General features: G+C 71.3%; 41 protein-coding genes and 4 pseudogenes. 18 read left to right on the top strand and 27 right to left on the bottom strand.

What is annotated here, in order from left to right:
- Positions 1-276: 276 nt before the first annotated feature.
- On the bottom strand, positions 277-1,284 hold the full coding sequence (locus ACFWPT_RS01505; protein ID WP_380377113.1) for a hypothetical protein: 1,008 nt from the start codon (positions 1,282-1,284) through the stop codon (positions 277-279).
- Between the two features lie 201 nt (positions 1,285-1,485).
- Here ACFWPT_RS01505 and ACFWPT_RS01500 point away from each other — a divergent pair, with 201 nt between their 5' ends.
- Entirely contained in the window at positions 1,486-2,517 is a 1,032-nt protein-coding gene (locus ACFWPT_RS01500) for an alpha/beta fold hydrolase (protein ID WP_380478643.1), read from the top strand.
- Here ACFWPT_RS01500 and ACFWPT_RS01495 read toward each other — a convergent pair.
- The 4 genes from ACFWPT_RS01495 to ACFWPT_RS01480 all read right to left on the bottom strand — a co-directional run bounded on the left by ACFWPT_RS01495 (position 2,495) and on the right by ACFWPT_RS01480 (position 4,559).
- The gene (locus ACFWPT_RS01495) at positions 2,495-2,695 is read right to left on the bottom strand and encodes a hypothetical protein (RefSeq protein WP_363368028.1); all 201 of its coding nucleotides are present in this window, start codon (positions 2,693-2,695) and stop codon (positions 2,495-2,497) included. The two genes, ACFWPT_RS01500 and ACFWPT_RS01495, sit on opposite strands and share 23 nt — an antisense overlap.
- A gap of 12 nt (positions 2,696-2,707) precedes the next feature.
- The gene (locus ACFWPT_RS01490) at positions 2,708-3,346 is read right to left on the bottom strand and encodes a LysR substrate-binding domain-containing protein (RefSeq protein WP_380478821.1); all 639 of its coding nucleotides are present in this window, start codon (positions 3,344-3,346) and stop codon (positions 2,708-2,710) included.
- Positions 3,331-3,645 carry a LysR family transcriptional regulator gene (locus tag ACFWPT_RS01485; protein WP_380478640.1) on the bottom strand — a complete coding sequence of 105 codons (315 nt, stop codon included), beginning with the start codon at positions 3,643-3,645 and terminating at the stop codon, positions 3,331-3,333. Before ACFWPT_RS01485 ends, ACFWPT_RS01490 begins: the two co-directional genes overlap by 16 nt.
- Before the next feature lie 182 nt (positions 3,646-3,827).
- Entirely contained in the window at positions 3,828-4,559 is a 732-nt protein-coding gene (locus ACFWPT_RS01480; RefSeq protein WP_380478638.1) for an SDR family oxidoreductase, read from the bottom strand.
- A gap of 181 nt (positions 4,560-4,740) precedes the next feature.
- Here ACFWPT_RS01480 and ACFWPT_RS01475 point away from each other — a divergent pair, with 181 nt between their 5' ends.
- Complete coding sequence (locus ACFWPT_RS01475; RefSeq protein WP_380478636.1) at positions 4,741-5,331, top strand: TetR/AcrR family transcriptional regulator; 591 nt, start codon at positions 4,741-4,743, stop codon at positions 5,329-5,331.
- Between the two features lie 548 nt (positions 5,332-5,879).
- The gene (locus ACFWPT_RS01470; RefSeq protein ID WP_380478634.1) at positions 5,880-11,816 is read left to right on the top strand and encodes a glycosyl hydrolase family 18 protein; all 5,937 of its coding nucleotides are present in this window, start codon (positions 5,880-5,882) and stop codon (positions 11,814-11,816) included.
- Between the two features lie 195 nt (positions 11,817-12,011).
- Here the strand turns inward: ACFWPT_RS01470 and ACFWPT_RS01465 are convergent, their stop codons facing one another.
- From ACFWPT_RS01465 to ACFWPT_RS01450, 4 genes are all read right to left on the bottom strand, one after another.
- On the bottom strand, positions 12,012-13,490 hold the full coding sequence (locus ACFWPT_RS01465) for a purine-cytosine permease family protein (RefSeq protein WP_380478632.1): 1,479 nt from the start codon (positions 13,488-13,490) through the stop codon (positions 12,012-12,014).
- A 356-nt stretch (positions 13,491-13,846) separates the two neighbouring features.
- A complete protein-coding gene (locus ACFWPT_RS01460; protein ID WP_380478630.1) occupies positions 13,847-14,668 on the bottom strand; it encodes a hypothetical protein in 822 nt (273 codons plus the stop codon).
- Positions 14,665-15,297: an RNA polymerase sigma factor gene (locus tag ACFWPT_RS01455; RefSeq protein WP_363367948.1), complete on the bottom strand. Its 633-nt coding sequence runs from the start codon at positions 15,295-15,297 to the stop codon at positions 14,665-14,667. The genes ACFWPT_RS01460 and ACFWPT_RS01455 overlap by 4 nt, the downstream gene beginning before the upstream one ends.
- 287 nt (positions 15,298-15,584) lie before the next feature.
- Positions 15,585-16,802 (bottom strand): FAD-dependent monooxygenase, encoded by a 1,218-nt coding sequence (locus ACFWPT_RS01450; protein ID WP_380478628.1) that lies wholly within the window; start codon positions 16,800-16,802, stop codon positions 15,585-15,587.
- A gap of 150 nt (positions 16,803-16,952) precedes the next feature.
- Here ACFWPT_RS01450 and ACFWPT_RS01445 point away from each other — a divergent pair, with 150 nt between their 5' ends.
- Positions 16,953-17,537: a TetR/AcrR family transcriptional regulator gene (locus ACFWPT_RS01445; protein WP_380478626.1), complete on the top strand. Its 585-nt coding sequence runs from the start codon at positions 16,953-16,955 to the stop codon at positions 17,535-17,537.
- Positions 17,538-17,621: 84 nt separating this feature from the next.
- On the opposite strand, the gene ACFWPT_RS01440 is transcribed toward ACFWPT_RS01445, so the two are convergent.
- On the bottom strand, positions 17,622-18,332 hold the full coding sequence (locus ACFWPT_RS01440) for a hypothetical protein (RefSeq protein ID WP_380478624.1): 711 nt from the start codon (positions 18,330-18,332) through the stop codon (positions 17,622-17,624).
- 397 nt (positions 18,333-18,729) lie between these two features.
- Between ACFWPT_RS01440 and ACFWPT_RS01435 the strand changes: the two genes are divergently transcribed.
- A complete protein-coding gene (locus ACFWPT_RS01435; protein ID WP_380478622.1) occupies positions 18,730-19,776 on the top strand; it encodes a trypsin-like serine peptidase in 1,047 nt (348 codons plus the stop codon).
- A 149-nt stretch (positions 19,777-19,925) separates the two neighbouring features.
- On the opposite strand, the gene ACFWPT_RS01430 is transcribed toward ACFWPT_RS01435, so the two are convergent.
- The gene (locus tag ACFWPT_RS01430; RefSeq protein ID WP_380377761.1) at positions 19,926-20,279 is read right to left on the bottom strand and encodes a hypothetical protein; all 354 of its coding nucleotides are present in this window, start codon (positions 20,277-20,279) and stop codon (positions 19,926-19,928) included.
- Between ACFWPT_RS01430 and ACFWPT_RS01425 the strand changes: the two are divergent.
- Together ACFWPT_RS01425 and ACFWPT_RS01420 are read left to right on the top strand one after the other, a co-directional pair.
- Positions 20,204-20,401: pseudogene (locus ACFWPT_RS01425) on the top strand (IS5/IS1182 family transposase); the annotation flags it as partial. The gene ACFWPT_RS01430 and the pseudogene ACFWPT_RS01425 overlap by 76 nt on opposite strands.
- 370 nt (positions 20,402-20,771) lie before the next feature.
- Positions 20,772-21,050 (top strand): hypothetical protein, encoded by a 279-nt coding sequence (locus ACFWPT_RS01420; RefSeq protein ID WP_380377764.1) that lies wholly within the window; start codon positions 20,772-20,774, stop codon positions 21,048-21,050.
- 234 nt (positions 21,051-21,284) lie between these two features.
- Here the strand turns inward: ACFWPT_RS01420 and ACFWPT_RS01415 are convergent, their stop codons facing one another.
- Complete coding sequence (locus tag ACFWPT_RS01415; RefSeq protein ID WP_380377765.1) at positions 21,285-21,695, bottom strand: hypothetical protein; 411 nt, start codon at positions 21,693-21,695, stop codon at positions 21,285-21,287.
- A 115-nt stretch (positions 21,696-21,810) separates the two neighbouring features.
- Between ACFWPT_RS01415 and ACFWPT_RS01410 the strand changes: the two genes are divergently transcribed.
- On the top strand, positions 21,811-22,107 hold the full coding sequence (locus ACFWPT_RS01410) for a transposase family protein (protein WP_380478819.1): 297 nt from the start codon (positions 21,811-21,813) through the stop codon (positions 22,105-22,107).
- 186 nt (positions 22,108-22,293) lie between these two features.
- On the opposite strand, the gene ACFWPT_RS01405 is transcribed toward ACFWPT_RS01410, so the two are convergent.
- The 5 genes and pseudogenes from ACFWPT_RS01405 to ACFWPT_RS01385 form a co-directional block, all read right to left on the bottom strand.
- The gene (locus ACFWPT_RS01405) at positions 22,294-22,962 is read right to left on the bottom strand and encodes a Type 1 glutamine amidotransferase-like domain-containing protein (RefSeq protein ID WP_380478620.1); all 669 of its coding nucleotides are present in this window, start codon (positions 22,960-22,962) and stop codon (positions 22,294-22,296) included.
- Between the two features lie 430 nt (positions 22,963-23,392).
- On the bottom strand, positions 23,393-23,701 hold the full coding sequence (locus ACFWPT_RS01400) for an immunity 53 family protein (protein ID WP_380377770.1): 309 nt from the start codon (positions 23,699-23,701) through the stop codon (positions 23,393-23,395).
- A gap of 198 nt (positions 23,702-23,899) precedes the next feature.
- Positions 23,900-24,133 carry a hypothetical protein gene (locus ACFWPT_RS01395; RefSeq protein WP_380478618.1) on the bottom strand — a complete coding sequence of 78 codons (234 nt, stop codon included), beginning with the start codon at positions 24,131-24,133 and terminating at the stop codon, positions 23,900-23,902.
- 519 nt (positions 24,134-24,652) lie between these two features.
- Positions 24,653-24,913: a hypothetical protein gene (locus tag ACFWPT_RS01390; RefSeq protein ID WP_380377800.1), complete on the bottom strand. Its 261-nt coding sequence runs from the start codon at positions 24,911-24,913 to the stop codon at positions 24,653-24,655.
- A pseudogene (locus ACFWPT_RS01385) lies at positions 24,914-25,306 on the bottom strand (WD40 repeat domain-containing protein); the annotation flags it as partial.
- Here ACFWPT_RS01385 and ACFWPT_RS01380 point away from each other — a divergent pair.
- Positions 25,223-26,437, top strand: a complete 1,215-nt coding sequence (locus tag ACFWPT_RS01380; RefSeq protein WP_380377802.1) for a hypothetical protein — start codon at positions 25,223-25,225, stop codon at positions 26,435-26,437. The pseudogene ACFWPT_RS01385 and the gene ACFWPT_RS01380 overlap by 84 nt on opposite strands.
- A gap of 82 nt (positions 26,438-26,519) precedes the next feature.
- On the opposite strand, the gene ACFWPT_RS01375 is transcribed toward ACFWPT_RS01380, so the two are convergent.
- Together ACFWPT_RS01375 and ACFWPT_RS01370 are read right to left on the bottom strand one after the other, a co-directional pair.
- Complete coding sequence (locus ACFWPT_RS01375) at positions 26,520-27,149, bottom strand: hypothetical protein (protein ID WP_380478616.1); 630 nt, start codon at positions 27,147-27,149, stop codon at positions 26,520-26,522.
- Between the two features lie 84 nt (positions 27,150-27,233).
- Positions 27,234-28,409 (bottom strand): protein-L-isoaspartate O-methyltransferase, encoded by a 1,176-nt coding sequence (locus tag ACFWPT_RS01370; protein ID WP_380478614.1) that lies wholly within the window; start codon positions 28,407-28,409, stop codon positions 27,234-27,236.
- A gap of 523 nt (positions 28,410-28,932) precedes the next feature.
- On the opposite strand from ACFWPT_RS01370, the gene ACFWPT_RS01365 reads away from it, so the two are divergent.
- The 4 genes and pseudogenes from ACFWPT_RS01365 (at position 28,933) to ACFWPT_RS01350 (ending at position 32,021) form a co-directional block, all read left to right on the top strand.
- The gene (locus tag ACFWPT_RS01365; RefSeq protein WP_380478612.1) at positions 28,933-29,577 is read left to right on the top strand and encodes a hypothetical protein; all 645 of its coding nucleotides are present in this window, start codon (positions 28,933-28,935) and stop codon (positions 29,575-29,577) included.
- Between the two features lie 33 nt (positions 29,578-29,610).
- Positions 29,611-29,795 (top strand): annotated as a pseudogene (locus ACFWPT_RS01360) (DUF1768 domain-containing protein); the annotation flags it as partial.
- A gap of 470 nt (positions 29,796-30,265) precedes the next feature.
- On the top strand, positions 30,266-30,760 hold the full coding sequence (locus ACFWPT_RS01355; protein ID WP_380377778.1) for a hypothetical protein: 495 nt from the start codon (positions 30,266-30,268) through the stop codon (positions 30,758-30,760).
- A 403-nt stretch (positions 30,761-31,163) separates the two neighbouring features.
- Entirely contained in the window at positions 31,164-32,021 is an 858-nt protein-coding gene (locus ACFWPT_RS01350; RefSeq protein ID WP_380478610.1) for a siderophore-interacting protein, read from the top strand.
- A gap of 427 nt (positions 32,022-32,448) precedes the next feature.
- On the opposite strand, the gene ACFWPT_RS01345 is transcribed toward ACFWPT_RS01350, so the two are convergent.
- The 3 genes from ACFWPT_RS01345 to ACFWPT_RS01335 are packed head-to-tail and all read right to left on the bottom strand — an operon-like array spanning position 32,449 to position 38,752.
- A complete protein-coding gene (locus ACFWPT_RS01345) occupies positions 32,449-34,380 on the bottom strand; it encodes a hypothetical protein (RefSeq protein WP_380478608.1) in 1,932 nt (643 codons plus the stop codon).
- 32 nt (positions 34,381-34,412) lie between these two features.
- Complete coding sequence (locus ACFWPT_RS01340; RefSeq protein ID WP_380478606.1) at positions 34,413-35,690, bottom strand: NAD(P)/FAD-dependent oxidoreductase; 1,278 nt, start codon at positions 35,688-35,690, stop codon at positions 34,413-34,415.
- 20 nt (positions 35,691-35,710) lie between these two features.
- On the bottom strand, positions 35,711-38,752 hold the full coding sequence (locus ACFWPT_RS01335; RefSeq protein WP_380478604.1) for a LodA/GoxA family CTQ-dependent oxidase: 3,042 nt from the start codon (positions 38,750-38,752) through the stop codon (positions 35,711-35,713).
- A gap of 283 nt (positions 38,753-39,035) precedes the next feature.
- Here ACFWPT_RS01335 and ACFWPT_RS01330 point away from each other — a divergent pair, with 283 nt between their 5' ends.
- Genes ACFWPT_RS01330 through ACFWPT_RS01320 form a run of 3 tightly spaced genes read left to right on the top strand, consistent with a single transcriptional unit; the run spans position 39,036 to position 42,157 of the window.
- Complete coding sequence (locus tag ACFWPT_RS01330) at positions 39,036-39,263, top strand: hypothetical protein (RefSeq protein ID WP_380377794.1); 228 nt, start codon at positions 39,036-39,038, stop codon at positions 39,261-39,263.
- A 2-nt stretch (positions 39,264-39,265) separates the two neighbouring features.
- Positions 39,266-39,886: a hypothetical protein gene (locus ACFWPT_RS01325; protein WP_380377796.1), complete on the top strand. Its 621-nt coding sequence runs from the start codon at positions 39,266-39,268 to the stop codon at positions 39,884-39,886.
- 30 nt (positions 39,887-39,916) lie between these two features.
- Positions 39,917-42,157 (top strand): hypothetical protein, encoded by a 2,241-nt coding sequence (locus tag ACFWPT_RS01320; protein ID WP_380478602.1) that lies wholly within the window; start codon positions 39,917-39,919, stop codon positions 42,155-42,157.
- A 63-nt stretch (positions 42,158-42,220) separates the two neighbouring features.
- Here the strand turns inward: ACFWPT_RS01320 and ACFWPT_RS01315 are convergent, their stop codons facing one another.
- Positions 42,221-42,514, bottom strand: coding sequence for a hypothetical protein (locus tag ACFWPT_RS01315; protein ID WP_380478600.1), 294 nt, complete (start codon positions 42,512-42,514; stop codon positions 42,221-42,223).
- Between the two features lie 361 nt (positions 42,515-42,875).
- Between ACFWPT_RS01315 and ACFWPT_RS01310 the strand changes: the two genes are divergently transcribed.
- Positions 42,876-43,301: a hypothetical protein gene (locus ACFWPT_RS01310; RefSeq protein ID WP_380478598.1), complete on the top strand. Its 426-nt coding sequence runs from the start codon at positions 42,876-42,878 to the stop codon at positions 43,299-43,301.
- 1,319 nt (positions 43,302-44,620) lie between these two features.
- Here ACFWPT_RS01310 and ACFWPT_RS01305 read toward each other — a convergent pair.
- Positions 44,621-45,127, bottom strand: a pseudogene (locus ACFWPT_RS01305) (RNA-guided endonuclease InsQ/TnpB family protein); the annotation flags it as partial.
- A 249-nt stretch (positions 45,128-45,376) separates the two neighbouring features.
- Here ACFWPT_RS01305 and ACFWPT_RS01300 point away from each other — a divergent pair.
- Complete coding sequence (locus tag ACFWPT_RS01300) at positions 45,377-47,668, top strand: hypothetical protein (RefSeq protein ID WP_380478596.1); 2,292 nt, start codon at positions 45,377-45,379, stop codon at positions 47,666-47,668.
- 91 nt (positions 47,669-47,759) lie between these two features.
- Here the strand turns inward: ACFWPT_RS01300 and ACFWPT_RS01295 are convergent, their stop codons facing one another.
- The 3 genes from ACFWPT_RS01295 to ACFWPT_RS01285 all read right to left on the bottom strand — a co-directional run.
- Positions 47,760-48,167, bottom strand: coding sequence for a hypothetical protein (locus ACFWPT_RS01295; RefSeq protein ID WP_380425046.1), 408 nt, complete (start codon positions 48,165-48,167; stop codon positions 47,760-47,762).
- A gap of 450 nt (positions 48,168-48,617) precedes the next feature.
- Complete coding sequence (locus ACFWPT_RS01290) at positions 48,618-50,108, bottom strand: S1 family peptidase (protein ID WP_380478594.1); 1,491 nt, start codon at positions 50,106-50,108, stop codon at positions 48,618-48,620.
- Between the two features lie 104 nt (positions 50,109-50,212).
- On the bottom strand, positions 50,213-50,907 hold a 695-nt coding region (locus ACFWPT_RS01285; protein WP_380478592.1), incomplete at its 5' end, for a hypothetical protein.

Genomic DNA, 50,907 nt, shown 5'->3' with positions numbered 1-50,907 from the left:
ACTTCCCTCCCCTCCCCGGGGGGGGGGCTGGCGTGTGTTGTCTCGCCCGCCCGCGGCCCCAACCGCTCCGGGGTTCGCCGGGCCGGGCGGGCCCCCCCCCCCCCGCCCCCCCGCGACTCGCGGGACCGCAGCGCCAACTCCCCAGCGACCAGTCCGATGGACTGCGGTCTACAGGAGGGGAGCTGGTTCTCGTCCGACTGCTCGGGAACGTCCTCGGTGCGGGCCTGGACGCGGGCGTCGTCGTGAGCGTCGTCGGTGCGGTCACCCATAACCGGGTTATGGCCCAGTGACACCAGAGCGGGCCTCAACCACCAAGAAGGGGTTGTCGGGTTCGTGGGGCTCGTACCGCTCGAAGTCGGGGCGGTCGATGAGCTCAGCGACTGAGAAGGGGTGCCGGTGGTCGGTGAGGAGCCGGTGGACGAACTCGGCGGTGGAACCCTCGAACCGCGCCCAGCTGTCGCCGTCCTCGTTGCGGGCGATAACCGGCCACCGGTTCGGGTCTGCATCCTCCGTCAGCCAGTAGAACTGGTCGGCCTGGACGGAGCCGGCCCACTGCAGGAGCCCGCCCGGGGCGGGGTGGAGCTGGTGGGGACGGTAGAGGTCGGCGATACCGGGGTCGGCGGCGGCGAGTTCGGCAAGGTGGAGGGCGTGCTCGACGAGGCACAGGAACTGCGGGAACGGGTCGTCGCGGCCGGGCAGGGGGCCGGGCAGGGAGAGGTCGAGGAAGCCTGCGAACATGCCAGGGCCGAAGTGCTCCGCCAGGTGCCGGTAGTCGGCGGGCAGGGCGGTGCCGAGCCTGGCCTCGGCCGACGACCAGTCGACGGTCCACTGCCGCGACTGCGGCCGGCCCGTCGCGGCGGCGAGCCGCCGAACCCAGCGGTCACCCGGCACGTCGGCCTCTTCCTCCCCGTCCTCGGCGAGCAGGCAGGCCGTCGCCGGGTCGGCCCGGCGGGCCGTCACCGCGACCAGGTGCGGCGCGCCGCCGTCGTTGTCCCGGACGATCCCGCAGCCGATCCAGCGCTCGCCCACCGCCCACCCGCACAGCTCGACCAGACGCCCGGCGAACGGGGCTACCAGTGGCAGCCCGCTGTCGTCGTCGATGGTCGGGTCGACGAAACCGCCGGTCGCGAGGTTACGCGACGACCCCCAGCGCGGGCGCAGCGCCTCAACGAGGCGGCGGTGGGCGGTGGTGAGGTCGCCGTCGGCGGGCAGGCGGGCGATGTCCGGGGCCGGGCGGGTCAGCAGGGCGTCGATGCGGTGCAGGTGGTCGGTGGTGTCTCCCATGGCGTCAGTCAACCGCGGGCCGCTGACAGTGGGTCCGGTAGTTCTCGTCGTCGGCCCAGGCGCTGTCCTTCGGGGGCGTGGACGAGCGGCGTCATGCGGCCGTCTCCTCGCAGGTCGACTGGGCGAGTCCTTGGGCGCGGAGCGCTGCGGACCAGACCCGCCCGAAGTAGTCCTGCGGCCGGCGAAGGTCGAGAGCCTCGGATGGCCTACCTGGTCGACCACTTCCTGAAGCCCGCGACCTATTCGGTATTTTACCAGAATGGCGATGGAAATTCATATCCATTGGGGATGTGGAAAATTGGTGCCTCGTTCGCTATGTTGGCGCCCATGACTGCGATTGCTGAATTAATTGTCGAATCCGGCGAATTGCGCCTGTGGACCGAACGGGTCGGCAACTCGAACGATCCGGCGGTCCTCCTGGTGATGGGGACCGCCGCACCCGGCATCGGATGGCCGGACGAGCTGGTGGATGTGCTGGCCGCCAGCGGTCGCCAGGTCATCCGCTACGACCACCGGGACACCGGCCGGTCCACCTGCCTGGACTTCGCCACCCACCCCTACACGCTGGCGGACATGGCCGCCGATGCGACGGCCGTGCTCGACGGCCACGGAGTAGCCGCCGCGCACATCGTCGGGGCGTCCCTGGGCGGTGCGATCGGCCAATGGCTGGCCGTGCACCGCCCTGAACGCGTACTGACTCTGACCGCGATGATGACCGGCCCGATGGGCCACAGCGCGGGCCCGGCCTGGGCGCGCGCCATGGCCGGTCGGGCACCCGACCCCAGCGACTTGCCGCCACCCACGGCACGCTTCCTGACGCACCTCGCACAACGCGCCGCTCTCCCGCAGGGGACTCGCGACGAGTACGTCACAGCGGACCTGGAGACGTGGCGCGTGCTCAACGGCGACATCCTTCCCTTCGACAAGCCTGCCGCTCGCCGCTTCGTGGAAGCCTCCTTCGACCGGACCGGTAACCACAGTGCGGCCCTCAACCACGATCTGGCTGGACGTCACATGACCGAAGACCGCCTTGCTCCGCTGTCCTCGATCAGGGCCCCGACACTGGTCATGCACGGCACGGAAGATCCCCTGCGCCCGCTACCGCATGGCCGTGCCCTCGCCGATGAAATCCCTCACTCCCGATTCCAGCCGATTCCCGGCATGGGGCACGCGCTGTTCTCCCCCGGACTTCCCCGGCAGATCGGCGAAATCATTCGCGAGCACACCGCGTAGAGAGCGGAACATCGACGTGGCGCTGGACCTCGCGGGCCTCGGCCAGGTGCCCGACGACCTGACCGGTGCCCAGGTCAACCGCATCGCCAACAGCCTCGCACGGGCCGGCGACGTCGTGGCCACCACCGTCGCCGAGTTCTTCCCCCGCGACGTGGTCCACGTCCAGCAGGTACTGCACCGCTTCCCCTCATCAGCGGCTGCCCCCCGGCCGAGCCACCCGCGCCCACCGCCCCGGGGCGACACCTCCGTCCGTAAGCACCCCGTCCCCCAGCGGCACCAACGGCTCGGCCGAGGTTCGGGAGGTGGGTGGAGCTACCGTCCTCGGGGATGTCGGGCAGGCGGCCGTTGCGTGCGTGCCAGGCGAAGGACACGGGGCGGGGGCGGTCAGTCGGCGATGGCTCGCCAGGCGGGGCCGTGCCCGTCGGAGTGGACTCGGCCGAACACCACGTCCGCGAAATGGACGCCGAAGCCGGTCGTGTCCGGTCGGGCCAACTCGGCGACCAGGCGCCGGCGTTCCTGTGCGGCCTGGTCGGGGTCGGCGGCGGCCGACGGGCTCGAACCCGGCGTCCCGGCAGGCAGCCGTGACCAGGTCGACCAGCGGCGGGTTGTTCCGGCGGGCCTGCAGGGCGACCACGAGTTCCTCCCGCCACACCGGGATCAGCCGCACGCCTTGCTGCGCCGCCACCTCCCCGCGCACGAAGGCCGCGTCCCACTCCCGGTAGGCGACCCGCCGCAGGCGCTCCTCCGGCGCCGCCGAGGCCAACTCCACCCGGGTGCCGGGCGTGTTTCGCTCCAGCGCCTCCAGCACCCGTTTCAACCGCACGACCATTCCCCGGCTCGTCCCGACGCGCAGCACGGTCTCCCGCGCGGCGACGAAGCCGCCGACCAGGTCCAGGCCCGCTGTCCGGCCGCCAACTCCTCACGGGCGCCGGGCAGGAGCGCCGCCCCCGCGGCACTCAGCCGCACGCGGCGCCCCGCGCGGTCGAACAGCTCGACGCCCAGCTCACCTTCCAGCCGGCCGATCTGCTGGCCGACGGCCGACTGCACGATCATCAACCGCTCGGCCGCGCGACCGAAGTGCAACTCCTCCGCCACCGCGACGAAGTACCGCAACTGACGAAATTCCATGCTCCATCCTTCGGCCGGGCCAGCTGCCCCGGCTCGGGTAGCGACGTCTCCCGCAGCCGGGCCGGCGGCCGACCGCAGTCCGGGCCGACCGTGGCGCCCCGGCAACCCGCTGCTCCTCCAGGGGGCCTCTCCAGTACTCGCCGGGAGCAGGGCGCCCGCTCACCTCACCCCGTCGCGGGGGCCTATCCCTGGGCGGTGGGGCGAACGACGATGTCGCCGACGTCGACACCGTCCGGTTGCTCGATGGCGAAGGCGATGGCGCGGGCCACCGCGGCCGGCGGGAGGGCGATCTCCATCAGCTTGTCGATCTGGGCCTTCGCCGCCGGGTCCATGTGCTCCGCGAAGTCGGTGCGGACGGCGCCGGGTGAGACGACGGTCACGCGCAGGTCGGGGCCGGCCTCCTGGCGCAGGCCCTCGGAGACGGTGCGCACGGCGTTCTTGGTGGCGGCGTACACCGACTGGAGCGGGACGATGCGCAGTCCGGCGGTGGACACGGTGTTGACGAAGTGTCCGAATCCCTGCTCCCGGAAGAGGGGGAGGGCCGCCGCGATTCCGTACAGGACGCCTTTGAGGTTGACGTCGATCATCTGCTCCCAGTCCTCGACGCGCAGGTCGTCGAGGGGGGAGATCAGGCCGATCCCGGCGTTGCTGACGAGGACGTCGAGCTTGCCGTATCGGTCGCATGCCAGCTTGACGAGGTTGGGGAGGTCCTCGCGCCGCGTCACGTCCGTGCGGATCCAGGCGGCCTCGCCACCGGCCTGTTCGATGCGGGCGGCCAGGGCCGCGAGACGCTCCGGACGGCGTGCCCCGAGGACGACCTTCGCGCCTCGCTCGGCCAGCAGAAGCGCGGTCGCCTCGCCGATGCCGCTGCTGGCGCCTGTGATCGCCACGACCTTGCCTTCGATTCCCGGCATGCTCGCCTGTCCTTCCAGAGTGCGGATTGCGGATTGCGGTGTGTGGAGTGTGGAGTGCGGAGCAGAGGGGGCGTCCGGGCAGGTCGGACCATGCCCTAGAGTGAAAGTGGAGGCTCCGCCACTTCGCCCAGGTTAAGTGGCGGAGCCTCCACTTAGCAACGGAGAAGGGAACGAGCCGCCGATGACCCGAGAGGCAGGGCGCCCGCTGAGGGCCGACGCGCAGCGCAACCGGGACAAGATCCTGGCCGCCGCGGTGCGCGTGTTCAGCGAGGAGGGGCTCGACGCCCACTTCGAGCGCATCGCCAGGGAAGCGGGCGTGGGAACGGGCACGCTCTACCGCAACTTCCCGACCCGAGAGGCGCTGATCGAGGCGGCGTACCGCAACGAAGTGGCCCGGCTGTGCGAGGCCGCCGCCGGCCTCCTGGCGACGATGCCGCCCGCCGAGGCCCTGCGGGTGTGGACTCGCCGCTTCATCGACTACGCCACCGCCAAATACGGCATGGCCGACGCCCTGCGAGCCGTCGTCGCCTCGGGCAGCAACCCCTACGCCGACAGTCACGAGATGATTCAGGGCGCCCTCAACTCCCTGATGGAGGCCGGTGCCGCCGCCGGAACGATCCGCTCCGACATCCGTCCGACCGACATGTTCGCCGCCCTCGCCGGAATCGCCCTCACCTCGGCCAAACCCGAGCAGCGCGAGCAGGCCGAACGCCTCCTCGACCTCACCCTGGACGGGCTGAAATCCGCGCCGCCCCAGCTGCCCGGTAACTGACGACAGAACCCGGACGTCACCAGGCCGCCGGTTCGCCGCTCGCGCCGACGAGCGACGGACGCCGCCCCGGACAGCGGCTCCACCGAGATCCGCTCGATGGGGGAGTGGTTCGACCCGGACAACGCCCCCGCTCGCCTTCAGCGGCGAGGCGCCCGAACGCTCGCAGGACTGCGTAGACAGCGCATCAACGCACCGTGGACCCCGGCGTCCCAGGCGGCGGCGGGCGTGTCCAGGCCCGCGCCGACGCCACGGGCCCTCCGGGCTCGCACACGGCCTTCGGCGTCAACGCAAGCGTTGATCAAGTATCAATTCCTGCTTCGTAAAGTCTCGACTTCCCTGTGCCGTCAACGGAAGGAAAGACACGGAACACACGTCAATGCGAGGCAGTCACCCCCCGAGCGGGATTCCACGATGTCGACCGACCATCTGGCGTCGAGTCGCCGCGACACTCGTCCTCACCCTGACCGTGGGCCTGTTGCAGGCCCTCGCGGTCACGCAGGGGGCGCCCGCCGTCGCCGCCATGGCTTCTTATAAGGCGCACGTTCAATATGAAGAACGAGAACCGCTGGGACGGCAGTTGGACGGGCGGGGGCGGGAATCTGGAGGCCGACCTCCTGAACACCACTGACGCACCCCAGGTCATGGCGCTCCAGGAGTTGGGCAGCACCGTTCCCTGCCCCGCCAACCCCCAACAGTTCGTCACCCTGGGCCGTGACCTGCAGGGCGTCAACACCGACGTCAAGACGCAATGGACGGTGACCAAGTGTGAGAAGCCGTTCACCGAGGCGACGAACTACGACCTGATCTTCCTCGCCACTCGGAACGGGAACGCCACCCGGAACCTCGGTTTCGTGGTCGACCGCGGCCTGCCGATCCCGTTCGACGTCAACAACGTTCATGTCATCGGCCAGGCCTTCAACGATCAGGACAAGGAGGTCCCGGGTAACCCCAAGCCCATGCTCGGCATCAGGCTTCCCGACGGCACGTGGTTCTACAGCGTGCACGGGGCGAACACCTCCAACGACCGTAACGACACCGGCAATCGCATCGCCGCGGCCAGGGAGGACGCGAGCCCCAACAGTTGGACCGTGCTCGGCGACTTCAACAGGACCGCGACGTCGTGGACGCCCGCCGACCTGGGCGGGGCACACGTCGTGCATTCCGACGGGGAGACGTACCCGGCCCCGCGCCCTGACCCCGATGACGGCAAGGGAAAGAACCTGGACTACGCGATCAGCAGTTCCCTGCCCCCGGACGAGTACCAGGCCTATCGTCTGAACACCCCCTACTCCGATCACCACGCGGTGTTGTTCGAGCGCGACTGCGCCCCTGCGCAGCCTGTTGCCCGTTCCGCCGCCGCACGCGGCAAGGCCTGCAGCAGGAAGCAACCGGCCATCGTGTCGCTGGGGGACAGCTACATCTCCGGCGAGGGCGGGCGCTGGGCGGGCAACGCGAACACGAAGGAGGAGGGGGACGTCTGGGGGACCGACCGGCGGTCGCGGTGCCAGACGGGGCAGGACTGCGTGTACGACGCGACGTCCTACGACTTCAACGGCAACCGGTGCGATCGCTCGGACGTGGCGCCGATCAAGGGGACGGAGTACGCGGACGTGCCGCCGGAGCGACGCTTCAACCTCGCCTGCTCCGGGGCGACGACCAAGAACATCCTCTCCGACGGGTTCAAGGGGCAGAAGCCACAGGTCGAGCAACTGGCCGACCTTGCCGCCGTTTACGACATCCGCCTGGTCGTGGTGTCCATTGGCGGCAACGACCTGGACTTCAGCGGCATCGTTGCGAACTGCGGGGTGGCCTACTTCGTCGCCGACGCCACCCTGAAACAGCCCTGCTCCCGGGCCAAGGAGGGCGAGTTCGCGGGCAAGCTCAACACCGTACGGGCCGAGATCGTCAAGACGCTGACCGCGGTCCGAGCCACGATGCTCCGGGCCCGACAGTCGAACTACGAGCTGGTGCTCCAGTCCTACCCGAACGTGCTTCCCGGCAAGGACACACTGCGTTACGGCGAGGGCCAGACCTCGGAAGGCGGGACGGGCGACCGGAGCCGCTATGTGACGGGCGGGTGCCCGTTCCTCAAGGTCGACGCGGACTGGGCCCACACCTCCGTCGTGCCCCGGATCAGCGAGATGCTGCGCCAGGCGGCCGGGACGGCCGGGGCACGCTTCCTGGACGTGCAGAACGCCTTCGCCGGACACGAGCTGTGCGCCAACACCGCGCAGCAGGCGACGAGCGCGAACAGCAACGGCGCCCCACTGCCGACGGACAAGGCCGAGTGGGTGCGCTGGGTCCCCTACCTTCCGGGCTGGGAGAAGTGGGCGACGGCGAAGCAGGGCGACGTCCAGGAGGCCATCCATCCCAACGCGTTCGGGCAGCAGGCACTGTCGCGCTGCCTGACCGAGTTCGGCAAGGCGGCGTCCGGCTCCGATCGGTACATCTTCAACTGTGCCGGTTCGAACGACGGTATGAAGGTCACTCCGGACACCTCTGCGGTGCGTGAGGGCATCGTCCGACTGCGCAACGCCCGGACGGGGGAGGTGCTGGACGCCGAGACCGACAAGTTCGACGACTATCTCGTCACCCGCCCGGACAGCGGGAAGGCCAGCCAGCGGTGGCTGCTCCACAACGTGGGTTCGCAGATCTCGTTGCAGTCGGTGCAGCACGTCGGGCGCTACCTGGACCACTACAACAACTGGACCAACATCGGCCCCAAGGAGACCGGCTGGTACGTGTCGAAGGCGGCCGACGGCCGGGTCGCGCTGTCCATCGGCGAGAACAGCAGGTGTCTCACGCAGGACCCGGGGAACCGCTCCAGGGACCTCAACTGGGTCAGCAACGACTTCTGCGCCAAGGGTGTCCAGGAGACCCAGTACTGGAACATCGAGTACCCCGGCGACGTGGTCATCACCCCCCGCGACCCGGACTCCGGCACGGATCCGCGTGAGGGCCAGCAGGTGGAGCTGCGCTCGGCCACCGGCATGGCCGTGGACCTCAGCGGCAGCAGCACCGCCGCCGGTACGAGCGTCCAGGCGTACGAGCCCAACGGCTCCGGCGCCCAGCGGTGGGTGATGCGCTCGCTCGGCGGCGGGAACTGGCGCATCGCCGCGTCGGCGAAGCCCGACATGGTCGTCGACCACGATCCGGGGCCGCACACCACCCACCTCATCCAGGCCCAGGAGGGCAACGCCAACCAGGTGTGGCAGCCGAAGGGCACCGGCACCGGCTGGTACACCCTGGTCAGCGGTGCCGACGGCGGCTGTCTGACCGCCGGCGCCGGGGGCGCCGCGCTCGCGGTGACGGCCTGTGACGCGAACAACCAGGCCCAGCGGTGGAAGTTCCGGGAGACCGGGACGGGCACGCAGGTGGGCACGATCCGCGGGTTGGGCGGCAAGTGCGTCGAGCCGCGCGGCGGCAGCCGGGACGACCGGACCCCGATCCGGCTCGCGGACTGCGCCGGCTCCGACGGCCAGGCGTGGACGGTCGCGGCCGACGGCACGCTGCAGGCCCTGGCCAAGTGCCTGGACGTCGACGCCGGGCGCGCCGACAACGGGACGGCCGTCCAGCTGTACGCGTGCAACGGCTCCGCCGCCCAGAAGTGGATCTACTCGGCGCGCCAGGAGCTGCGGAACCCGAACTCGGGCAAGTGCCTGGACGTCCCCGGCTCGGACACCGGCCGGCCGCTGCAGATCTACGACTGCAACCGGTCCGACGCCCAGAAGTGGCAGCTGTCCGCCCGCCCGGTGGGCCAGCCCGACGGCGGTGACGCGGGCGACCCGTTCGACGCCTCCCCGGACGGGCGCGGCACCAAGCCGGCCGCCTCGGGGGACTGCCGTCCCGAGGGCATGACGCCCACCCCGGGCGTGGCGGCGCGGTACTGCGACGTGTACGACGGCGCGGGCCGGGAGTGGGTCGGCAACGACCGGACCCGGCGCGTGGTGGGCTACTTCACCGGGTGGCGCGCGGGCGTGAACGGCGACCCGAAGTACCTGGCGTCGAACATCCCCTGGTCGAAGGTGACGCACGTCAACTACGCGTTCGCCGACGTCAAGGACAACCGGATCAGCATCGGCGACCCGAACGACCCGGCCAACCCGGCGACCGGCCTGAGCTGGCCGGGCGAGAAGAACGCCATGGATCCGTCCCTCCCGTACAAGGGGCACTTCAACCTGCTGAACACGTACAAGAAGCAGCACCCGGCGGTGAAGACGCTGATCTCGGTCGGCGGCTGGGCGGGCACCCGGAACTTCTACGCGATGACCACCAACGCCGACGGCTCGGTGAACCAGCCGGGCATCGACGCGTTCGCCGACTCCGTCAGCGCCTTCCTGGACCAGTACGGGTTCAACGGCGTCGACATCGACTACGAGTACCCGACGGCGCTGCCCAACACCGGCAACCCGCTGGACTGGGACGTCTCCAACCCGCGCCGCAAGGGCCTCCAGCAGGGCTACAACGCGCTGATGAAGACGCTGCGGACCAAGCTGGACCGGTCGGGCGCGGACAAGGGCCGCTACTACCTGCTGACCTCGGCCGGCTCCTCCTCCGGCTACCTCGTGCGCGGGCTGGACGCCGGGCAGGCGCTGCAGTACCAGGACTACGTCAACGTCATGACCTACGACCTGCACGGCTCCTGGAACAAGTTCGTCGGCCCGCAGGCCCCGCTCTACGACGACGGGAAGGACAACGAACTGGCCGACGCCGGGATCTACAACGACCAGGCGCCCAACACGAAGGACTTCCAGAAGGAGGGCTACTTCAACACCGACTGGGCCTACCACTACTACCGCGGTGCCCTGCCGGCGGGCCGGATCAACCTCGGCATCCCGTACTACTCCCGCGGCTGGCGCGACGTCCAGGGCGGCACCGACGGGCTCTGGGGCACGGCCGCGATGGCGGACCAGGCGCAGTGCCCGCTGGGCACCGGCGGCCGCGGGCCCGCCAACGCGCAGTCCTGCGGGCGGGGCGCGGTCGGCATCGACAACCTCTGGCACGACCTGGAGAACGACCGGGAGGTCGGCGCCGGGTCGAACCCGCTGTGGCACACCAAGAACCTCCAGGACGGCCGCACCCCCGGCTACCTGAGGTCCTACGGCGTCGACACCGGCCTGCCGACCGGGCAGCTGACGGGCACCTACGCGCCGAAGTACTCGGACGCGCTCCAGTCGCCCTGGCTGTGGAACGACGCCAAGAAGGTGTTCCTCTCCACCGAGAACGAGAAGTCGATCGACGCCAAGGCCCGCTACATCGTCGACAAGGGCATCGGCGGCGCGATGATCTGGGAGCTCGCCGGCGACTACGCCCAGCGCCAGGGCGGGGAATGGGGCATGGGCTACGACCTGACCACCCGCCTCGACAACGCCTTCAAGGGCGCCGGCGCCGCCGGCAGCACCAAGGCGGGCGGCCGGCCGCAGCCGGCCGAGGTGATCGACGTGAAGGCCGAACTGGTGGACTTCCCCACCGGGGAGAACGACTTCTACCCCGTCCAGCCGAAGCTGCGGATCACCAACAACTCCGGCGTCACCCTCGCCCAGGGCACCGAGATCGCCCTCGACCTGCCCACCTCGATGCCGCCGATCGTCAAGGACAACGACTACAAGGAGATGAAGGGCCTCACTCCCGGCCACACCGGCCCCAACATCGGCGGTCTGAAGGGGGACTTCCACCGGCTCACCCTCACCCTCGGCTACTGCGAGGACCTGGCGCCGGGCAAGTCCCGGGACATCGACCTGAAGTACTACCTGCCGGTCACCGGGCCGTCCAACGTGACGTTCAGGATCGGCGGACGGGAGTACGGCTCGACCGGGGACCAGCGCCGCGACGTGCGGACCGTGGCCCCGCCAGCCCCCGCAGCCGGCAGCTCCTGCCAGGCCCCTGACTGGAAGCAGGGCCAGGTCTACCGGCCCGACGGCGGCCGGCTGTGGCGGATGTACGACAAGGGCGACAAGGGCTGGATGTTCGAGTACGGCGACAGCCAGACCGGGAAGCCCATGATGATCGACAACAACCCCGACCAGTCCCGCGCGCACCTCGTGGAGCTGAACGACCAGAACCCCAACCAGTACTGGCGGATCCAGGACGCGGGCGGCGGCCTGTACACCGTCTCCGGCGGCGGCAGGTGCCTGACCGCCACCGCCTCCCGGCAGGACATCGCCTCGCTCGCGTGCAACGGACGCAACGAGCAGAAGTGGCGGCTCGTCCCGATCGCCGACAACGGCAGTGAGGGGGCCCCCGGCGGGCCGAAGCACAACGGCCTGTTCAAGCTCCGCTCCGCGAACGGCAGCGACATCGAGGTCGCCGGCGGAGCCACCGTCCGGGAGACCCACCTCCTCACCGGCGACCCGGCCGCCTCGACGGCCGCGTTCGTGAAGTACCAGGGCTACTACTGGTACGCCCAGTGGTACACCACCGCCACCCCCGGCACGGCGGAGGCCAACGGCGGCCGGCCGTGGAAGAAGCTGAGCCCGACGCCGTAGCCCCGTCTCCCGGGACACAGCCGGCCGGGAGCCGGCCGGGCACCGCGCTTCTGCCGGTGCCTGGCCGGCTGTCGGGCGGTGCCTGGGTGTGGTGGCGAAACGGGACCGCCCGGTCGCCGGCTCGGGTGAGGCGGCGACCGGGCGGTCGGGGTGTGTCTGGGTGTGTCGGGGCGGGCGGTGGGCCGTGCCTCGGGGTCAGGCAGTGGCCGGTTCGGGCTGCTCCGCCTGGCGGTCGGAGGGCTGTGCGGTGGTGGCGGGGGTGTTCTCCCGGGGTGCGGGGAGTGCGGCCATGATCGCGGCGGAGATCACGATGGTCGCTGCCCAGGCGAGCCCGTACCTGCCGACGGGGGTGTCGGAGAGCGGGCCGGCGAACCAGTCGCACTTGGTGAAGGCGAGCCCCAGCAGCAGTGCGAGCACCCAGGACACCATGGCCTGCCAGCAGAAGCCGCCGGTGTACCAGTAGCGGCTGTTCCTGCTGGTGTCCATGAGCCCGGCGGCGTCGTAGCGCACCGCGCGTGAGCGGCGCCGGAACATGTCCACCGCGTAGACGCCGATCCAGGCCGAGAAGGAGACGGCGAGCAGGATGAGGAAGGTGATGAAGGAGCCCAGGAAGCTCTTGGCGACCAGCATCAGCAGCAGGCCGCCGACCAGCGAGATCACGGCGTTGATGCTGACGGCCGTGGCGCGCGGCAGCTTGACGCCCATGGTCTGCGCGGTGAAGCCGGCCGAGTACATGGAGAGGCTGTTGATCAGCAGCATGCCCACGATCGCGGTCAGCAGGTAGGGCACGGCGAGCCAGGTCGGCAGCAGGTCGCCGAGGAAGGAGACCGGGTCGGCGGCCTGGGCGAGGCCGGGTGAGGCCACCGCCATCACGGCGCCCATGAGCACCATGGGCACCATCACCAGGCCGGCGCCGGAGACCGTCACGCCGACGATCTTCCTGCCGGAGGCGGCGTGCGGGAGGTAGCGGGCGAAGTCCGGGCCGGTGGGGACCCAGCTGATGCCGCCGGCGGCGATGGTCCCGATGCCGGCGATCATCATCGCGGTGGTGCCCGCGGGCTTGGCGAAGACCTCGCTCCAGTGCATGGTGGCGACCAGGTAGCCCAGGACCAGCACGCTGAAGACGCCGAAGAGGTACGTCGACCAGGTGTTGCAGACGTTCAGCGCCTTGCGGCCCATGCCGGAGACCAGGAAGGTGCAGGCGACGAAGGCGAAGAGCGTGATGACGATCAGCGCGGTGTTGGCCTTGACGCCGAAGAGCAGGTCGAGGACGGTCAGCACGGCGTAGGCGCCGGTGACGGCGTTGATCGTCTCCCAGCCGAACCGGGCGATCCAGAGCACCGCGCCGGGGAAGAGGTTGCCGCGCACCCCGAAGGTGGCCCGCGAGAGGGTCGCGCCCGGCGCCCCGCCCCACTTGCCGGAGACCGACAGCACGCCGACCAGGCCGAACGAGACGAGCGCGGCGCACGCCGCGACGATCAGGACCTGCCAGAAGTTCAACTGGTTGAACACCACCAGGGCGGCGCCCATGGTGAGCAGCAGGACGCTGATGTTCGCGGCGACCCAGGTCGGGAAGAGCTCGCGGACTCTGCCCCCGCGCTCGTGGTCGGGGACGGGTTCGATGCCGCGGGTTTCTATCGCGCCGCCGGTGTCGGCGTTCGACGGGTTGTCCATGAGGATGGCTCCGTGCGTGTGAAGCGGAGATAAATCGAACAAATGGGGCATTTGTGGAACTCTTCGCGCGTAGCGCGGGAGTTGAGTCATCCTACTTTGTCCGCTTCGGTTCCCGGGCCTGGCCGGTACCGGAGGGGAGGACGCCACCCCCGCCCGCGGCCTCTCCGCAAACGCCGCGAACGCTGCAAACGCCGCGAACGGCGGACCCGGCCCACGGCCAGGTCCGACGCGCTCGCGGCGTTCGCCGAGGAGGAGATCAGGGCCGGGATGCGCCGCCGGCCCGGGAGCGCGCAGGCCCGACCGGGCGCCGCCTGGTCCAGGCGCTCAGCGCGCACCCGGGAGGTCTCACCTGGGTCTCACCTGGTGAACAGCGAGCTGCCGCTGACGACGCGGGTGGTGCCGTCGGCGAGGGTGACGGTGACCGTGTCGGGGACGGCACGGTGTGACATCGTCCCGGGCCACCAGGCGGTCCAGCGGCCGTCCGCCACGGTGACCTGGAAGGTGCGTCCGGCGACCTGCATGGTGATCGCCTTCACGCCGGCCCCCACGGAGCCCTGCGCGTAGTTGAACATGGCGTCCCCGTCGCCGTGGGAGCCGCCCGTGTCGTAGGTGACCGCATCGGCCGCCACGTTCTTCACCGGGTCGATCGCCTCCCACAGGCCGCTGGTCTCCGAGGCGACGTAGCAGAGCATGGCCTTGCCGCCGCGGTTGACGACCATGGAGGCGACCTTGCCCCGCAGGTCCGCATTGGTGATCTTGACGGGTGCCCCGGCGCCAGGGCCGTCGGCCATCCGGTCCAGGCACCACTTCTCGGCGGTGGCGCCCGGGCCCGTCGAAGCGGCCAGCGGTGTCGGGACACCGGTCCAGCTGGCCAGCTCCGCGGAGCTCAGCGGCCCGCTGGCGCCGCCCCGCGAGGACTGCGTCACGGCCACGGCCACGGCCGTACCCACGACGAGCGCACCGGCGAGGGTGACGGCCAGCCGCCGCCGAAAGCGCGGCCTGGCGGGGGCCGGGGCGGGGGTGGAGGTTGGGGCGGGGGTGTCGAGGTCGATCTGGCGCATCAGGCGCTCCCGGTGTAGGGCGTGGCGTCCTGCGGGGAGGTCGCGCTCGGCCGGCACGGGCACCTGCCCGAGCAGTTCCGCGCGCTCGACCGGCTCCGGCCGCTGTCCGGCGTTCACTGGTGTACCTCCTTCGTGGACGGGGCCGCACTCGCGGACCCACCCTGGATCTGGTTCCGGCCACGGCCGGGTTCCACTTTTTTCCGCTGCGCCCGGCGCTGGGCCGTCTCGGCGAGGCGGTGCAGCCGGGCCCGGGCCCGGGACAGGCGTGAGCGTACGGTGCCCACCGGTACGCCCAGGGCCTCGGCGGCCTCCTGGTAGTCCAGGCCCGCCCACACGCACAGGGCCAGCACCTCACGGTCCGGGCGGCGCAGCCGCGCCAGCGACTGGTGCAGGACCGCGATCCGCGCCGCGTCGTCGATCCGCCCGGCCACCTCCTGCGCGAAGTCGGGAACGTCCTCGCGGGCCGGCGGGAGCTGCGCCAGTACCTGCCAGTGCCGCCGGGCGGCCCGGCGCTGGTTGCTGACCAGCTTCGTGGCGATGCCCAGCAGCCAGGGCCGCAGCGACCCGCCCTCCGCCTCGACCCGGTCGTGCCGGCGCCAGGCTTCCAGGAACGTCAACGACATCACGTCCTCCGCCGTCGACCAGTCCCCGGTGAGCCGGAACACGTGGTTGTACACCGCGCGCGCATACGTGTCGAAGAGCCGGCCGAACGCGTCCCGGTCACCGGCCCGCACCCTCGCGCGCACATCTCGATCTGAAGAGTCCACGCCCCCTATCTGGTGCCCCGCCCGCGCGGGTTCCTATGACCTGCGTCACCCGCGGAACGCGCCTGGCCGCTCTACCGGCCCGCCCGGCCGTCGTCGGAGCGATCGCCTGCACGGCGATCCCGCGCATCCGGACGAAGGCCTCGGGCGGATCGTCGTGGTCCCCGAACTCGCGGGCAAGGCCGCGCCCGCGCACTTCGCCCCGCATGCCGGCCGCCTCGGCCTCCAGCCCGCCGGCTGGTCCCGGGCGAGTGGCGGGCAGTCCGTGCTCAGGCGGTTGCGTCGAGGGCCGGGGGCTGCCAGTTGTACGTCCGGGCGGAGCGGTTGAGCAGGGTGCGGGCCGGGAGGAGGCCGGCGAGGGTGAGGGCGGCATCGCGCAGGCGGGTGGCGGCGGGGGTGCGGAGGGCGACGAGGTCGCCGGTACGGCGGGAGCCGGTGACGATGGCGGTGGTGCGCGGGAGGCGTGCGGCGGTGTAGATGGGGAGCGTGGTGGCCGGGTCCGCGCCGGGGGTCAGGGCGGAGGCGAGGACGACGGCGTCCTCGATGGCCTGGCAGGCGCCCTGGCCCTGGAAGGGGCACATGGCGTGGGCGGCGTCGCCGAGGAGGGCAACCCGGCCCTGGTGGTAGGTGGGCAGGGGGTCGGCGAGGTCCCAGACGTCGTGGCGCAGGACGCGCTCGGGTTCCGCGAGCGCGAGGAGTTGGGGCACGGGCGCGCACCAGGTGCCGAACCTGCGCAGGAGTTCGGCCTTCTCGTCGCCGTCGGCGGCGCGGGCGCCGGCCGGGGCGAGGGCGGCGCCGTACACGTAGACCCGGCCGTCGGCGAGCGGGACGACGCCGGCGAGCTGTCCGCGTCCCCAGACCTCGCCCACGGCATCCGGCCGGCGGGTGGGGGACACGACGGTGCGCCAGGTGGTGAAGCCGCTGTAGCGGGGGCCGGGGTGCCGGGGGAAGAGCAGCGCGCGGGTGGCGGAGCGGAGGCCGTCGGCGGCGACCACCAGGGCGGCGGGCCGTTCCCCGTCGGGGGTCCGGACGACGGCTGGTCCGGTGGCGCTTCCTGGGGTGCCTCCGGTGGCGCTTCCGGTGGTGCCTCCGGGGGTGACGAGGGCGGCGGGCGAGTTGGTGCGGACGGTGCCGTCCGGAAGGGCGTCGACCAGGGCGGCGATGACGTCGGCGCGGGCGACGGCGGCGATCGTGTCGCCGAAGCAGGCCTCGAAGGTGGCGGTGTCGGTACGGGCGAGCCAGCGGCCGGAGGGGTGGCGCAGGCCGACGGCGGGATGAGGGGTGGCGAGGGCTCGCAGGCGTTCGCCGATGCCGAGCCGGTCGAGGGCGCGCAGGGCGTTGGGGGCGAGGGCGAGTCCGGCGCCGACGGGTTCGAGCGAGGCGGCGCGCTCGTGGACGGTCACGGGGATGCCCTGGCGGTGGAGGGCGAGGGCGGCGGAGAGTCCGCCGATGCCGCCGCCGATGACGATCGCCTGGTACGCGCCCATGAGTGAACCCCTCTCCCGACACTACGGCTGTAGTGACCACTTCCCGCACCGTACTACACCTGTAGTTGGGGTGGGATAGTGTTGGCGTGAAGGGGGTTCGGGCCCGCCCCGGGTCGGGACCCCCTGAAGAGAGAGGCCAGGACCGGATCCATGACACCGCCGCGCCCGACGCTGATCGCCGACGCCGCCATCGCCCTGATCGCCGAGCGCGGCCTGCGCGGGCTGACCCACCGCGCCGTGGACGAGGAGGCCGGACTGCCCGCCGGCTCGACCTCGAACCTCGCCCGGACCAGGGCCGCCCTGCTCGACCTCGCCCTCACCCGCATCGTCGAACGCGAGACCGGAGGCCACCCGGTCATGGCCGGCGGGCCCCAGCCGGACTGCTGCCCGCGCCACCTGCTCACCCAGGGAGTGGCCGAGCTGCTGTACGGCGCGCTCACCACCGGGCGCAGGCTCACTCTGGCCCGCCTCGAACTCGCCCTGGAAGCCACCCGCCGGCCCGAACTGCGCGCCGGCTACGACCGGCTGGGCGCGCGCTTCACCGACACCGCTGCCGCCCTGCTGGCGCGGAGCGGCTCGGCCGACCCGGCGGCCGACGCCCGACGGCTGATCCGCTGGTGCGACGGGCTGCTGTTCAACGCCACAGCGGGAAGCGGACACTGGCACGTGCCGACACCGGAGGACCTGTGCGGCGAGGTGGCACACTACCTCGCCGCACTGCTCGACCGGGACTGACCGGTCGGGACTGGCCGGTCGGGACTGACCGGCCGCCGCGGACGCAGGCCCTCGACGCGGCGGGCTTCGGCTACCACCGCTGCTTCAGTTGGGTGTTCGCTGTTTCCGCCAGCGGGCCTGGTGGAAGATCGGTTCGACGGCGACCACGCAGAACGCGTGCATGGGCTGGTCCGTGCCCCTGAGGTCGAAGAAGCCCACCATGTCGCCGAGGAAGCTCTCGCCGTGCTGATGGACGTGGGGGTCTTGGGCGACGCGGTCGCCGGCGGCGGTGAGCCAGTCGCCGATCCAGAACAGCAGCTCGGCACGGGCGGTGATGACGATCGTCGCGGCGTACTCGGCGAAGCGGGCGGGGTGGCGATCGGCTCGGCGACGGACGTCGTCGGGACGGTCGGGAGATCGTGCCGCTGGGGCGGTCACCCTCAACGGCACCGAGGCGCGGCGCATCCTGTGCCGCAGATCCGGCCAGTCGGACGGCCGCAGTCCCATGTCCTCACGGGCCAGGAGCATGGGCATCGGATGGGTGTCGCCGCCGGCGGAGGCCATCGGATGGGCGCCCGGTGGGACCGGAATGTAGATCGCGCTGTGCGGGCTCGCCGCGGCGACGCGGAACAGAGCGCCGAGCCGAAGGAGATCGGCGCGGCTTGCGCCCAGATACCCGACTCGGTAGTCGGGCGGGCGGACGAAAGTGTTGCGGAGCATGGGACCGGTGCTCAGGATCCGGCTGAGCCCGGATTCGGGATCGGCAACAGGGTGGCTCGTCACCCGCAACCGCATCCGACCGTCGCCAACCCCCATGTGCCAAGTACAACACGCGCGCCAGTGGCCTCAAGCTCCTTTTTTGCGAAGCCCGGGGAGCCCCTCGCGGTGCGGAGCACAACCATGGTCCCGACGGACCTCGACAAACCCGTCGGCCGCCTCTCCGTCGGCCGTGAACTGCGGCTGGAACCGGACCGGAGCGCACACCCGGCACCGGTACGAGGACGAGACGTCGTTACCGGAACCTGACGGTACCGATGGAAGAGCGAAACGCGCCCCAGACCAGGACCTGACGTTCTGTTCCTACAGTGCCGGATATCCGTGACGCGCGGGGCGGACCGCGGCCGCCCCCCGCGTACGGACCGCACCCGAGCGCGGACCGCACCCGAAGCGAACCGCACCCGACACGAACCGCACCCGACCGAGATGGGCAACGATGTCAGCCACACGCCGAGAACTCCCCCGCGGCCTCTCCGCCGCAGCCGCCCTCCTGCTGAGCGCGACCACGGCAGCGGCGGTGCTGCTGCCCACCGCGGCCTTCGCCGCGGAACCGGACTCCGTCACTTCGCACGCCGGCGCCACGACCGCCCAGGAGCGCAGCCGGATCGACGCCTACTGGACCGCCGCGCGGATGAAGCTGGCGGGCGCCATGGTTCCCGAGATCACCCCCGTGCCCGAGGACGACACCACGCCCGACGATCCGCGTCCGCTCCCGCCGAACACGCCGGACCCCGGCGCCGTCTGGACCCACGGCGGCGCGGTGGACCGGAGCGTCGGCCGGCTCTTCTTCACCTTCTCCGACGGCTACGACGGCAGTTGCACCGCGACCGTCGTCAACAGTGCGAACCGCAGCACCGTCGTCACCGCGGCGCACTGCCTGCGGGGCGTCGGGGCTCCCGCCACCGACGACACCTGGCAGCACAACCTCTACTTCGTGCCCGGCTACCGCAACGGGACGAAGCCGCTCGGCGGATTCAGCATCAAGTCGATGGCCACGTCGTCCCGTTGGGACGCCGATCCGGGCAGCACGACCTCGAACGACGTCGCCGTCGCCGGCTACGACACCGGGGTCCTCGTGGCGAACCCGTCAGCCGAGGGGCGCCGGATCGCGGACGTCACCGGAAGCCAGCGGATCGCGTTCACCGAGCCCGCGGCGGGCGAGTTCATCCACACCTTCGGCTACCCGAAGGACCGGCTCAACGACCCCAGTGCCAAGTACGCCGGTTCACGCATGATCCACTGCGCCGGACCGGACCGGCCGGCCCCCAAGGCGCCCCTGCTGTGGGGCGAGTCCTGCGACATGGCCCACGGGGCGAGCGGCGGCCCGCACTTCGCCCGCTTCGACACCCGGACCGGCGCCGGCACCGTCGTCGGCGTCACCACCACCACGGATGACCTCGCGGGCGGGCAGCCCGGCACGCTGTACGCCACCCGCCTCGGTGACAGCGCCCACCGCCTCTACAGCTGGGCCCAGGCGCGCTAGGCCTGACCGGCACAAACACCGGCCGGAGCCACCAGGCCCCAACGGAAAACGCCGGTACCAGGGGCGCGAGCCGACTGGCTCCCGCACCCCCGGTACCGGCGTTCGAGGCCTCCGCCCGGGGCGGCCGTCCGAAGCCGCTGCGCCGTCCGTCAGGCCGGGACCACCCGGTAACTCCGCATCGCCCACGGCAGGTTGGCTTGGGCCAGCGAGCCGGTGGCCCACGGGTACGCGCCGGCGCAGCCCGTGTCCGGGTACAGCGCCACGGACACGGAGCCGGAGACGACCTGGACGGAGCGGGCGGGCGCCGACAGGGCGTGGCAGGTGCCGAAGTCGCCCAGGCCGACCGTGGTCACCGCCCCGCTCCCGCCGGTGCCCGTGTACAGGTGGGCGCCGGGCTGCGGCGGCGGCCAGCCGGCGGCGTGCGCCGATCCGGCGCCGAGGCCGAATCGACTCCAGCGAACGCCTCGGGCGTCGCAGGCGGGCCATCGAACGAACGACGTCATGGCTGACCGGCTACCGCCGGCTCAACCATCGCTACGAACGCGACCCCCGCACCTACCTGGCCTTCCTCGGCCTCGCCGCCACCCTCTGCTGCTACAAACGCCTGACCCGCCCCACCACATAGGACACGGTCTTACTGACTTCGGCGCTTCGGGGTGATTGGCCTGTTCATGTAGCTGACTGATGGTCATCTGCGCGCTATGCCGTAGGTATGCGATATGCGGATGGGGGCGGGCTGACGGCGAAAGGTCGCCAGCGTCGCGAGGAGGTGCGGCTGGAGGCCGCCGGGTTGTTCGCCGATGGGCTGGGGCCAAGGTTGCCCGCAGGTTGCGGGTGAGCTCGAAGTCGGCCTGCCTGTGGCTCTGCGGCCCATTCGTGAACCGACCTGATGACCTCAGCCACTGCCCTCCTCTTGATCGGAAGTTGCGGTAGTTCTCGCCAGAAGCCCGGCGGGGTAGGCCCCGAACTGTGATTTCGGGGTAAGCACCACCCCCTTGGCTCAGGGCAATGACACCATCCGCGTCCGGGCCGGCCTGGACTCGCAGCTGTTCGACCTGACACTTCTTGTCAGCAATGTGCCGCAGGCTCTCCTGCAGGCCGGCGAGTTCGCCGAGCCACTGCATCCGTCGGGTCTCCCCGAGGCAGCGGGTGTTGATCTCGATCTCGAGCAGCCTGGGCTCTTGGACGAGGTCGAGACGGAGCATGGGGCACCTGACACGGGCTCATCCGAACTATGGCCTGTTGTGAAAGTGCTGGTCACAGCCATTCGTTGATGGCTGTGGCCAGCACGGTCGCTTCGTAGCGGACGGCAGGTTTGTCGTATCTCGTAGCGGCGGTCCGTGGCGCTTGAGTTGGCGGCTCCTTCTGGAGGCCCCCTTTTCGCCGCCCCGGCGGCCTGCTGATGGGTCCGGTACGGAGGCCGCCCTGTCTTCTTACCCGCCGGCAGCAACTCCTCCAGTCGGACCCACTGTTCGTCCGTCAGGCCTCCGCACCCCGCGCCAAGATCATCACAGACCGCGATCAGGAGTTTCCTCCGCTGGAAACACCGGGCTCCCGTCCTCACCCGTGAACGGCGGGCGGGACGGCAGGTGTCCCAGCGCTTGCCAGACGGCGTGGGCGGCAGCGAACTTCACGTCACCCGGACCGGTATCAGCAGGAGCGATGACAATCCCGGTGATCTCCACCAGCCAGCCGCGGATGCCGGCGGGCAGTTCCCTCAGCGCGTACCGGACGCCTTCTCGCGCTTCCGCCTCGGCGCCCGGGTCCCCCGCGTCATCGACGACTGCCGAGCCATTTCGGCCGAACACCGCCGCACGGACCACAACGCCAGCACTCGCCACCGGGACCAGGCGCACGCTGACCTCGGCGAAACGCGCCCAGCGGTTCGTCTGGCGCCGCAGTCGATAGATCCCATCCATGGCGTGAGTCTCCCGCACTACCAAGGCACCAACCGCCACTTCCGCAACACACGCACACCTAACCCAGCTGGCGGCCTGGCGGGGCGGATCGCAGTTGAGCCGCTGAAAGTAGTGGCTGGAAATCCTGGCGCCCGGGAGCGGCGCCTTGGCCGACCTCGGCTTCGTCGGTCTGGACGACGACCCGGACGACCCGGTGATCGTCACCGGTCGCAGGGCGACCCGGGGACATCCGCTGACCGAGGCCCAGAAGGAGGCGAACCGGCTGGTCAGCCGCGAACGCGCGGCCAACGAGCACGGCTTCGCGGACCTGAAGAACTGGAGGATCCTCAGCAAGGTCCGCATGAACGCCAAGCACGCCACCGCCCTCCTACGGGCCCTGCTCGTGCTGACGAACGCCGAAATCTCCCACTGACGGGCGATCACCTGCCAGCGATCACGCCCCCGACCGGCCGAGCCGAACGGTGGGTCTACGGAGACCTTGACCGGAACTTCGCAGGGCGGGTGGTCTCCCCGCCGCTGGCCAACGTCTATCTCTCCGTCCTGGACCAGCACTTCGCCCGGATCGGGGAAGAGAAGATGTGCCGCACCGCGCGTTGCGTCAGGGGTGAAACCGCCAGCGCCCTTCGGAGACGACGTCCACTTTGCCGTCGCTGACGCGAATAGCCGTGTCGTCGTCGATGAAGTAGATCGGGAAGTCCGCCCGCTCGACGATGCGATCAGCCCAGACGTCGTCCCGCCCCGGGAAGTCCGGCGAGTTCAGGTGCGGCTTCAGGTACCAGTCGAAGAGACCGAACGGCGGCTCCACCGTCGTCGCGCCGAGCACGTGCAGGTCCGCAGTATCCCCGATGACGTCGGCGGAATGTTCGGTGAGATTCCGGCTGAAGATCATCGATCCGGCGCTCACCCCCACATAGACCCGGTTCTCCAGCACCTCCAAGAAGCCGTCGGCCAGGCCGTTGCCGGTGATACTGCGCGCGAGATGGTAGTGACTGCCGCCCTCGACATAGATGACGTCGGCGTGAAGCAGCCGGTCAAGCACCATCTGCCGAGGCAGGCCGTTCAGCTCCAGGATGTCGAACTCCTGCCAGCCGAGACCATGCAGTCGACTCATGTCCGCGACGAACCACCCGTGGTCTCCGGGTTCGGCAACGGATGCCGTGGGAACGTACACGATGTTCGCCGACTCGAACGGCTTTCCCAGCAGGTCTCGCAGCGCATCCCGCAATGTCTCGTTGCGCAGGCCGCTCGACGTCAACAGAAGCTTCACCAGGCGAGCCAATCATGGCTGCCAGGCCCGCGCAATGCGCTGGGAGGCCACCACCTCCGTGGTCCGTGCTGAGGCGGGCGACCAGCATGGCCGACCGGGTCAACCGCGAACCCGCAGCCAACGAGCACGGCTTCGCCGGCCTGAAGAACTGACGGATCCTCACCAAGGTCTGCATGAACAGACCCGGCACGCCACCATGCTTCTGCAGGCTCTGCTCGCGTCGACGAACGCCGAAATCTCCCGCTGACGGACGATCATCTGCTACCGATCACGCCGTAGACCGGCCCGAGTGCCCCACCCCCGACCCACGCCAGCCCCGTGACCTGCAAGTTCAGGATGAACAATCCTCAATGAAGGCCCGGTGATGGGGGATCACATCTGTACTGACCGCATAGGTACGTCGGGTTGGGGTCTCGGGCTGCGCGAACGCTCAGGGGGTGTTCGCGGTCGCCCAGGCGCGGAACAGCGTGATGGCCTCGGTGAGGTTGCCGGGGCCGCAGCTGGCGTGAAAGATCTTCTCGGAGGTCCACACCCACACCCAGTCGTGTGTACTGCGGTTGATGTCCTGTCGGGGATATTCGCATTCCTCCAGGTCTGTCTCCTCCAAGTCAATGGTGACGGTCCAACCCGGGTTGTCGAGCGTGGCGATCTTCACGCCCCACTCGTGCTCCCAGTCCTCGTTGCACTGGTCGGTGTACCAGTCCTGCAGCCAGTCAAGGACATGCTTCGAATCACTCATGGGAGGAGATGTTAATGCTGTGATCGCATGGATTTGTCCGGATGCGCAGCCAGCTCAGTGCGGTTGTCGGCCGGTCGCACGCTGCCAGGGCGGCGCGCATCCTCGCGTACTGGTCCTCGGGTCCGGCGGGCTGGCTGTCGAAACCTGGTCGGGACGGCTTGATCACACAATCGCGGACTCCATGAAACTCGGGGCAGCTCACGGCAGCGCCTGACGCTCCAGCTCCGCCGTCACCTCCTCGACGGCCCGCCTGGCCCGGCGTCCTTGCGAGCGCCGGTTGGTCAGCCGGCCGTCGCACATCACGCTGTCGGCTCCCCATGCCAGGTCGATGCCGTCGGCGCAGGCCGTGGAACGGCACAGCTGCCGCTGGGGCGGGCCCTTGCGGATCAGCCAGCCGTACGCGCTGGTGACCAGGACGGGGCCGAGAGGCAAGCCGCGGCCGCCGAACTCGCGGACGACGACGGAACGTAGAGCCGTGGCCGCAGAGCTGGCTGCGCTGGAGGCGCCGGTCCGCGCCGGTCCGCGCCGGGGGAGGAGGGGAGGAGCGAGAGGACCGGGGGAGGGGCCGGTGGTGGTGCCACTTCACCTCCTGGCTCCGCGGCCTGCTGGCCGGGAGGCGATCAGCCTCCGCCGACAATCAGTCGCCGGAGGCACGGCGGCGGATCGACTTGGCTGAGACCGTCGTTCGGAGGCCGCCGGATCTCGGCGGTATCCCGTTCCTGCGGGTAGCGGGCGAGCAGTCGGTGGGTCTGCGGAATATGCCAGGGTGCCGACGAACGACTCCCGGCCGCATGGGCCGGCCACCCGGCCGCGTCCGGGCTATGGCGTGGAGTCATGAGGCAGCCGGAGCGTTCCAGCTGGGAACACGGGGAACGCCTGCCACTACCAACGCCGTTCGGCCGGTCGGCCGTTCAGGTCCGGCTCCGATTGCAGTGGCTCGGACCGGAGGTCCTAGCAGGTCTGTTGGTGGCTCAAGCCCGGGACGTAGGCCCTCCAGTCCGGGGCGGAGAGTCCCCCGCCGGCCCGTGTGCAAGCCAGCGCATGGGCGTGGTTGCGCAGTTCGTCGAGTGCGCCGAGGTCGTTGACGTTGACGATCTTGTCCTCGGCGCCGGACAGGAGAGTCTTCCCGTCCGGGGTGACGGCGACCGCGGTGATTGCGCCGGTCCGGGTGCTGGTACCGCCGAGGTTGTAGGGCTGGACCGGGTTGGTCACATCCCAGACGATCACCGTGCGGTCGGCGCTCCCGGATACGAGGGTGTGGTCGTCCGGGCCGGCGGGGTTCCGCGGTCGCTGTGCTGGGGGCGCTGCTGGATCGCTCGCTGGTGCAGATCGCTGACGCCTCCTCGGACGCCCGCTGCTTCGACCGGGAGACCATCCGCGTGGCGGCGGACGTGTGGGACAACAACACCTTCCCGCTGTTTCGGGCAGCCACGGCCAGTACGCGATGCGGGCGCGAGCGTCGTGCGCGGGCGGCGTTGGAGTGGATGGCCGGCCTCGGTGAGGAGAGGCGCTGGATGCTGGATGCTGGAGCAAGCCTCGGCCGCCGGACACTCGTTGGACGACCTGCTTGCGCCCGCGAAGCCGTACGTGCCAGGTCGTGACCATCTGGGACGGGTGATGGCCCCGGTGATGGCGGTGACGCCGCAGATCGCAGAAATCCTCGCCGCCGACTATGAGCTGGCGTCGGCCGAGGTCCGCTTCCTACAGGTCGAGCGGACAGGCAGCCGGCTCGTCGGCTGTCTCGAACTGGCGGTGGCCCGTTCCTATCCCGTCGACGACGGCGCGCCTCCCGAGACCGCCATGCTGGACATACGGCTACGCGACATCACCGAGGTCCGCTTCGATTCCCATGACACCCAGGGCGCAGCCCTTCGACCGGAAGCGGACGGGGTGTCGATCGGCATCGGAGCCCGCGGCACACTCCGCGCTGCGACGGCAGACCTCCACCCAGACGACCGCTGCTGGCACCTGTCCGCCGCCGGACACCGGGCCGATGCGACCACACCACCCCGCGACAGCCGACCTACCTGGCCCGACACCCCGCAGGAGGGGCGCTTGGGCACCAACGCCATGGCCGCAGCAACCCTCCTCCACCGCGCCATGTTGCACATCCGCATGGTCCGCTCTGCCTGGGGCGCTCACCGGGTCCCGGTGCGCGACTTCCACCGGGCCTTCGCCGGAGCGGGCGCGGCGATCCTCGCCGCAGGCGCGCACCGCCTGCCCCACCGCCGCGAAGCCGCCTTCCGCCAACTGATCGAGACCTGGGCCCGCCGCGGCGGGTCGGCCCTCGCCGACTGGTTCACCACGGTGCTGCCAGAGACGGCCCACCAACCGGCCCTCCTCGCCGGCCTCCGCGACCAGGCCCGAACACACCCGGTCGCCGACGTACCGCAGCAGCCCGCTCCGGACCCCTCTGCGGTCCCCGGTCCGCCGGAGGCCGAGCTCCGATTGGCCACGTACGCCTCGGCATACACGCGCTACGGCACACACCACAACGCCTCCGCCCTCGTGCACCTGGCCGTGCCGCCCCGTCCCGAGAGCGCCGAAGGCACCTTCTGGCGCCTGCGCGTCGCGAAAGGCGCCGACCCTGCCCGCTTCCAGTTGCAGACCGAGGCATTCCAGGGCACCAGCCATCCCCGCGTCACAGTTGATGACAATGCCGCCCGCCACTTCGTCCTGCACGACGGAGCCCTCGACATCACGAGCGGGGAAGACTCGAACCGCGATCTGTCATGAGTCCGTTCCTTTGTGCGGACCTGAGCACATTGCCCTGACGTCGGCATCAGCCGACACGTCGTCGGACTGCCAGCCACCCGGATCAGGGGAGAAGCGGCCGGACGGCCAGCCATTCCTGAAGCTGGTCGCGACTGCGACCGGGTCGTAGGTGTCCGATGATCAGGTCGAGGTGACCGGTCAGGTTCTTGAGGCGGCGTAGCTCACCGATCTGCTCGGCAGGCAGGGCCCGCCACCGGGTGCCCAGAGCGCCGGCCTCCGCAGGACTCAGGGTGAGCTCGGCGAGGGTGTCGGCGGCGAGAACGTCAGGGTCCCAGTCGGGGTCCTGGGCATCGGGGCCGAAGCGGTCGATGATCCACGCCCGGAGCATGAAGTCGTTCTGGGCCATGCGTGCCTGTTCCCGAGGGCCGTCGCCGTGCAGGCGCGCGTTGACCCGCAGGGACAGCTTCGCCCATTGCTTGCGCTCCGCCGGTCCGAGACCATCCTCGGAGCGGTACGCGCGCAGGGCGCTGATCTCCCGGACGCCCTCCAACTCGCCACGGTGCCGACCAGGACGTTCGGCGAACGCGGTGAGCTGATCGAACGTCAACGCGCTGAGGTATTCGGCCGGTTCACTTACTGAGACGCTGTCCATGGACACCAGCCTGCACCCATGAACGACCGACTGTTCGGCCGCCCTCCCCGCCGAGCCCGGTAGGCGGACCTCGGCCTGCAACCCACCTTGCCGGCGCCCTTGTTGCCCGGGGTCACGGGCGCCGAGGCAGGTATGGGCCGCCGCCGGGTCGCCAGGCCGCCCCGGTCAGCGTCCGACCGGGGCGACCGGGGCGGCCTGTGCGACAGGCCAGCGGGGGCCGCCCGGGCTGCCCTGCCACGCCCACTGCTTCTCGGGGGTGACGGTGATCCCGTAGTCGTACAGTTCCGGCGAGCCGAGCGCCTCCCACTGGGACCAGGCGATCAGCACCTCGTCGCCGATCCGCCGCGGCCCGCCCTGGAACAGCACCGCGCCCCCGTCACCGTCCGCGGACAGCGCCGCCCAGGAGCGGTCGCCGTCGTGGAACCAGACGTTGGCGCCGTCCTCGCTCCGGCCCGTCAGCACGACGGCGTCCGGGACGGCGACCCGCACCGCGAAGCGCAGGTGCCAGTCGTCGGCCAGCGGCGCCGGATCGCGTTCCACGACCCGCCGCACCTCGGGCCCGCCACCCTCGCGCACCGCCGTGTACGTGGCGTGGTCACCGCGCGTCGGAGCCGGCCCGCGCCGGTCGGCCATGAACTGCGCCAGGCCCTGCACCCAGCCCGTCGCGCTGCGCCCGTCGTCGGCAACGGTGAGGGCGACGTGGCCGAGCCTGCCCCAGGGGTAGACGATCCGGCCGCCCGGCTTCGTCGCCTCCACCCAGCCCCACGGGACGGCGTCGACGGCGTAGGTGGCGTGGAGCCGGTCGACCCTGGCGCCGCCGGGCGGCCCCGCGTGGGTGGCGTCGCCGGCCAGCACCTCGGCGTCGACCCCGGCGGCCGCCAGGCGCCCGCGGGCGAACGCCGCCAGCCGCTCGTCGACCTCGGTCGACACCACCCGACCGGGTCCGGCCCGCCAGGCCGCCAGAGCACAGGTCCAGCCCTGCCCGCCGCCGACGTCCCACACCGTGTGCCCGGGCTCCAGCATGAGGCTGTCCAGCATGTCCGCCACCACGCCGGGCGCCGACAGACTGGAGGACGGCAGACCGTCGGTGACCTGGGTGATCGCCGCGCCGTTGACGTCGCCGTACAGCTCGTCCGCCCACCCGCCCGCATCAGTGGCGCGGTCCATCGCCACGTAGGCGCATTCGTCCCAGCGCCACAGCCGATCCGGTGCGAACAGGTCGCGCGGCAGCGCGGCCATGGCCTCCCGCAACCACGGCGAGTCCTCGGGCCACGCCCCGCCCTGCTCCATCGCCGCGTCCATCCGCACCCGACGCTCCACCAGGTCGGCGTCGGGGCTCACGACTTCTTGTGCTTCCCGCCCGACGGCGGCGCGGGAGGCACCTGCCCGTCCTGGTTGCCCGGCGGCGGGCTCCCCTTCTCAAGCGGCGCCGGCGGCTTCTGGTGATCGCCCATGCTGCTCCCCTTCCACGTACACGCTGACTGGCCGACCATCCTGGCGCAGCTCGGCGCCGGCCGGTAGACGGCGTGCGGTCGCACTTCGAGGGCGTGCGGGTCTCGGGCGCGCGCATCCCGGGAGCGCGGCCAGGTACAGGCAGAGCCGGAGCCCGACGTGCCGCAGACAGCTCCCGCCGGGCGCCTCGCCGCACCGCAAGTACGGCGACGGAGCCCGCCGGGCCGCGGCAAGCCGTCAGCGGCGGTGGGCCGCACATGTCATCGCCCTCGTGCTGCCGGCGGAGCAGGCCCGCGAGGAACGGTGCCCTCTCCGGCAGCGGTACTGGTGCCCGGTGTGCGGAGGCATCCTCCAGGCCGGGTTCGGGACCGGCTCTCGCTCAGTTCGCCGGCCGCGTGGGATGCTGCCCGGCATGATCAACTCTCCCGATACCGAAGCGCCGGGTGGGGCCTGGTCGTTCGCGGCGGCGCGTGAGCCGGCCGAGTTCCCCCTCGTCGGGGTCAACGGTGTGCCCGGTGTCGGGCACGCCGGGGACGGGAGGCGGACCCTGTGCGGGATCCGTGGCCAGTACCTGACGTTCTTCCTGCACCACTTCCGGCCGCAGGACCTGGCCTCGTGCCGGAAGTGCCGGGCGCTGGCCGAGGCGGCGCCGTCACGGCCGTGCGGGCAGGAACGCCTGCACGACCTGCTCCTCCAGGAAGCCGACGACGGGCCGCTGCGGACGGACCTGCTCGCCGCGCTGCGCCGGGGCGCGCGGATCGCGTTCTGGGGCACCGGCCCGGCACGTGACCTCACCCGGTCCTACGCGTGGCTCGACCGGATGACGGAGGCGGCCGGCCCGGCCGCCGAGGCGCTCGCGGCGGCCGGCACCTCCGTCACGCTGGCGCGCGTCGAGGACACCGACCAGCAGTACCTCGTCGTCCTGCCGCCCGACGGCCGCGCCCGCATCGCGCGCGGTCCGGCGACCGCCTCTCCCGCCGCTGCGCCCAGCCCTCCTGCGACGCCACCGCCCCCTCGGGACGCAGCGCAACCGGGCGACGGGCGGGACGGCCCGTGAGGCCTGTCCCGGCCCCGGCCGGCGCGAACCGTTCGGACCGACTCGACCGGCCGTTGCCTGGCCGCCGTCGACGCTTTCCTCGCCGACCGGACCGAGAAGAATCGGACCGAGGTGCGGGAGACGTTCCTGGCCATCCCGGCGCCTCGTAGCGCCGATACGCGCTGGGCGACATGGACAGAAAGGACGCACCGCTTCGGGTGCTGGTGGCAGGGCCCGGGCGTAGCAGGGCAGCCCGGCTCCGGCCGGGAGCTGTCCGATACCGCGCAGGGCGGCAGCCACGGGATGGCCATGGGCGACGTGGGTGGTGTCTACGTCTTCGTCTGCCGTGCTTGCCCCCGCTGGCCCACGATCCACCAGCGCGACTGCTGAGCTCCCGCGAGTCGTGGCGTTGCCGGCCTGCGGTGCTGGCACACCGGCCCGAGCGCTCCCGCAGTCGCTCGGGGTGCGGGTTGAACCTGCCGACCGGCAGGTGGGGCTCGATCATCGTCCGCTGATCGTCCGCGAGTTGCCGACGCGTCACAACCAATGGTCTTACCTGTTCCGCTCTCGGAGGAGGGGGGACCACAAGGCTGGTCACAACCTCACACAGGCCCTCATTCCCGTACGTCGTGGCGGTTGGTGAACCAACGAGGTCCGCCATCCCGTTGAGACATGTACCTGACCACCCTCCGATCGAGAGTTGGCTGCCATGACCTCGAAGCGTGTTGTCCAGTCCTCCGTACTGACCGCCGTCCTGGCGCTGAGCGCAGGCTTGGCCCTGGCTCCCGCGGCGCAGGCCGCCACCCCCAGCGCCGGAACAGCGCAGTCGGCCACCCCGACGGCGTCCGCCGGCTACGCGGTGCGCAGCACCAAGGTCACCCTGTCGAACCAGACCAGCAGCATGCTCTACCTCGGCTCGGCCACCCTGGCCCACGGGTGCTGGACCGCCGGCAGCCCCCTGCCCCCGAGCTACATCCTGCCGAACGTCGCCCCCAGCTGGAAAACCGAGTCGTGCGGGTTCCTGACGGGCACCGAGGGGCAGATCAGCTTCGGCGTGGACACCTGGAACGGGTTGATCCACTGGAGCAATCCCTATGCCGGGTCGAACATCAACGAGTGCACTGTCGGCGCGGGCCTCACGTGCGAGGTGATCGGCGGCAAGGGGAACACCGCCGAGGTCACCTTCGTGGTGCGGCGCGCCTGAGGCCCGACCGCACCTGGTCGTGCGGAAGCCGCTGTCCTCGCCGTCGCCGCCCGCCATTCGTTCTGCCGCGATCGTGACTTGACTGATCGTCAGGTCCACCCGGGCGGCCTGTTGGAACCGTCTCGGACAGCGCGCCGGTTCTGAGCGGACCTCTGCGAGCGGCGACCTCGGTCGTCGACTCCCGGCCGGCGCGCGGCGCGGTCTGACTGCGCCGCACCGGCCGCGGAGGCATCCGCGCGCCCTTGCTGCGTCCGCATTCCGCGCCAGGGCTGCCAGGGCGTGATGTTCCCGGTCGTGGACGGAATGGGGATCGGCTGCCGCCCCTGAGCCGAGCACCGCCTCAAGAGTGCTAACTTAGGCAAGCCTAACCAAGAAGCGCGATCACACAGCCCAGGGGGGCACCATGGCAGACCAGCCGACCCGCCGGACACCGCAGGCCCGTGAAGCACAGGTGCTGCGCACCGAGCGGATCACACCGCACATGGTGCGCCTGGTCCTCGGCGGTGCGGGGTTGGAGGACTTCGACGCCACCGAGTTCACCGACCACTACGTCAAGGTGCTCTTCACGCCCGAGGGCGTGAGCTACCCGGAGCCCTTCGACATGGCGCGGATCCGCGAGGAGTTCCCGCCGGAGCAGCGGCCGATCACCCGGACGTACACCGTGCGGGCCTGGGACCCGGCCCTGCGCGAGCTGACCATCGACTTCGTGGTGCACGGCGACGAGGGCCTGGCCGGGCCATGGGCGGCCCGCGCACAGCCCGGCGAGACGGTGCGCTTCCTGGGCCCCGGCGGCGGCTACGCCCCCGACCCGAGTGCCGACTGGCACTTGCTGGTGGGCGACGAGAGCGCGCTGCCCGCGATTGCCGCGGCGCTGGAACGGATGCCGGCCGATGCCGTGGTGCACGCCTTCGTCGAGGTCGCGGACGCCGCGGAGGAGCAGAAGATCGTCTCGCCCGCCGGGGCCGAGATCAGCTGGCTGCACCGCGGCGCGCGCCCGGTGGGCGAGGCGCTGGTCGAGGCGGTGGGCGCGCTGGAATTCCCCGCCGGCGCGGCATCCGCGTTCGTGCACGGCGAGGCAGGCTTCGTGAAGGAACTGCGGCGCCTGCTGCGCGTGGAGCGGGGCATCCCGCGCGAGCGGATGTCGGTCTCGGGCTACTGGCGGTCCGGTCAGAGCGACGAGGCCTGGCGGGCGGCCAAGCGCGAGTGGAACGCCCAGGTGGAGGCCGAGCAGGAGCAGGCCGGGCGGGAGTCGACCGGCTGATCCGCGCCGCCGGGTAGCCGCCCGTGTTGCGTGGACGCGGAGACCGTGGTTGCCCTGCGCGAGTTCGCCGGCGACGGCCACCGTCGGAACGCGGAACTCGTCGAGTACACACCCGACGGGGAGGCGGTCCTGGCCGGCGGCGCGGCGCTGCTCGGAGCGCGGGTGGAGGCGACGGCCGACGGTTTCGTGACGGGCCTGAGGCTGGTCAGGGCGGCGCTCGGGTTCTTCGGCGGCCAGGAGCTGCAACTCGACCTGGCGGAGTTCGGCTTCAACCTGACGGTCCCTCTCCGCCCGGGCCCGTCGGGATGTCCGACGGGCCCGAGGGGTGATGGAGAGCGCAGCCGTCCACCTGGTGCGGGGATCGGTCCCGGGTCGGGTGGTCCCGGGGCCGGGGTGTGCAGTCCAGCCGGGCGGCGGCAGGGCGGCTTCACACCTGGAAGCTCTGGATGTCCGATGTCGTGCTCGTGAAGCCGTTGGTCGAGATGACCCTGACCTGAACCTGTGTCCCCGGGGGGAACTGGCTGTGGTCGATCGTGATCGTCGGGTTCTTCAGGCCGACCCCGACGGTCTGCCAGGTCCGTCCGCCATCCGTGCTCACCTGGGTCGCGAAGGTCTGACCGTCCTGCGGGGCCGGGCCGAAGTCCAGGGCCAGCCCGACGTTCCCGTCCTGCGCCGTCGTCGGACGGGCGCCGCGCAGGGCCGGGGCCGGGGCTCCGGGGCGGAAGGTGTCCACGACCTGCCCTCCGACGAGCAGTTCGACGGACGCCGGATCGGCCCCCACCGGGAGGACCGCGTCGACCAGTCCGGTGCGGTCCTGCCCCGGCTCCGGGTCCGACGACAGCTTGACCGTGACCGGGAAGTCCTGCGGGGGTGCACCGCCTGCCTGCTGGATCCGCAGCACCACCGGCACCTCGCCGTCCGGGCCGGCGCCGTCCGGCTGCCCGGCCCGTCCGGCGGGGGCCGGCTGGGCCGGCTGGGCCGGTTGTCGGGCCGCGGCCGACACCGGATTGACGAAGCGGATGTCACCGGCGCGCTGGGTGAGGTTGACGGTCCCGATCACGCTGACGAGCTGCCCGGTGTCGGGCCCCGCTCCCCGTGCCGCTTCGTCGGCCGCCGGCATCGGGGCCGCCGCGGTGGTCACCGAGAGTTGCGGGAACCGGTCGTCGGGGCGGCCGCCGGTTCGTGTGGTGACTCTCAGTTCGTGGGCGGCCTCGCGCAGCGGAGCCACCGGGGTCGGCGCCGGGGCGCCGGCTGCGAGGGAGCCCTCGGCCAGCAGGCGCTGGCGGATGCCCTCGTAGGTGTAGCTGCAGGGCCACTGGGAGTTGCAGTAGGTCATGACGTCGTGCCACGGCACCCCCGGCCGGGCGGCCATCGGCAGGTTCAGCTGGGGGTCGCCCACGTCGAAGCCGGCGTAGCTGTTCGCGTCGTTGGCCAGCTGTCCGTTCTGGAACGGGTAGTTCTGCAGGTCGTCCTTCGACTCTCCGCAGAATCCGGGGTGCTTGCGGCCGTAGGTGTGGCCGAGTTCGTGCCCGCCGTACCAGTCGGCGTACGTGCCGTCGAAGTCCCAGCCCCACGTCGCGGCACCGCACGGCGCCGAGGCGACGGTGGTGGGGTCGGGTGTGGCGGGCACCCCGGAGGCGCATCCGCGCATGAAGAACCCGCCGTCGGCCGCCTGGCCGAGGTAGTGGGTGCGCCGGTCACCGCCGGCGCTGATGTCGAGCGCGCGGATTGCGGCGAGCTGGGCGTTGGTGTCGGTGCACTGGAACGGCGGGGTGGCGGTGACGTCGATGATGGTGTGCGGCGCTTCGATGACGTCGGCCACCGGGTAGGCGCGCTTGAGCCAGCTGATCAGGAAGGTGTAGTCGATGTCCCGCGGGGTGTAGGTCACTGGCGGGTTGCCCATGGTGTAGCGCAGCCCCAGGACTCGGACCCGGAGCGGCGGGGACTGCGTGAACCAGACGGCGGTGGCGCCGGGCGGGGTGTTGAACGGGACATCGGCGCCCGTCATGGTGTCGGTCAGGGAGATCGAGCTCACGCTGAGTGCCCCTTCGGCCGTCAGTGCGCTCGGCACGACGAAGTTGAGGCTCAGGCCGGCGTCGGCTCGACGGGTGGGTACGTCCTTGGGCGCGGTCGGATCGAGGGAGACGGTATTGGCCGAGGAAACGGTGATCGGGGTGTCGGTGGGTGACCGGAGCAGGGTCACGGTGCCGTTCACGCCGGTGGCGGGGCCGCTCGCGCCGCTCACGTAGGCGCGGATCACGGTGACCTTGCCGGCGATCAGGGTGACGCTGTGCTGGAGGTCCTGAATGGCTTGGGTGACCTCCGTGGCGTCCAGCACGGCGAGCGTCTGAGTCGTCATGGCTGACTCCTTGGACGAGCGTTCCGGCCCTTTCAGGCTATGCCGCTCAGGGGCCGTTCGCCTGTACGGCGGCGGCGCCAGAAGGGGCTCAGGGGCCAACGTTGCTCCTGGGTATAGGCGTACCCGTGATTTCTTCGGTAGGCCGCCGCGATCCCGTCCAGGAACGCCGTGTAGTCGGCGAGCGCTGCCGTCGTCCGTCCCCCGTCGGCGAGGCAGTCGGCCACGGCCCGTCCGGCGCGGGCACCGGTGTGCAGCGCGGTGAGGATGCCCTGCGAGGAGAGCGGGTCGAAGGCGAGGGCGGCGTCCCCGGCCGCCACCCAGCCGGGCCCGGCCGCCGGGGTGAGCCGCAGGCCGTGAGCCGGCGCCCAGCGCGGCACGGGTGTCGCGGCCTGACCGTGCCCGGTCAGGCGGCGCCGGACGTGGACGGTGCGACTGAGCGCGTGCCAGAAGCCCTCTGGGGTGCGCAGGGACGGGGTGGCGAGGTCGGCGTCGGTCAGATGGGCGACCAGGCGCCCGGCCGGGATCCGGGTGGTGTACCACCAGCCGTGCGGCGCCGCCTCCACCAGGGTGCGGGCCTCGGCGTCCGCCGGGTCCGACGGTTGCCCCGGGTCCGACGGTTGGCCCGGGCGCGAAGGGCGCGACGGGCGGCGGTCGGGGAACACGACGTACGCGGCGACGAGCCGGTCCTGCCGCCAGCGGCGGCCGTTGCGGCGGCCGATGACACAGCGTCGGCCGGTCGCGTCCACCGTCCAGCGGGCGGACAGCTCCGTCACGGCGCCGGTGGCCGGCTCGCGGACGGTCAGCCGGTCGTCGAGCCGGTCCAGTACGGTGGCCTGCCGCAGTTCGGCACCGGCCGTGACGGCCGCGTCCCGCAGGAAGGCGTCGAAGCGGAGCCGGTCGAGGTGCCAGCCGTGGCCGTACGGGTCGAACAGGTGGCTGCGGCCGTGCAGCGCGGCCGATCCCCAGGCGGCGTACGTGCCGGTGGAGACGGGGTGACCGGAGGCCAGGAAGGCCTCCAGCAGCCCGAGATCGCCCAGCAGCGGCCGGGCGGCGGGCGGCAGGAACTCCCCAATCTTGAACACGGGTCGGGCGGAGAACACGGCGGCGGACGCGACCGGGGGCGCGGTGGCGGACATGGCCGGGGACGCGGCCGGGGACATGGCCGGCGACGCGGCGCCCGGCCGGTGCCGGCCGCCTCCGCCGTCCAGGAGCGTGACGCGGTGGCCGGCCCGGGCGAGGACGAGCGCCGCCACGGCGCCCGCCGGTCCGCCGCCCGCGACCACGGCGTCGACCGGACCGGACGGGCGCACGCGAACCGGCGGGTGAGGGGTCACCGGTTGGGCCGCAGGCGCTTGACCTTGTCGATGAACCCGACCGAGACCTCCTCGTCGGGGGCGTCCGCCATGGTGGCCGCGGTGGCCAGCGCGGCCGCGCCCAGGGCCGGGTCGGCGCCGCGGTCCACGTGCACGGTCATCAGGTTGCGCCCGGCCGGCGGGGCGGGCTCGGCCGGGAAGCTCACCTCGGACTCCACCAGGACCTCCGCCGGCAGCCGGGGGTCGTCGGTGGGGCCGACCCGGCGCTCGACCACCCCGAGCTTGCCGAAGTCCTGCACCATCGCGTTGATGGCGGCCATGTAGTCGCGGGGCAGCCAACGGAGCCAGGTCCGCCGGTTCTGGAACGCGGCCAGGCGGTCGGCGATCGGGCGGGTGGTGTCCATCACCACCTCGTAGTCCTCCTCGGCGAGCACGTGGTTGGGCACCCGGGCCGGCCAGAAGGTCGGCAGGTACGGGTCGTACGGGCCGAAGCCGAGCGAGACGCTGTACTCGTAGCCCGACCGGCAGCTCGCCGTGTCGGTCTGCCACGGCACCGCCATCCACCGGGTCAGGCCGCCCGGGCCCTGGGCGTGCAGCGGGCCGTCGAGGGAGAGCGCGAGCTCCGGCGTCAGCGTCTGGCCGTAGTCGGGCGGGGCGGGCGCCAGCGGGTCGCGGTGCCGCACCCGGAACGGGCTGCTGTACAGGGTGATGTGGCGCATCGGCCAGGTCAGCTCGCAGCCGGGGTGGAAGGCATCGGCGAGGCAGAACGACAGGGCCGCCCGGTCGAGGGTCCCGGGCTGTTCGGCGAACGGGACGTCGTCGAGGGCGGCGGGCGGCGCGGCCGTCGGGTCGTAGTCGTCGGCGAAGTCCCCGCGGGCCCACCGCTGCAGGAGGCGGTACTGCAGCGCGGAGAGCGTCATGTGCTGGCGCACGGACTGGGGCGGCAGGTTCATCGCGTCGCCGTAGACCGCAGGCCAGGGCACCGGCGACATGCCGTCGCGGTTGTAGTCGCGGACGGAGAGCCAGATCTGCCGGCGCAGCTCCCGCTGGACGGGCGAGGGGTCGGCCAGCGCGGCGACCCGGGCGGGGTCGAGGAGGTACTCGCGCCCGCCGAAGCCGAACTGGGTGGACAGGCCCTTGTTGACCCACTGCAGGCCGGACAGCCGGCGCAGCACGGGCAGCACGTCGCGGGTGAACGAGACCTGCGGCGGCTCGGGGAGCTGCCCGGCGCTGAAGAAGGAGTCGCGCACCAGGTCGTACATCGTGCGCACCGAGGCGAGTTCGGGCGCGTAGTTGGGGGGCGCGGTCACCACCCAGGCCGGCTCGACCGGGATCGGCCGTCCGTCGATGCTCACCTCGGCGGTGACCGGGCCGTCGGAGGTGTCGTCGTACCAGCCGTCGTTGTTGGCGAAGGTGTCGGCGGGGGTGCCGGTGGAGGAGGCCGAGACGCCGTGGCCGCCGAGGAAGACCAGCCGGCCGCCGTCGTCGGTGCGCAGTTCCCCGAGGTAGACCGGCTTGCCCATGAAGGTGCCGGTGTCGAAGCGGTACTCGGGTTTGTCGGAGCGGTTGCGGCCGCGCACCGAACGGGGGCCGGGGTCGATGACCAGGAGGTCCGTGCGCTGGTCGGCCTGGATCTTGGGGTTGCGCAGGTTGCTGTCGTCGGCCTGGTTCGCCTCCGGGATGTCGAGGGCGATCTGGAACTGGTACCAGGCCGCCTTCGCGTTGGCGACGTGTACGGTCCAGCGCAGGTCGGCGTTGTCGGCGGTCAGTTCGGCGACCGGCTCGCCGGCGGCGTTGTAGCCGTACACCCGGAACCGGACGCCCTGGCGCTTCAGGGCGCCGGTGACGTCCTTGTAGCTCCCGACCGGCAGCGGGGCCGGATCGTCGACCTCGGGGCCGAGGACGAAGTCGTCCATCGTGCTGTCGCCGACCCGGGCCACGCCGATGGCCGGGTGCACGGCGGCCCGGACGATCCGGGTGTCGCGGGCCGCCGGCGGGGTGATCTGCGGGCGGGCGGGGCCGGGCTCGGCCGTCGGGACGCCGTTCACGTCGCGGCGCTGTTCGGCCGAGGCCAGGTACACCGTCCTGCGCACCTCGGCGATGCTTCCCACCGGGGTGTGCTCGGCGAGAGCGTGCCACGGGTTGAGGGAGAGGTTCTCGCCGTACGCGGCCTGGCCGCGGGCCGTGACGTCCTGCTGCTGGAAGGTCAGCCGGGCCACCTTCACCGGGGCGCTCTCGGACTCCTCCCACCGCACCGTCGCCTGGTCCAGCGGCATCTTCTCGTCGTCGGTGCGGAACTGGAGCATCAGGTCGAAGGCCGCCGGACCGGCCTTGAGCCGGTGGACCAGGTCGGCGCCGAGGTAGGCGGGGTCCTCGTCGGGCGGTGTCGCCGCCGGGTCGGCCGGCTCGCAACCGGCGGGCACCAGCTTGTACTTGACGAAGCGGTCCGGTCCGAAGGCGTAGGGCAGGACGCCCCAGTAGGTGGCGGTCAGCACGCTCTGCTCGAACGTGGCCATCGCGTCGAGGATCCCGGCGGTGACCGGATGGGCTTCCAGGTACTTGTCGTAACTTCCGTCGATGACACCGGCCTTGGTGAACTCGCACATGTCCTGGGCGGTGTCGACGAAGAAGACGTCGAAGTTCTGCAGCAGCAGGTCCTGGGTGCCGGCCTCGGCGTAACCCTCCAGCAGCTTCGGGCCGGGCACGCCGAACAGCTTGATGCCGACGCCGAGGGTGGTCTTCAGGTCGGGAGCGCCGGGCACGGTGTCGCTGGAGAACCGCACCCAGGCGGGCAGGCCGCCGGCCTGGGTGCGGGCGCTCTCCAGGAACCCGACACGCAGGTCCGACGGCAGGTCGTCGGCGACGGTGAGCGTGCCACGGGCCACGCCGTGCGGCTTGAGGAACACCGGCCGCTTGACGGGGTCCTGGCCGCGGGCCATCCGCACGCCCTGGGTCAGGTCCACGAACATCTGCTTCAGTGCGCCGGCCGCGTCCTCGGCGCAGCCGGGCAGGGGCGGCAGCCCCGCGGTGTCGTCGAAGGGCTCGGGGGTCCCGGTCATGCTGTGCTCCCGTCGGTGCGCTGGTGGAGGGGTCCAGGCCGGTGGAGCACCTCGGTCGACGTCGCGCGGCTTCCGGACCCCGGTCAATCGTGCACAGACCTTCGAGGGGCTGCGCGCCGACGTACGCCCGAAACGACCAGGCGGCGGGCCCGCTGCGCGCCGCCTCACTCCAACCGGCCGGCAGCGCTCGCCCGCCCCGGGGTCCCCCTGGCAGCGTCTTCGGTGACCGGCGCCGTCAGTGGCCCGGTCGGCCCGGCCGACTGCCCCGAGGAAAGGAAGGTCCATGACCGGAAGAGGATTCAGCGTCACCGTCCAGGGCGACCTGGAGGGGGACGTGCTGCAGCGGATCGGGGACACGGTGCGAAGGCTCGTCCTCGACCAGGTCGCCGAGCTCGACCTCGCGCCGCCGCTGCGCGAGGTGCCGCTCGGCGGGGCCGGTTCTGCCGGCGACGCGGTGGACGCGCTGCTGAAGCGGCCGGGGCCGATCGGGTTGCAGATGGAGCAGGAGTAGTAGTGACCGAGACCGAGGCCGGCCCGGCCCGAGCCGGGGCGACCTGCCCGAGCAGCCTGTGCGCCCCGGGCCACCTACTGCTCGGCATCGTCCGGCAGGACGGCACCGTCGCCGCACTGCGCCCGCCGCTGACGGTGGACGCCGAGTTCACGGCCCGGGCCTCCGCCCCCGGTCTGCGCCCGCCCGAGGCACGGTTCCGCTTCGCCGGGCCCTGCGTCGAAGCGGCGTGCGGCCAGTGGGAAGGGTCCCGCTGCTCGCTCGGCGACGCGGTGGCCCATGCCGCGTACGAGGTGGGCGCGGACGACCCGGACGCTCCGCTTCCCCCGTGCGCCGTCCGCTCCACCTGCCGCTGGTGGCAGCAGAGCGGTTCCGCCGTCTGCCGAGTCTGCGACCGGATCGTGCACACCACCAAAGCGCCCGCCGAGACCACCGGTTCGAGGACACTCTCGAAGCCTGGGATGTCTCCGTCCTGGCCCGGGTCTCCTCATGGCAGTGAGGAATGCACCGCTGATGCTTCAAGTCCCCGCGCGGCCGGATCGGGCCCTGTCGCCCGCGCGAGCGCCCCCGCGGCAATCAGCGGAGTCACCGAAGGGCAATTTCATAACAGCCTGTCTTCACTCTGAATACTCAGAGTGACTGCTATACGTGGGTACATGACACATGAACAGCACTCGGCGCCTCCTGGGCAGCGCCTGCGGCGCGTCCGGACGGCCCGGCTCGCCGCAGGGGCCCTGGCCCTGATGGTCGGCGCCGCAATGCCCCTGTGCCTGGACACCGGCACCCAGGCGCAGCCACGGGCCGGCGGCTCGCCCCTGGTCAGCGAGACGTTCACCCAGGCCACCGCCCCGGAGTTCACCGGCGTGGGGTCGGCCTGTCTCACCGGCGCGCCGGCTGCCGCCGCGCCCGGCCCCGGGGACCATCCGCTGGGCGGCTGCCCGGGCGGCGTGGGCCCGGTGCCGCCCCCCGACGGCGCGCCGCACGGCTATCTGCGGCTGACGGACGCGTCCAACGACCAGGCCGGCGCGGTCCTCTACAACAACGCGCTGCCCGCCAACCAGGGCCTCGATGTCACCTTCGACCAGTGGCAGTACGGGAGCACGACCCCGGCCAACCCCGCTGACGGCATCTCGTTCTTCCTGGTGAACGGCGACGGCGCGCTGGCCCACCCCGGCGCCTTCGGCGGCAGCCTCGGGTACGCGCAGAAGCTTCCCGACGACGACCCCACCGCCACCTTCCTGCCCGGTGTCGACCGCGGCTACCTGGGCGTGGGGCTCGATGTCCTCGGGAACTACTTCGGCGACTGGGAGCACCGCGGCAACGGCTGCCCCACCCGCTCGCCCGCCGGGACGGCGTTCCGCGTCCCCGGTCCCGGGGCCAACATGGTCACGGTGCGCGGCCCGGGCGACGGGATCGAGGGCTACTGCTTCCTGACCGCCACCACCAGCAACTTCAGCACCACCGCACCCTGGCCGTCGACGCTCCCGGGCACCCTGCAAGGGCCGCTCACCGCGCTGCCCCCGGGGGCCACCCCCGCCCAGGCCGAGACCGCGCTCGAACCCTCGCGCCGCCGGGTCCATGTCGAGCTCACCCCGACGCCCGCCCCGGTGCTCACCGTATCGGTCGACTTCAACGACGGCACCGGCTCCCACCAGGTGCTCAGCACGCCCGCTCCGCAACCGGTGCCCGCCACCTACAAGTTCGGGTTCGCGGCCTCCACCGGCCTGTTCACCGACGTGCACCTCATCCGCAACGTGGTGGTGAGCAGCAACCAGCCGTTGCCGCAGTTGAACCTCGTCAAGCAGGTCCGGCAGCCGCTGCCCGGTGACCTGGTGGCCGGGACGCGGGTGCCGTACGACTTCGTGGTCACCAACTCCGGTGCCACGGACATCACCGGCCTCGCCGTCAACGACCCGAAGGTCGGCCCGGTCTCGTGTCCCACGACGACGCTCGCGAGCGGCCATACGGTCACCTGCACCGCCACCTACACCGTCACCACCGCCGACGTGACCCACGGTTCCATCGACAACACGGCCACCGCGACCGGCACCTCGGGCGGCCAGCCGGTCTCCTCGCCGCCGTCCTCGCAGAGCGTGCCGATCGAACGGCCGCCCGGCCTCGCCATCGAGAAGCAGGCGCAGACGCCCGGCCCCTACACGGTCGGGCAGACGGTCACCTTCCGCTACACCGTCCAGAACACCGGGGGCACCGAGCTGACCGGCCTCCACGTGACCGACGACCACGTCACCGACATCACCTGCCCCTCGACCACGCTCGCCCCGGCGGAGAGCCCGGGCGACCGCACCACCTGCCACGGCACGTACACGATCACCGAGAACGACGCCACGGCCGGCTCCGTCACCAACACCGCCACCGCCACCGGTACGGCGAACGGCCAGCCGGTCACGTCCCCGCAAACCCAGCTGACGCTGCCGATCGGGGCGCCGCACCTCACCCTGAAGAAGCGGGTCCTCTCGCGCGGCCCCTTCGCCGTCGGAGACACGGTGGAGTACTCCTACACGGTCACCAACACCGGCAGCACCGACCTGCACGGCGTGCTGGTCGACGACGACCGCATCGCCGACGTCAGCTGCGCCGCGACCACGCTGACGCCCGGGGCCGGCACCACCTGCCACGGCACCTACACGATCACCCTGGCCGACATCGAAGCCTGCAAGACGGCCCACAACCGCGGCGGCGGCGAGAAGGGCTGCGACATCACCAACGTGGCGTTCGCGGCGGCCACCGACCCGCACGGGAACCCGATCGTCAGCGAACCCGCCAAGGCCACCATCACCGTGGGAGAGAAGAAGGACTCCTACTGCCACAAGCACCCCGGCCACGGCCACTGCCGCAAGGGACTCACCGAGCCCGCGCCCGACCAGGAAGACGACTGACGACACCTCGCCACCCCCGGCCCTCGCACCCCCTTCCCGCACCGCGTTCACGCGCTGCTTCGTCTAGGGTCCGGGCCGGTCGGCGTTCCAAACCTTCGGCATGGCCTCGTCGCAGAAGACGCAGACGAAGTCCTCCTCGCACACGATGTCGAGCTGCCGGCAGGACGGGCAGCGGCGAAATACCATCTCGTGCGTGAAGCCGGACGGGCGAACGACCCCGGCCTGGTCCAGGGCGCCGGCGACGGCCGGCCACGAGCTGAGGTCCGGGCAGTAGTCGGTCGACTGGTTACCGACCTCGTCGACCGCCCACCGCCCGGACCCCTCTCGGAAACCGGCCTCACCGGCGCCCAGGGCCATGTCTCCACCGGCACACACACCACGTGCTCATCACGGTGCGGTGCGAGCCGCAGGGCCCCGGCCCGGTGATCGCTGACCGCTCTCATCGAAGGCAGTCGGACGCCAGCTCGTTTCGACGGACCAAGTCGCCCCCACGTCAACCAGCGGAGGCAGGGCGGGCGACCTGGAGGTTGTCGTCTCAGTCAAACCAGTCCGCGCTGGTCACGCTGCCCAGGTCGACTGCCTTCGATGAGACCAGTCAATCGTCGGGAGACTGCTTAACAGCTGGGGGTGTCCTGTGCCAGGAAACCTGGACCGGCGGCGGTTTGTGACAGTGAAGATGGACCACCGCAGTCGAGACGTCTCCTGGCACGCTGGTGACATGAAAGATTTCCAAGATCGAGAGCCGATTGATTCGCTCGTTGCCGCGGACTCTCCCTCATGGAGTGTCAGGGCCGCTGCAGGGCGTCGGCTGGCGGCAGTACCTCAGATCGAGGACGTCGCCGATGTCCTTCACCGCCTCTTGCTCGACGCTCAAGACACCGCAGTGACCTCGGAGACAGCCGTGGCCCTGTTGGCACGTGAGGACCTACCGGGTCTACGCGCCGTGCTCGCCGCCCGAGCCAACGCGACCGACCAGGGAACCGCTGACCAGCTCAGCGCGGAACTTGACTGTGACCCGCGCTGGATGACCGGCAACGGCCTGGCCGAGCTCATCCGGCAACTCAAGGCGCTGACGTCGGACGCAGATTCAGGGGTTCGCGACGAGGCCCAACGGCGACTCTCACTCCTACGACAGAACAACTGATCTGCGGTGGTCCGTCACCACTGGCGCAAACCGCCGTCGGCCTACCTTCGGTGACACGCGGTCCAGGTTCCCTGGCACAGGTCAGGGGGCGTTCAAATGTACGCAGCTGAGGAGAGCGAAGGCCGTAGGCCGACGCTGGGTCTGATGACGGCGCCGACGCCACCTCACCGTGTGCGCACTCACTGGCTTCCCTGTCTCCGCGCTCCGGTCCGGACCGGGCCGGTGTGGATCGTGTCCGTGTCGATGGCGTGGGGGAGCACGGCGTCGGCGGGTTCGGTGATGCCGATTTCTGTGAGGCCCGCCGTTCCTGCCGACCCCGTCGGTTCCGCCGGGACCGGAAATTCTTCGGTGCGCTCCCGCCCGGGTAACCTCGTTCAGGCCTCCAGGACAGGAGAATTTCCTGTCCCGCATGTCGGCGCCGACACCGCAGGAGGTTGTGCGGGGACGGCCGGCCCGGCTGCTGCTCCGTTCGGCGCCGTGGTCGCTGCCGGGCACGGAGACTGCTCGGACCTCGTCTTCCATCGGCAGTCACTCCGTGATGTCCTTGTCGGCGTTCCCTGTGCTCCCTGTGCTCCCTGTGCTCCCTGCGCGCCTGTGGGCTGCTGCGCCCTGCCGGGCTGTTGGTGTTCCGTCAGCGGGCCTGCCGTGGCGGGACACGCCCGTCCATGGCCGGCCCGCTCCCGGCCTGATCCGGTCGGTCAGGATTGCCTGCGGGTTTCCGAGGGCGCGCCGGCCCGGCGGGCTGTTCGCAGGCGCTGGTGGCGACGGCGGTCCCGCCACCATTCCAGCCGGTCGTGTGAGGACTGGGGGAGGACGGCGTTGAGTACGGTCCAGGCCCCGGCTGGTGCGGCAAGGAGCAGGATCGCCCACCAAGGGGTGTGGTTGTGGAGCAGGAGGACCGGTGAGATGACACCGACAGTCCTGGCCAGGGGCAGGGTTCGGTTGCGTTTGTCCACCTGAAGCCTCTCTCCTCAACGCCGGCGGGGGCTGTTCATCCCGCGTGTGACAGCGTTCCTTCACCGAGTCGGGGGCGATGCCCTATCGGCCAGTTGCGTGCCGGGTGGAGAGGTCTCCTCCGCCGGGGTGGAGAGGGACGGAGGGATCGTCCGCTGCCCGAATCCATCGACGAAGGGGTTGTCGATGCTGAGAAACTACTCGGTGAGGTCGCTGGCGAGGAACTCGCCAGCCAGCCTGCCGCCGATCGTCTCGGCGGTGCCCACCGCCCTGGGGCTGTGTCTCGGGGCGCCGCATCGGCTGGGTTGACCACCTGTTAGCGTGCGCGAGTGACTCCTCCCCGGCGTAAACGCCGGGGCTTCTCGTTAACCCTGGCGGGCGTCGCGACGGGCCAGCCCGGCCCGTAGAACGTTGATGGCTCCTACCGTGTCGGCGTGCGCGCGGTGGCCGCAGGCGACGCAGTGGAACTTCTCCTGAGTGGGCCGGTTCTCCTTCGCGGTGTGCCCGCATTCAGGGCACTCGCGGGAGGTGTTGCGGGGGTCCACGGCGATGACTTCCCGTCCGGCGCTTTCAGCCTTGGCGTGCAGGATCGTCAGGAACACCCCCCAGCCGGCATCCGAGATCGAGCGGTTGAGTCCGGCCTTGGCCGCGGCGCCGTTGGGCAGGAAGACGCCGGGTTGGTCGGGGTCGGGCTTCGGCGCGGGGGCCGCGAGCATGTTGCGGATCTTCAGGTCCTCGTGCGCGATGAAGTCGTGCTCACGGACCAGCCCGAGGGCGGCCTTGTGGGCGTGGTCGAGCCGTTGGCGGCGCACGTCCGTCGAGGTACTCGCGCGTCCCCGGCCTGACCTCGTCCATTCCCGCCCCTTCCTTCTCGCTCCTGTGGCGCCTGTTGCCCCGGACGATACGCACCGCCGCAGACAACCCCCGGTGCCGCGGTCCGCCCGGTGCGCCCGGCCCGCCCGGCGCGTCCGGTTCTGACCGGGCCTCAGGGCCGTAGGTGTGCAGGCCGGTTACGGGGAGGCTTCCGAAACGAGAACCGTTTCCAAAAACCCCGCCATCGATCGGTCAAGGTCTGTCGGAACGCGGCCGTAGCGACCGCCCGCTGCGCCAGGGTGGGCGCCATGAGACTCCTGAAACCCCGTCCTGCCCCGCGCGCGGGCCGGACGCCGTTCCGCGCGCTGCCGCTGATCGCGCTGGTCGTGGCCGGCGCGGTGATATCCCTCGGTACGGTCGTCCCGGCCGCGGCCGCGACCTCCCGGGTCGACCTGAACGTCCTCGTCGTCACCGACGGCAACCCGTGGGTCGAGGGCATCCACAAGCAACTGGTCTCCGAGGGTGTGCCGACCACCGTGGTCGACCTCACCAGCAGCAACCGCGCCACCCTCACGGCGTCCTTCCTCGCCGACGCGCTGGCCGACGGCACGCCGCACGGCCACTTCGAGGGCGTCGTCCTGCCCAACGACGCGCCGAGCCGGCTCTCCACCGCCGAACTCTCCGCCCTCACCGGCTACGAGCAGGCCTACCACGTCCGACAGGTCGACTCCTACGTGTGGCCGGGCACCAACACCGGTCTGAACACGCCTGCGTGGACCGGTTCGCTCGACGCGACCACCGCCACCGCCTCCTCCTCCGCCCGGGCCGACGCCTTCCGCTACCTCAACGGCCCGGTGCCGTTCGAGGGCACCGCGGGCGGCAGCGGCTCGTACGGCGCGCTGGCCACGCCGGTGCCCGACAACCCGGCCACCGGCTCGCACTTCGAACCGTTCCTCACCGAGACGGTGCCCGGCACCTCGACGCAGGGCGTGCTCGCGGGCGTCTACACCAGCGGCGGCCGCCAGCAGTTGGTCCTCACCTTCGCGTACAACTACGACCAGCAGCAGTTCCGGCTGCTCGCGCACGGGATCGTCGACTGGGTGACGCGGGGCGTCCACCTGGGCTACTGGCGCAACTACTTCTCGGCACACATCGACGACCTGTTCAACGCCAACTCCCGGTGGAGCCAGAGCGGCAAGTGCACCCCGGGCGAAGGCGACTGCGCCGCCGGCGTACCGGACACCACGCCCATCCGGATGGCCGCCTCCGACGTCACCGACACGGTGAACTGGCAGCAGCAGAACGGCTACACCCTGGACTTCCTGTTCAACGCCGGCCCGGGTGTCGAGTACCAGGAGGAGCAGGGCGGCGACGACCCGCTGAGCGACGCGCTGCTGGCGAACAAGAACAGCTTCCGGTGGGTCAACCACACCTACGACCACCCGTTCCTGGGCTGCGTGCAGGACTTCTCGGTGATCCCCTGGCGGTGCCAGACCGACGCCTCGGGCGCCATCGAATACGTCGACCAGCCCACCATCAGCTCCCAGATCACCCAGAACATCCAGTTCGCCCAGGCCAACGGCCTCCCGTTCCGGCCGAACGAGCTGGTCGCGGGTGAACACTCCGGCACCGTGATGCTGCCGCAGCAGCCCGACGACAACCCGAACTTCCTGGCCGCGCTGAGCGCCGACAACATCCAGTGGCTCGGCGTCGACGCCTCCCGCGAGAGCGGGCAGCGTCAGATCGCCTCCGCGCTCGGCACCCCGCGCCACCCGGTCAACGTGTTCTACAACGTCTCCACCCAGGCCGACGAGGTGAGCGAGTACAACTGGCTCTACACCTCCAAGGCGAACGGCGGCAGCGGCAACTGCGAGGCCAACCCGGCCACCACGACCTGCATCGCACCGCTGGACCCGAACACCGCCTGGTCGAGCTACGTCCTGCCGCTGCAGGTCAGGATCACCCTCGGATACGTGCTGTCCAACGACCCGCGGCCCTTCTTCATGCACCAGTCCAACCTGACCGACGACAAGCTGGCCCTGCAGACCCTCACCGGCATCCTGTCCACCTACCGCACCTGGTTCACCGCGGACACCCCGGTGGTCAACCAGACCCTCACCGACTCCGGCACGGTCCTCCAGCAGCAGGCCGGCTGGCAGCAGGCCCAGAACACGGGCTCGGCCACCGGCTACATCCAGGGCGGCGTGGTCACCCTCCAGGGGACCTCCGGCACCGCCGTGCCGGTCACCGTGCCCGCCGGCACCACCGTCACCGGCGGCGCCACCTTCGGCGCCGCGTACGGCGGCGAGCAGTCCGCGAACACCACGCTCGGCGCGACGGCGACCGCACTGACGCTGCCCACGAACGTGTTCGGTACGGTGGCCGACTCGACCCCCACCGGCCCGGGCGCGGAGCTCGCCTCCTACGCCAAGGGCTCTCCGCACGACGTGCGCCGCGACGGCGACGCCATCGTCATCACCGACCCGACCGGCACCCACGTCCTGCCCAAGCTCGCCGGCGCGCCGGAGGAGCAACTGCACATCGGCGACCACCACCACAACCCGTACAACGCCGTCCCGAAGGCACCGGCCAAGAAGTAGCCCGCACCCCGTAGCCCGCACCCCGTACCGCGGCGGCGGCCCGCACGAGCGCTCCCCGGCCCGTGCGGCCCGCCGCCCGCAGCCGGCCCGGCTACGCGGTACCGACGGTGAGCCGGGTGATGGTCCCGACCACCTCGGTGTCGGTCGCGTCGAGCAATGAGGCCCGCACGGCGGCCGTGTCACCCGCGACGTAGCGGCTCTGGTTCAAAGTCGTGACCGGGACGGTCACTTCGACATTCGCGCCCGTGCAGTTCGGGGTGAAACGGGCGTAGCCAAGGGCGCCGGACGTACGGTCCTCGGTGGTCACGGTCGCGGACGCGACGAAGCCGCCGGCGTCGCAGGAGTACGCGATGGTGACGTTCACCGTCGCCGAGGCGCCACCGGAAACGGTCGCGCCGTCGATCCGCACCCCGGTGCCGGCGTGCGCCGGGGCCGCTGCGAGCACCGCCCCCGCGAGCAGTACGGGTACGCCGAGCAGAGTCACGATCCTGCCGTTCATGATGCCCCTCCCAATGCCGATCACCGGTGTCACACCGTCGACGACGGACCGGTCAGGCGGCGGTCGATCCCGGAGTCCTTCCCGGGGTGATACACCGGGACCGGCGCCACCGGCAGCGTCACCGCCGTGACCTGCAAAACTGACCTGACCATACATCATCAATACCAACTGGCAAGGAAGTTGACTCAGGTCGCGGAGTCACTCCACCTGACCTCGGCGGCGCCGCTGGACCCGTCCTCTGCCCGCGCGGCCCGCAGCTCTTGCCGCGGGCCCGGGCCTCGGCGACGAAGACGACACGCACGCGGCCGCCGCCAGATAGCCCGTCGGCCTCGCAATCCGGCCTGGCTCCCGCCCCACCCCGTCCGCTGGTTGTTGGTAGGTCGAGGACGGCGTGGGCTGGTGTGATGCCGATGGCGGTCAGGAGGTGCTGCTGGCCGGGGTGGAGATGGTTCAGCGGCCGGGGACGACGATGCCCTGGGTCGACCTGCCGTTGCCGCTCCAGTCTCCCGTGACCGGGAACCCGCTGTCGCCGTAGGAGACGAGGGTGGTGGATCCGTCGGCGGCGGCGCCGCGGAAGCGGAAGACACTGCCGGCGGCGTGGTAGACGCCGACCTGGGTGGTGCCGCTGCCGTTCCAGTCTCCGGCGATGGGTGTGTCCCCCCGGTCACCGAACCTGAACGTGATGTCGGCCTCGCCGTCGTGGATGGAGTTCACGAGGTAGAAGGTGGCGGTGTCGGGGTTGAACAGCCCCGGGGTGTCGAAGCCCTTGTGCGTCCAGTCTCCGGCGATCGGCTTCCAGTTGCCGCCGTCGCCGAGCCTGAAGGACGTCACGGTGCCGTCGTGGTGGCGCAGGTGGAACGCGCCTGTGCTGGGGCGGTAGATCCCGACCTCGCTGGTGCGTCCGCCGTCCCACCGGCCGACCACGGGGACGTCGCCCGGATTTCCGAACCCGAAGTCGGTGCTGCTGGGGCCACCGTCGAGCGAGTTCGTCAGGTAGAAGTGGGCGGTGGTGGGGTCGTAGGCGCCGGGGGTGTCCCCGCCGATGCCGTCCCAGTTGCCCGTCAGCGGCAGCATCGGGCTCTTCCCGAAGTCGAACGTCGCCCGGGTGGAGACATCCGACTGGGCGGAGTCGGAGAGGAACCAGCGCAGGACGCCGGGTGCCTGGGGCGGCATCGTGCCGGACCGGACGAACTTGATCCAGTCGACGAGGTCGTCGGTGCGAGTGCTCACGGCGCCGTCGCGGGCGGTTTCGGTGCTGCCGAGGCAGCCCTTCTGCCAGGAGGTGCTGCTGACGGCGACGAGTTGGACGGTGCCGCCCGTCTCGCGAACGGCGGGGCCTCCGGTGTCGCCCTTGCAGACGGCCGCGCCGGCCGGTGCGACGCCCGTGATGGCGATGCCGGTGGCGGTGACCGCGTTCACGCCGAAGGTCGCGCCGTGGAGTTTGTCGGGCACCCATTCCGTCCGGGTCCGGCCGTAGCCGACGACGTGCAGGGTTTCACCCTGGACGGGTGCCCCGGTGGCGACGGACAGGGGAGTGATGTCGGTGACGGGGGCGGCGAGCCGGGCCAGCACGAGGTCGCGGTCGGTGCGGGGGACGAGTTCGGCTACGTCGCGGACCTGGCCCGTGGTGGTGGGGTCGGTGCGGCCGAGGGTGGCGGTGGTCTTGAGGGCGGGTGGGCCGGCGGGGACGGTTGCCGGCTGGTCGGGGTTGTCGGCGAAGCAGGAGGCGGCGGTGACGACCCAGAACGGGTCGATCAGGGCGCCGCTGCAGGCGCGTGTGCCATCGCCGATGTCGATCTTGGCGGTGAACGCGTAGGAGCCGGTCGGCGGGGTGTCACCGCTGACGGCTGGCGCGGGCGTGCCGGTGAGCAGGGCACTGGTGAGGACGGCGGCGGTGACGGCCCCGGTCGTCCAGGCGGTACGTGAGCGTGAGCGAAACATCAGGATCTCCCCCTGCCGGCCTTGACGGCTTGTGAGCCTCGACGGTCGAGGAACTGCGGACACGGGCTGAGGGGTACGGGGCCCTCGGGTGGTCGGCTGTACGGTCACTTGGGTGCCCGGCGGACCATGATGGACCAGTCGGACCAGCCTGCGCCGTTGGCGTTGGATGCGTGGGCCATGAGGCCGGTGATGCGGGCGAAGACCTCTGCGGTCTTGGTGTCCGGGTTGTAGACGGTGGTGGGGCTCTCGGTGAACTTCCAGCCGCCGGTCATCGTCCAGGCTTCCCAGCCTTTGGTTCGGGTCCAGGTGGTGCGGTACAGGGATCGGTCCGTGCCGGTCGCGAAGAGTTCGAGGGCGTTGGTGATCGGGTTGTACAGGACTGCGGGGGTGCCGGCGAACTTCCAGTCGCTGGGGCCGATGAGTGACCAGGTGGACCAGCCTGCGCCGTTGGTGTTGTAGATGTGGGCCATGGTGCCGTCGACGGTCAGGGCGAAGACCTCTGCGGTCTTGGTGTCCGGGTTGTAGACGGTGGTGGGGCTGTCGGTGAACTTCCAGTCGCCGGTCATCGTCCAGGACCCCCAACCGGTGACACGGGTCCAGGTGGTGCGGTACAGCGATCGGTCCGTACCGATCGCAAAGAGCTCAACGGCATTGGTGACCGGGTTGTAGACCACGGCGGGAGTGCCCGTGAAGTGCCCCCCGGCGCCGATGAGTGACCAGGTGGACCAGCCTGCGCCGTTGGTGTTGTAGATGTGGGCCATGGTGCCGTCGACGGTCAGGGCGAAGACCTCTGCGGTCT

It is taken from the genome of Kitasatospora sp. NPDC058478, assembly GCF_042720345.1.
In the GTDB taxonomy this organism is placed as follows: domain Bacteria; phylum Actinomycetota; class Actinomycetes; order Streptomycetales; family Streptomycetaceae; genus Kitasatospora.
The sequence above is the reverse complement of the archived record's forward strand: the minus strand, read 5'-3'. Positions and strand labels throughout refer to the sequence as shown.

Coding starts and splice junctions, on each gene's coding strand:
- ACFWPT_RS01300 (WP_380478596.1), top strand. CDS start 45,377: ATGAGACTCCTGAAACCCCGTCCTGCCCCGCGCGCGGGCCGGACGCCG.
- ACFWPT_RS01505 (WP_380377113.1), bottom strand. CDS start 1,284: ATGGGAGACACCACCGACCACCTGCACCGCATCGACGCCCTGCTGACC.
- ACFWPT_RS01380 (WP_380377802.1), top strand. CDS start 25,223: ATGCTGGAGCAAGCCTCGGCCGCCGGACACTCGTTGGACGACCTGCTT.
- ACFWPT_RS01430 (WP_380377761.1), bottom strand. CDS start 20,279: ATGACGTCGTTCGTTCGATGGCCCGCCTGCGACGCCCGAGGCGTTCGC.
- ACFWPT_RS01415 (WP_380377765.1), bottom strand. CDS start 21,695: ATGGATGGGATCTATCGACTGCGGCGCCAGACGAACCGCTGGGCGCGT.
- ACFWPT_RS01500 (WP_380478643.1), top strand. CDS start 1,486: ATGGCCTACCTGGTCGACCACTTCCTGAAGCCCGCGACCTATTCGGTA.
- ACFWPT_RS01365 (WP_380478612.1), top strand. CDS start 28,933: ATGATCAACTCTCCCGATACCGAAGCGCCGGGTGGGGCCTGGTCGTTC.
- ACFWPT_RS01315 (WP_380478600.1), bottom strand. CDS start 42,514: ATGGCCCTGGGCGCCGGTGAGGCCGGTTTCCGAGAGGGGTCCGGGCGG.
- ACFWPT_RS01465 (WP_380478632.1), bottom strand. CDS start 13,490: ATGGACAACCCGTCGAACGCCGACACCGGCGGCGCGATAGAAACCCGC.
- ACFWPT_RS01480 (WP_380478638.1), bottom strand. CDS start 4,559: ATGCCGGGAATCGAAGGCAAGGTCGTGGCGATCACAGGCGCCAGCAGC.
- ACFWPT_RS01355 (WP_380377778.1), top strand. CDS start 30,266: ATGACCTCGAAGCGTGTTGTCCAGTCCTCCGTACTGACCGCCGTCCTG.
- ACFWPT_RS01400 (WP_380377770.1), bottom strand. CDS start 23,701: ATGAGTGATTCGAAGCATGTCCTTGACTGGCTGCAGGACTGGTACACC.
- ACFWPT_RS01490 (WP_380478821.1), bottom strand. CDS start 3,346: ATGGTCGTGCGGTTGAAACGGGTGCTGGAGGCGCTGGAGCGAAACACG.
- ACFWPT_RS01350 (WP_380478610.1), top strand. CDS start 31,164: ATGGCAGACCAGCCGACCCGCCGGACACCGCAGGCCCGTGAAGCACAG.
- ACFWPT_RS01320 (WP_380478602.1), top strand. CDS start 39,917: ATGACACATGAACAGCACTCGGCGCCTCCTGGGCAGCGCCTGCGGCGC.
- ACFWPT_RS01295 (WP_380425046.1), bottom strand. CDS start 48,167: ATGAACGGCAGGATCGTGACTCTGCTCGGCGTACCCGTACTGCTCGCG.
- ACFWPT_RS01345 (WP_380478608.1), bottom strand. CDS start 34,380: ATGACGACTCAGACGCTCGCCGTGCTGGACGCCACGGAGGTCACCCAA.
- ACFWPT_RS01450 (WP_380478628.1), bottom strand. CDS start 16,802: ATGGGCGCGTACCAGGCGATCGTCATCGGCGGCGGCATCGGCGGACTC.
- ACFWPT_RS01470 (WP_380478634.1), top strand. CDS start 5,880: ATGAAGAACGAGAACCGCTGGGACGGCAGTTGGACGGGCGGGGGCGGG.
- ACFWPT_RS01435 (WP_380478622.1), top strand. CDS start 18,730: ATGTCAGCCACACGCCGAGAACTCCCCCGCGGCCTCTCCGCCGCAGCC.
- ACFWPT_RS01310 (WP_380478598.1), top strand. CDS start 42,876: ATGAAAGATTTCCAAGATCGAGAGCCGATTGATTCGCTCGTTGCCGCG.
- ACFWPT_RS01440 (WP_380478624.1), bottom strand. CDS start 18,332: ATGGGGGTTGGCGACGGTCGGATGCGGTTGCGGGTGACGAGCCACCCT.
- ACFWPT_RS01335 (WP_380478604.1), bottom strand. CDS start 38,752: ATGACCGGGACCCCCGAGCCCTTCGACGACACCGCGGGGCTGCCGCCC.
- ACFWPT_RS01485 (WP_380478640.1), bottom strand. CDS start 3,645: ATGGAATTTCGTCAGTTGCGGTACTTCGTCGCGGTGGCGGAGGAGTTG.
- ACFWPT_RS01475 (WP_380478636.1), top strand. CDS start 4,741: ATGACCCGAGAGGCAGGGCGCCCGCTGAGGGCCGACGCGCAGCGCAAC.
- ACFWPT_RS01290 (WP_380478594.1), bottom strand. CDS start 50,108: ATGTTTCGCTCACGCTCACGTACCGCCTGGACGACCGGGGCCGTCACC.
- ACFWPT_RS01330 (WP_380377794.1), top strand. CDS start 39,036: ATGACCGGAAGAGGATTCAGCGTCACCGTCCAGGGCGACCTGGAGGGG.
- ACFWPT_RS01445 (WP_380478626.1), top strand. CDS start 16,953: ATGACACCGCCGCGCCCGACGCTGATCGCCGACGCCGCCATCGCCCTG.